We start from the raw sequence: 57132 nt of genomic DNA on the forward strand, positions 1-57132 counted from the left end.
GGCCGCCGCCCTGCGGCCGCGATGGAGCGGGTGGGACCACCCGCTGGAACAGCTCCCACAACCCGTCCGGCACCATGCGTTCGACCATCACCACATGGTGCAGATTACCCAACACTCCAAATGAGACGGCGTCTTAGCCAGGCGCCGACGGGCCAGGAATTCCCGGCTCCTGGGGGCGTTGAACCCTGTGTGAGCAGCACAGTGATCGCCCGGACCCGGTTCTCCGTCCTCGACCGTTCGCGCACCCGCGAGGGACACCCGCCCGCCGAGGCGCTGCGGGACACCGTCGCACTGGCGCGGGAGGCGGAGCGGCTCGGCTATCACCGCTTCTGGGTGTCCGAGCACCATGGTGTGCCCGGGGTCGCCGGTTCCGCGCCGACCGTGCTGGCCGCCGCGGTCGCCTCGGCCACCCGCGCCATCCGGGTCGGCACCGGCGGGGTGATGCTGCCCAACCACCAACCGCTCGTCGTCGCCGAGCAGTTCGGCGTGCTGGAGTCCCTGTTCCCCGGCCGGATCGACATGGGGCTCGGGCGTTCCGTCGGCTTCACCGACGGCGTGCGCAAGGCCCTCGGCCGGGACAAGGAGGTGGCCGGGGACTTCGCGGCACAGCTCGGCGAACTGCTGGGCTGGTTCGAGGGCGGCTCGCCGACCGGGGTGCGGGCGCGCCCCGCCGAAGGACTGCGGGTGCCGCCGTTCGTGCTGGCCATGGGCGAGGGCGCGCGGATCGCGGCCCGCGCCGGACTGCCGATGGTGATCGGCGATCTGCGCGGCCGGGATAGGATGCTGCGCGGCATCGACCAGTACCGCTCCCTGTTCCGCCCCTCCCCCTGGGCGGCCGAGCCGTACGTCGTGATCTCCGGGACGGTCGCGGTCGCCGGCACCGAGGCGGAGGCGCGGCGGCTGCTGGTCCCGGAGGCCTGGTCGATGGCGTACTCGCGCACCCACGGCATCTTCCCGCCGCTCGCCCCGGCCGAGGAGATCGAGGCCCGCCCGATGACCGCGAAGGAGCGCGGCTTCTACGAGGGCGGTCTCGCCGGGCACATCGCCGGCACCGAGGACCACGTCGCGCACGAGCTGGAGACGGTGCTGAAGGAGACGGGCGCCGACGAGGTGCTGGTCACCACCAGCGGCTACGACCGTACGGCCCTGCTGGACTCCTACCGGCGGCTCGCCGCGCTGTTCACCCCGGGCAGCTGAATCCGGGCCGCTCAGGGCCCCACGACCCCGAGATGCGGACCCGGCCGGCGCCGGTGACCCTGGGAGGGAAGCCTCAAGCGACCAGGAGGGCTGCCATGTCCATGATGGACAAGATCAAGCAGATGCTCAAGGGCCACGAGGACCAGGCCAGGACGGGCGTCGACAAGGCCGGCGACATGATCGACCAGAGGACCCAGGACAAGTACAGGTCCCAGGTCGACGCCGCGCAGAAGCGGGCGGACGAGTACATCGACCAGAACCGCCGCGACAACCCTCCGCAGTAGCGGCGCACGGGCGTGGATAGGGTTGTGCCTCTATGCACAGCCCACATGACCAGTACGTCCGCGTCCGCGGCGCCCGCGAGCACAATCTCAAGGGCGTCGACGTCGACATCCCGCGCGACGTCCTGGCCGTGTTCACCGGCGTGTCCGGATCGGGGAAGTCGTCGCTGGCGTTCGGCACGATCTACGCCGAGGCGCAGCGGCGGTACTTCGAGTCGGTCGCGCCGTATGCGCGCAGGCTGATCCACCAGGTCGGGGCGCCCAAGGTCGGTGAGATCACCGGGCTGCCGCCCGCGGTCTCGCTGCAGCAGCGCCGCGCGGCCCCCACCTCGCGCTCCTCGGTGGGCACGGTCACCACTCTCGCCAACTCCCTGCGCATGCTGTTCTCCCGGGCCGGGGCGTATCCGCCCGGCGCGGAACGGCTCGATTCGGACGCGTTCTCGCCGAACACGGCGGCCGGGGCCTGCCCGGAGTGCCATGGTCTGGGCCAAGTGCACGACACCACCGAGGAGTTGCTGGTCCCGGATCCCTCGCTGTCCATCCGCGAGGGCGCCATCGCCGCCTGGCCCGGCGCCTGGCAGGGCAAGAATCTGCGCGACATCCTCGACGCCCTCGGCCACGACGTGGACCGGCCCTGGCGCGAGCTGCCCGCGCAGGCGCGGGAGTGGATCCTGTTCACGGACGAGCAGCCCGTCGTCACCGTCCACCCGGTCCGGGACGCCGACCGCATCCAACGGCCGTACCAGGGAACGTACATGAGTGCCCGCCGGTATGTGCTGAAGACCTTCTCGGACACCAGGTCGGCGTCGCTGCGGGCGAAGGCGGAACGGTTCCTGACCAGCGCGCCCTGCCCGGTGTGCGGGGGCAGCCGGCTACGGCCGGAGGCGCTGGCCGTGACCTTCGGCGGCCGGACGATCGCCGAACTGGCCGCGCTGCCGCTGACCGATCTGGCGACCCTGCTGGACGGCCGTACCGAGACCGCCCGGGTCCTCACCGAGGACCTGAAGTCCCGGATCGCACCGGTGGTCGAACTGGGCCTCGGCTACCTCAGCCTCGACCGGTCCACCCCCACCCTGTCGGCGGGCGAGCTCCAACGGCTCCGGCTCGCCACCCAGTTGCGCTCCGGGCTGTTCGGCGTGGTCTACGTCCTGGACGAGCCGTCCGCCGGACTGCACCCGGCGGACACCGAGGCGTTGCTGACCGTGCTGGACCGGCTGAAGGCCGCGGGCAACTCGGTGTTCGTGGTGGAGCATCACCTGGAGGTGGTGCGCGGCGCCGACTGGCTGGTGGACGTGGGCCCCGGCGCGGGCGAGCACGGCGGACGCGTGCTGTACAGCGGGCCGCCGGCCGAGCTGGCGTGTGTGGCGGAGTCGGCGACGGCCGTGTTCCTCTTCGACGAGTCACCCGGCCCGGCGCGTGAGGTCCGCTCCCCGCGCGGCTGGTTGACGGTGGGTCCGGTGACCCGGCACAACCTGCGCGCGGTGACGGCCGAGTTCCCGCTCGGTGCGTTCACCGCCGTCACCGGGGTCTCCGGTTCCGGAAAGTCCACGCTCATCGGCGAGTTGACGGATGACCTTCACGGCGTGGACCGGCTGGTCCGGGTCGACCAGAAGCCGATCGGGCGCACCCCGCGCTCCAACCTGGCCACCTACACCGGCCTGTTCGACGTCGTACGCAAGGTGTTCGCCGGCACCGAGGAGGCGCGGGCGCGCGGGTACGGCGTCGGCCGGTTCTCCTTCAACGTGTCCGGTGGGCGCTGCGAGACCTGCCAGGGCGAAGGGTTCGTCAGCGTCGAGCTGCTGTTCCTGCCGAGCACCTACGCGCCCTGCCCGGACTGCGGCGGCGCCCGCTACAACCCCGAGACCCTCGAAGTGACCTACCGGGAACGGAACATCGCCGAGGTGCTCGATCTGACGGTGGAGGCCGCGGCGGAGTTCTTCGCCGACATCCCGGCCGCCGCCCGCAGCCTCGGCACGCTGCTCGACGTGGGCCTCGGCTATCTGCGTCTCGGGCAGCCGGCGACCGAACTGTCCGGCGGGGAGGCACAGCGGATCAAGCTGGCGAGCGAGCTGCAGCGCGGCCGGCGCGGCCACACCCTCTACCTGCTGGACGAGCCCACCACCGGACTGCACCCGGCCGATGTGGAGGTGCTGATGGACCGGCTGCACGGGCTGGTCGACGCCGGGCACACGGTCGTGGTGGTCGAGCACGACATGACGGTGGTCGCGGGCGCCGACTGGGTCATCGACCTGGGCCCCGGCGGCGGCGACCGGGGCGGCCGGATCGTGGCGTCGGGCCCTCCGGAGCGGGTGGCACGGGCGGCGGGCAGCGCCACGGCACCGTACCTGGCGCGGGTCATGCCCTGAGTTCCGTCCTCACCGACCCGTGCCCAATGCATCGATGTGGTAACCGAGTTGGACCATCGGGTCGGCCCCTGCCCGCTCCTTGACGATAATGTGACGGTGTCCACTTCACCGGAACTCGAACTCGACGACGGCACGCCGGTCCGCTTCTTCCTCGCCCCCGCGGCGGGCGCACCCCCTGTCACACGGGACGACGACCTCCCCGCGGGCCTGGGCACAGTGGTGCCGGTCGGGGCGGGCGGCCGGGCCGTCGCGAACCTCGCGGCCGGCGCGCTGCGCGGCGCGCTGCGTCCGCTCGGTCCGCTGCTGCAGGAGGTCCACGACGCCGCCACGGCGGTGCCCGAGCCGCCGACCGAGCTGAGCGTGACCTTCGGCGTGCAGGTGGGCCAGGACCTCAAGTTCGGGATCGTCGGCGCCGCCGGACAGGCCCATCTCACCGTCACCGCCAGCTGGAAGCCCGCCCCTGACGCCGGCACGAACCCCGCGGAGTGACGCGTGGGCTGGTTCCACACCGCGGAGGCCGGTGGCCGCGACCCGTCCCGGTACGTCGTGACGGTGCGGCGGACCGAGGACGGCAGGACGGCGGGCGCGGGGCTGGTCCTCGGCCATGACACCGTGCTGACCTGCGCGCATGTCGTGAATGCCGCGCTGGGCCGGGACATGTTCCACACCCGGGCACCGATGGACGTGGACGTACCCGTGGAAGTGAGCAGGTCCGCCGTCGACTCGCAGCGCCACCTCGCCCGGGTCGCCCACTGGATCCCGCCCCGTGCCCCGGACGGCGGGCCGGTGCGGCCGGGGGCCCGCGAGTGGCTCGGCGACCTCGCCGTACTCCGCGTCGACGTCCCGGCCCCGGGTCTGCCCGACGGCCCCGGCCAGGCCGCCCTGTCGGTCGGTCAGAAGCTCCGCGCCTGGCACGGCAGCGGTGCCGATGCCACCGTGGCCCGGCTCACCGTCGCCGCCGTGCACGGTCCGCACGGCTATGTCGATGGCGCGTCCACCGGCATGGCGGTCGACGTCGGTTACAGCGGCGGCCCCCTGTGGTGTCAGGAGGAGGACGCCGTGGTCGGCCTCGTCGCGGGGCACTTCCTGCCGCTCGACGCCGCCGGGCATCCGCTCCCGCTCGACTTCCAGAACGTCATCCGGCGCAGCTGGGTCATCCCCTGGCAGGCCGTCGAGGCCGAACTGCGGCCCCTCGGTGTGCTGGACGCATGCCGCCCCGTGCCGCCCGACACCGACGAGCACGCCTTCGGGCTCCTGCTGCAGGCGATCGAGGACGCCCTTCCCTCTCCCACCGGGCGGGGCGACCGGGCCCGCCGGCTCGCCCAGCTGTGCGGAGTGGAGCACGGCAGCGATGTCCGGCCGCCGTCCGCCGAGGACTTCGCCGCGTTCCTGCTGACGCATCCGCGGGCGCTCGCGGCACTGACCGGGCTGTTGCGCCGGGAGGACCCGAGGTCCACCGACCGGCTGCTGGCCGCGGGCGCCCTGTCCCGCACTCCCCGGCTGCTGTCCCCGTCCGAGTACGCGGACCTGCGCGGGCATCTGCGTGCCCTCGACCCCGCCGTGAGCGCGCGGTTCCCCGAGGCGGTCCGCGCCGCGTTACCGCATCTGGCGGCCCAGCCGGGCGGCGACAGCGTGGACGCGCTCGTCGACCGCCTGGAGACCCTCCCCGGCGACGGCCACGCGAGCGACGGTGAGCGCCGGGTGCCCGCGCTGCTACGGGTGGTGGAGTACGTCGCCGCCCTCGCGCCCGACACCCCGCGGGCCCGGCTCCGGATGTGGTCGGACCGGGTGGCCGGCCGGCTCGGCATCGGGCGCTCGGCACTGGGCGAGCGGCGCTACGACGCCCAGGAATGGGCGCGTTCCGTGCGCGGACGGGCGGCCAGAGTGCGCGTCCTGGTCCAGGTGACCAAGGCCGGGCGGAGCCGGCACCGGCTGCGGATCTGGTGCGACGAGGGCGCCGGGCCCCGGCAGGTGTCCACCGAGAGCGTGCGGACGTACACCGCCTCCGAGGCGGCCCGAGAGGTGCTGCGGGTCCTGGACTCGCTCACGCCCCCGCCCGAGGACGAGCGTCCGCCGCTGGTGGAGGTGCTCGTGGACCGCGGCGGCCTGAACCTGCCCGTCGACGAGTGGGCGGCCCAGGGCCGTGCCGAGCTGGTGCCCGGGGTGCTCGGGGTGGAGTACCCGCTGGTCGTGCACTGCCCCGAACTGCTGCGCCGCAACGGGCGGTTCGTCTCCCGCTGGCGCAGCAGATGGAGCCGCCTGGACTCCGGCAAGGCGCTCGTCGTCTCGGACCCCGCCGACCGGGACACGCTCTACTCGCAGCTCGTCAACCAACTCGACACGGTACGCGTCTCCGTGGACGTACCGCCCGGTCCTCCCCGGGACCGCATCGTGCAGACCTGCCTGGCGCTGGGCATACCTGTGGTGATGTGGGACCGCGGCGAGGACGGGCCCTCGCACAGTGTCCGGCACATGGCGCGGGTCGCCACCCGGGAGCTGCCCGACGGTGTCCACAGCTACCGGGCGGGCGCCTGGGCCAATCCGCCCGAGTTCCCCGGCCGTCCGGTCCTCGCCTGGGCCGACGCCGACCGCACCGTCCCCCGCCTGCACCTGTCCCAACCCCAGGAGGGCCCATGACATCCGCCGCCGACGCCGCATGGCGACTGTTCCGAGGCGACGGCGTGCCCCGCGAGGTCACCCTGCCCGACGCACCGCCGTGGCGGCGCTTCGCCCCGGTGCGCGCGCCGCGCCCGAAGCTGCCGTACGTGATCGACCCGCGGCACGCCGACATCGTCAACGCGGCGCTGCATCTGCGTCGTCCGCTACTGGTGACCGGTCCCGCGGGCACCGGCAAGTCGTCGCTCGCCCGTGCCGTCGCGCTGGAACTGCGCCTCGGCGATCTGCTGCGCTGGTCCGTCACCAGCCGCTCCACCGTGCCGGACGCCCTCTACGTCTACGACGCCATCGGCCGGCTGCGGGAGACCACGCTCAGCCGGGACCGCGGCGACCGCGAGCCGTCCATCGGGCAGTTCATCCGCCTCGGGCCGCTCGGCACCGCGCTGGTGGCCTCGGCCGGCCCGCGCTGTCTGCTCATCGACGAGATGGACAAGGGCGACGTCGACCTCCCCAACGATCTGCTCACCGTGTTCGAGGAGGGCTACTTCGAGATCAAGGAGCTGGTCCGGCTGCCGGAGGACAGCGCCGACGTGGAGGTGCAGACCTCGGACCACCGGGGCACGGTCCGGGTGCACCAGGGCCTCGTCCAGTGCGCCGAGTTCCCCGTCGTGATCATCACCAGCAACGGTGAACGGGACTTCCCGCCCGCGTTCCTGCGCCGCTGCCTCAGGCTGGAACTGCCGGTGCCCGACGAGGAGCGGCTGCGCACCATCGTCGCCGCGCATCTGGGCGAGGAGGCGCTGCGGGAGGCGGACGACCTCATCGACGCCTTCCTGCGCCGCCGCGCCCTCGGTGAACTCGCCACCGACCAGCTGCTGAACGCCGTGTTCCTGCGCACCGGGGGCGTCGACCTGGACGCGGAGGGCCTGCTGGACGCCGTACTGCACCAGCTCACCGGGGCGATGTGACCGTGGCGGGCGGGGGCGGGCGACTGGCCGAGGCACTGCGGGTACTGGCGTCCTGCGGTCACGACCTGGACGCGGACCAGGTCCTCGACGTGCTCTGGCTCGCCCGCCGCCTGCCCACCGACACCGAGGCACCGCTCCGGCGCGAACCCCCGCCGGTGCCCAGCCGCCCCGCGCCCGGCCCCGCGCCGGATCCAGGCCCGGCCGCCGCGCAGGCCCCCACGCCGGACCCCGACGACCCGGACCTGCCCGACCTCACCACCCCCGCCCTGTACGGGGCGGCCCGGCGCGGTCCGGCGCCCGAGGTGCGGCTCGCCCCGTCCGCGCCCGAGCCGCGCCGGGCGATGCCGGTGCGGGTGCCCGAGGACAAGGCCCTCGCCGACGAGCTGGCCCTGGGCCGGGCGCTTCGGCCGTTGCGCCGCCGCCGCGACAGCCGTTACCGCACGGAGATCGACGAGGAGCGCACCGCCGCCCAGCTGGCCGAGACGGGGCTGCCCGACGTGGTGGAACGGCCGGTGCGCGAGCGCTGGCTGAATCTGGCGCTGCTCGTGGACGACGGTCTGTCGATGCTGCTGTGGCATCGGCTCGGCGCCGAACTGCGCACCCTGCTGGAGCGGTTGGGCGCCTTCGCCACCACCCGTGTCCTCGGCCTCGACACCCGTGCCGCCCGCGAACCCCGCCTGCACACGCGGCCGTTCCGGCCCGAGAGCGGTGCGTTGCCGCTCAGCACGGTCAACGACCCCTCGGGCCGCACCCTGGTCCTCGTCGTCAGCGACGGCATGGGCGCCGCCTGGCGCTCCGGTGCCCTGCACGGGCTGCTGGCCCGCTGGGCGTCCCGCGGACCGACCGCGGTCCTGCAGACACTGCCGCCGGACATGTGGGAGGCCTCCGGCATCGCCGCCGAGCGCTGGCAGGCCACCACTCGCAGGATCGGTGGCGCCAACGCCGCCTGGGAGGTGAGCGATCCGGTGCTGCCGCCGGAGCTGTCCGCCTTCGACGGGGTGCCCGTGCCCGTCCTGGAGCCGACCCCCGAGTCGCTGCGGGACTGGGCCCGGCTGCTCGCCTCCCCCGGCACCACCGTGGAGCTGCCCCTGCTGGCCCACCCCGACCCGTACGGCAGTGTGGCCGACGCCCGGGACCTGACCAGCGCCCAGCACTTCCGGGACGCGGCCACCCCCGAGGCCTACCGGCTGGCGGCCCATCTCGCCGCGGTCTCCCCGCTGTCGGTGCCGGTGATGAGGCTGGTGCAGTCGGCGGTGCCCTGGCCGGCCACGACCTCGCATCTGGCGGAGGTGTTCCTGGGCGGTCTGGTCCGGCCGCACCCGGCCCCGGTGCCCGGACCGCTGCCCGCCAAGCACCGGGTGTTCGACTTCGCCGAGGAGTCGAAGTCGGTGCTCCTGGACTCCGTCCCGCAGGCCGAACTCCTGCGCACCAGCCGCCGGATCGGCCGCCATCTGGAGGAACTCGCGGGCAACTCGCCCGACTTCCCGGCCTGGCTGGCCCATCCGGACGGCTCCGCCCATCTGCCGGGCTCCCACCAGCCGTTCACCAGCGTCGAACGCCGGCTGCTCGCCCGCTTCGGGGTGTCGTTCGAGCGGGTACCCGGCCTGCCCTCCCGCGAGCCGGAGCGCACGCCCGCGGGAGCCGACGGCTGGGCTCCACTGACCGACGCGGACCCGGTCCGGCTCGGTCCCTACACCCTGCGATACCGGCGCCGCGGCCGCCGTACGATTCTGTACCGGGGCACCGACGCACACGGCACCGAGGCGGTGCTGCGCACCCCGCGGCCCGATCTCCCGGCGGCCAACGCCCAGTTGATCGCCATGGAGGCGGAGGCACTGTCCCGGCTGCAGGGCCAGTACGCGCCCGCGCTGCTAGCCACCGGTCTGGAGGACTCACCGCCCTGGCTCGCGATGGCGCCGGTCGGCGACCAGGACGCCGGAAACGCCGCGCCGCCGCGCCTGTCCGAGGTGTTCGCGGGAGCCCTGGCGGACGGCACCGCCCCGTTCGACCTCGTGCGCGGCCTGCTGGTCTCCTGGCATCTGGCCAACGCGCTCGCCCTGTGTCACGCCGGCGGGCTGGTGCCCGCCGACTTCGGAACGGACAGCGTGTACGTGCTGCGCCGCACCGTGGCGCTCGCCGATCTGTCCGACTACGCCGTCGACGACCGGTATCTGGGGTCCGGCCCGGCGCCGACCGTCGCGGACAGCATGCGTGCGCTGGGCGCGCTGCTGCAGCTGATCAGCAGCAAGGCGGGCGTCGAGGTGCCGAGTCTGCCGGAGGGCATGCACCTGTGGCAGGGGGACGGCTGGGAGCAGCTGCGGCGCCTGGTGCTGCGCTGCCTCGACGACGACCCGGCTGTCCGCCCCACCGCCGGCGAGGTCGCCGACGCCCTGGCCCGGTACATAGCCCTGGCCCGGCTGCGGACCGGCGACGACTCGCTGTCCCCCGTCATGCCGGCAGGCAGCAGGCTGTCGGCGCCAGTACCGCTGAGCCCGCCCCCGACGCCACCGCAGGCCGGACGGCAGCTGCCGCTGTCCCGCTTCAAGGCGGCCCGCGGGCACATCCGAGAACGCCTCGCGCTGCTGCGCGAGCCGCTGCTGTTCAGCAGGCGGCTGACGCTGGTCGGCGCCCACCACCACAGCGGCCGGGCCACCGCGACGATGGCACTGGGCTCGGTGCTGGCCGCCGTGCGGCCGGAACCCGTCCTCGCCGTCGACGGGGCCCCCACCGAGGGAGCGCTCGACGCCTTCCTGCCCCACGAGCGCAACCAAGCGGTGCCCCGGGACCTGGCCGACCTCTCGCGCGGCCCGTCGTACGAGCAGGTCCGCGCCCACACCACGCGCCTTCCCTCGGGCCTGGAGGTGCTCGCGCACCGCCCGGGGCACTACGGGCCCAACTCCACGCACGCCCACCAGTACATGCGTGTTCTGGCCCACACGACGCCGTACTACTCGTTCGTGCTGACCGACTGGGCGCCGGTGCGCGTGGACGCGACGCTGGAGGTGATCCTCGACCACACGGACCGGCTGATCGTGTGCTGCGGCACCACCGATTCCTTCCGCGACGACGCGGCGCGCCTCCTCGGCAGGATCCGGGACGCCGGACGCCCCGAACTGGCGGACGAGGCGCTCGTCGTGGCCTCCCGGACGGACGGTTCCTACCGCCGGACCCTGCCCGACACCTTCGTCCGGCAGCTGACCGTCCCGCCCGCCCAGGTGCTGCTCGTGCCCTTCGACAGCGCGCTGCAGTCGCCGCGCTGGGAGCTGAAGGATCTGCGCGCGGGCACGGTGGAGGCATATCTGCGGCTGGCGGAGCTGGCCGTACGCCCCCTGCTGTGAACGGCTACCCCGTCCCGACGGGCGCGGCGTGCGCGGGCCGGCCCGCGACCAGGGCCGCATGGGTCCAGGCCGGCTCGTGAGCGACCGGCTGGGCCGCCCGGGCGAGGGCGCGGCGGTCGGGGTGGGCGCCGGGCCGGATCACCGGCCGTACCTCCACCTCCGCGATCAGGCCCCGGGTGCGGGCCACCCGCCACAGGGAGGCGAGCAGGGTGTCCTCGCCGACGAACGCCGCCGCCGTGCTCGGGCCGCCGCCGGTCTCCTGCCGGTAGCGCAGGCCGACCGGCTGCACGGGTACGCCGGCGTCGAGCGCGGCCTGGAAGACGGCCCGATGGAAGCGGCCGTGGACCCGCCCGCACCAGGTGCTGCCCTCGGGGAACGCGGCGACGGCCGCGCCCTCGCGCAGCGCCTCGGCGATCCGGGCGACCGTCTCGGGCAGGGCGCGGATCCGGTCCCGCTCGATGAACAGCGCCCCGCCGCGGGCGGCCAGCGCGCCCGCGACCGGCCACTGCCGGATCTCGGTCTTGGCGAGCATCCGGGCGGGGCGTACGGCGGTCAGCAGCGGGATGTCCAGCCACGAGACGTGGTTGGCCACCAGCAGCAGCCCGCCGGCCGGTGCGGCGCCGCCGGTGAAGCGGACCCGTACCCCCATGGCCCGCACGATCGCCCGGCACCACCGCCTGACCCACTCGGCGGGGATCCTCCCGCCGAGCGGGGACAGCACGATCCCGGCCAGCACCAGGACCACGACCGCGGTCAGCCGCAGCACGGCCCGGGGTACGGCCGCGGCGGCCCGGGCCGGCTCCACACAGGCGCCCGGGCTGCAGGGCGCGCTGGGCAGCCAGACGCTCATCAGGCCGGCACGAGGGAGAGGAAGTGCCGCAGATAGCGCGCGTTCACCCGGCGCATCGACAGCAGCACGTACATGTCGGCGACCCCGAAGTCCGGGTCGTGCGCGGGCTCGCCGCACACCCAGGCGCCGAGGCGCAGATAGCCGCGCAGCAGGGCGGGCAGCTCGCTGCGCCCGGCCGGGGCCTCGGTGTTCGGGATCCAGGGCAGCAGCGGTCGTACCCGGAACTCCTCGGGTGCCAGGTGCTTGGCGCGCACCCGCTCCCAGGTGGCCGTCGCGAGGGTGCCGCCGTCGGCGAGCGGCACCGAGCAGCAGCCCGCCAGCCACTCGTGCCCGCGGTCGACCATGTAGCGGGCTATCCCGGCCCAGATCAGGCCGATGACCGCGCCGTCGCGGTGGTCGGGGTGCACACAGGAGCGGCCGACCTCGACCAGTCCGGGCCGGATCGCGTCCAGCGCGCCCAGCTCGAACTCGCCCTCCGAGTAGAGCCGGCCGGCGACCGAGGCCCGCTCCGGCGGCAGCAGCCGGTAGGTGCCGACGACCTGCCCGGTGCCGGTGTCGCGCACGAGCAGGTGGTCGCAGTAGGCGTCGAAGGCGTCGACGTCCAGTCCCGGCTGCGGCGTGGCCAGCAGGGCCCCCATCTCACCGGCGAAGACGTCGTGCCGCAGCCGCTGCGCGGCCCGCACGTCGTCCTCGTCACGGGCGAGGGTGACGGTGTAGCGGGTCGGTGCCTCGGGCTGCGGGGGGCGGTCGAGGGTGGAAACGCCGGTCATGGCTCTCTCCTGGTCACGGGCCGGTTCGGCGACGGCGGCGAGCGGGGGCGTACGGCCCGCCGCTCCAGTTCTTCCGACGCCGGTTGGCGTGCGCGTGACCTGTGCCCGGAGAGGGGATGTGGGAATGCTGAACGCCGGGATACCGGCGATCACCGAACACGAGACGGGGCCGGTGAGCACCATCGCCGGCCCCGCCCGTTCGTCTGTGCGACGAACGTCTTCCGCTCAGTGGGACGCTACCGCTTTCCCGCCTTCCGGGTGGCCCGCAGCCACTCCTTGTTCATGTTCGTGATGGACACGAGCGGGATCCCCTTCGGACAGGCCGTGGCGCACTCCCCCGTCAGCGTGCACCCGCCGAAGCCCTCCGCGTCCATCTGCGCCACCATGTCCAGCACCCGGGTCTCCCGCTCGGGCGCGCCCTGCGGCAGCACGTTCAGATGGTTGACCTTGGCGGAGGTGAACAGCATCGCCGCGCCATTGGGACACGCGGCCACGCACGCCCCGCAGCCGATGCACTCCGCGTGCTCGAACGCGAAGTCGGCGTCGGCCTTGGGCACCGGCGTGGCGTGCGCCTCCGGAGCGGCGCCGGTCGGCGCGGTGATGTAGCCGCCGGCCTGGATGATCCGGTCGAACGCGGACCGGTCCACCACCAGGTCCTTGATCACGGGGAAGGCCGCCGCCCGCCACGGCTCGATGTCGATCGTGTCGCCGTCCTTGAAGGACCGCATGTGCAGCTGGCAGGTGGTGGTGCGCTCCGGCCCGTGCGCATCGCCGTTGATCACGAGCGAGCACGCGCCGCAGATGCCCTCGCGGCAGTCGTGGTCGAAGGCGACCGGCTCTTCACCGGACAGGATGAGCTGTTCGTTGAGGACGTCCAGCATCTCCAGGAAGGACATGTCGGAGGAGATGCCGTCCACCTCGTACGTGGACATGGCGCCTTGTGCGTCGGCGTTCTTCTGGCGCCAGACGCGCAGGGTGAGCTTCATGCGTAGCTCCGCTGGGTGGGGTGGACGTACTCGAAGACCAGGTCTTCCTTGTGCAGGACGGGTGCCGCACCGGTGCCGGTGAACTCCCAGGCCGCCGCGTAACCGAACTCGTCGTCCTTGCGGGCGGCCTCGCCTTCGGGGGTCTGCGACTCCTCGCGGAAGTGGCCGCCGCACGACTCGGCGCGGTGCAGCGCGTCGAGGCACATCAGCTCGGCCAGCTCCAGGTAGTCGACGATCCGGTTGGCCTTCTCCAGCGACTGGTTGAACTCCTCGCCGGTGCCGGGAACCTTGATGCGCCGCCAGAACTCCTCGCGGATCTGCGGGATGCGCTCCAGGGCCTTGCGCAGTCCGGAGTCGGTGCGGGCCATGCCGCAGAACTCCCACATGAGTTCGCCGACTTCGCGGTGGAAGGAGTCGGGAGTGCGGTCGCCGTCGACGGACAGCAGCAGGTTCAGCCGGTCCTCCGTCTCGGTCAACGCCTCCTGGACCGCAGGGTGTTCGGCCGTCACCGTCTCCTGATGCGGGTTGCGGGCCAGGTAGTCGTTGATGGTGGCCGGCAGCACGAAGTAGCCGTCGGCCAGGCCCTGCATCAGCGCGGAGGCGCCGAGCCGGTTGGCGCCGTGGTCGGAGAAGTTGGCCTCACCGATCGCGAACAGGCCCGGGATCGTCGTCTGCAGGTCGTAGTCGACCCACAGGCCGCCCATCGTGTAGTGCACCGCCGGGTAGATCCGCATCGGCACCTCGTACGGATCCTCGTCGGTGATCCGCTGGTACATGTCGAAGAGGTTGCCGTACCTGGCCTCGACCGCCTTGCGGCCCATCCGCTGGATGGCGTCGGCGAAGTCCAGGTACACGCCCTGTCCGCCGGGGCCGACTCCCCTGCCCTCGTCGCAGACGTTCTTCGCGGCGCGGGAGGCGATGTCACGCGGGACCAGGTTGCCGAAGGACGGGTAGATGCGCTCCAGGTAGTAGTCGCGCTCGTCCTCCGGGATCCGGTTCGGCGGGCGGGTGTCGCCCTTGGCCCTGGGCACCCAGATCCGGCCGTCGTTGCGCAGCGACTCGCTCATCAGCGTCAGCTTGGACTGGTGGTCGCCGGTGCGCGGGATGCAGGTGGGGTGGATCTGTGTGAAGCAGGGGTTGGCGAAGTAGGCGCCGCGCCGGTGCGCCCGCCAGATGGCGGTCGCGTTGGAGTTCATGGCGTTGGTCGACAGGTAGAAGACGTTTCCGTATCCGCCGCTGGCCAGTACGACGGCGTCGGCGAAGTACGTGTCGATCTTCCCGGTGATCAGATCCCGCGCCACGATGCCGCGGGCCCGCCCGTCCACGACGATGAGGTCCAGCATCTCGGTGCGCGGGTGCATCTCCACGTTGCCCGCGGCGATCTGCCTGCTCAGGGCCTGGTACGCGCCCAGCAGCAACTGCTGGCCCGTCTGGCCGCGGGCGTAGAAGGTGCGGGAGACCTGGACGCCGCCGAAGGAGCGGGTGTCGAGCAGGCCGCCGTACTCGCGGGCGAAGGGCACGCCCTGGGCCACGCACTGGTCGATGATCTCGACCGAGATCTGCGCGAGACGGTGGACATTGGACTCACGGGCGCGGAAGTCGCCGCCCTTGACGGTGTCGTAGAACAGCCGGTGGATCGAGTCGCCGTCGTTGCGGTAGTTCTTCGCCGCGTTGATGCCTCCCTGCGCGGCGATGGAGTGGGCTCGGCGCGGGGAGTCCTGGTAGCAGAACTGCACGACGTGGTAGCCCTGTTCGGCCAGCGTCGCGCCCGCGGAGCCGCCGGCGAGGCCGGTGCCGACCACGATGATGGTGTGCTTGCGCCGGTTGGCGGGGTTGACCAGCTTGGCCTCGAAGCGGCGCTTGTCCCAGCGCTCGTGGATGGGGCCGGACGGCGCCTTGGAGTCGGTGACCGGCTCGCCCGTCGCGTAGTTCACGTATTCGGTCATGTCAGCTCACCACTCCGGTCATGACGCCCACGGGTACGGCGATGAAACCGGCCGTGAGCACCAGCGCGAGGACGTTGGCTACGGTCTTCAGGGCGCGGTCGCGGGCGCGGCTGCCGACGCCGAGGGTCTGCGCGGCGCTCCAGAAGCCGTGCCGGATGTGCAGGCCGAGCGCGAGCATCGCGACGATGTAGATGATGTTTCCGTACCAGGTGGAGAAGGTGTCCACCACGTTCTGGTACGGGTGGCCCTCCTGGAAGCCGCCGGAGTGCACGGTGCCGGTGGTCAGGTCCAGGATGTGCCAGACGATGAACAGGCCGAGGATGATGCCGCCCCAGCGCATGGTGCGGGTGGCGTAGCTCGCCCGGGGCTTGGTATGCACGTACTTGCTGGGCCGCGCCCTGATGTCGCGGCGGCTGAGCTGGTACGCGGACGTGGCGTGGGCGACCACGGCGACGACGAGGACGGTCCGGATGAGCCAGAGCGTCCACTCGTAGTGCATGAAGGGTTCGCCGATGGTGCGCAGCCAGTGGGCGTAGTGGTTGAACTCGCCGGCCCCGAAGTAGATCTTCAGGTTCCCGATCATGTGCGCGACCAGGTACAGCAGCATGACCAGGCCGCTGACGGCCATCACTGTCTTCTTGCCGACGGAGGAGTCCCACATCGTGCGCGCCATGGACGGCCGTCGGTCCGTCCGCGTTGCCAGAGCCATGACCAGCACGCTAGGGGCGTATGACCCGATCGGTCCAAGACATGGTCCAGCTCGTTTCCATAGGGCGAAGCTATCCTTGCAGGATGCAGTTCCAGCAGCTCCAGTACTTCGTCGCCGTCGCCGAGACCCGGCACTTCACCCGCGCCGCCGAGCTGGTGCATGTCGCCCAGCCCTCTCTCTCGCAGCAGATCAAGGCGCTGGAGCGGGAGCTGGGCGCGGATCTGTTCCTGCGTGCCCGGGGCAACATCACGCTCACCGACGCCGGTGAGGCGCTGCTGCCGCTGGCCCGGCGGATCCTGGCGGACGCGGACACCGCCCGGTACGAGGTGCAGGAGCTGGTGCAGCTGCGCCGGGGCCGGGTACGGCTGGGGGCGACGCCTAGTCTGTGCACCGGTCTGCTGCCGGATGTGCTGCGCGCCTTCCACGACCGCTATCCCGGCATCCAGCTCTTGATCGAGGAGGGCGGCTCGCACGATCTGGTGCGGGAGCTGGCGCGTGGCGCGCTCGATCTCGCGCTGGTCGTCCTGCCGCTGCCGACGCCCGCGCCCGCGCTGTCGACGGTGGAGCTGCTGCGGGAGGAGTTGGTGGTGGTGTCCTCACCCGAGGCGCCGGCCCCCGGGCAAGGCGGGCGCGTCGTGCACATCGCCGATCTGGAGGGCGAGCGGCTGGTGATGTTCCGGCACGGGTACGACCTGCGGGAGCTGACCGTGGCGGCGTGTCGCTCCGCCGGGTTCGAGCCGGAGTTCGCGGTCGAAGGCGGTGAGATGGACGCGGTGTTGGGGTTCGTCCGGGCGGGGCTGGGGATCGCCGTGGTGCCGTGGATGGTTGCCACGCGCTCCGGTCAGGGGCTCAGGGTGACCCCGCTGGCCCGGCCCGGGCTGCAGCGGGCCATTGCACTGGCTCACCGCAGTGACGTGGCACCGCCGCGGGCTGCGCGGGAGCTGCAGCGGATGTTGCTCGAGCGGTGACGGTGTCTGTGGGGGGCTGCGCCCCCCCCACACCCCCCACATCAGCCCGTTGCGTCCACCAAGGCCAGGTCGTGGAGTCTCTCCGGTGGGCCCGGGCGCGCGTAGTACCAGCCCTGGGCCGTGTCGCAGCCCAGTATCCGGAGCTGTTCCGCCTGGGCGCCGGTTTCCACTCCCTCGACGGTGACCGCCAGGTCGAGGCTGTGGGCCAGGGAGACGATGCCCTCGACGATCTTCAGGTCGACCGGGTCGGCGGGGAACCGCTGCATGCCCTGGGTGAAGGAGCGGTCCAGCTTGAGGATGCGTACCGGGAGGCGGCGCAGGTTGGCGAGGTTGGAGTAGCCGGTGCCGAAGTCGTCCAGGGCGATGTCGACGCCCATCTCGGCGAGCCGGTGCAGGGGTTTGAGCAGGTCGTCGTCGGCGCCGATGAGGGCGGACTCGGTGACCTCCAGGCACAGGGCGTCCGGCGCGACACCCGCGCGTTCGAGGATGTCGACCGTGTCCTGGACCAGGCCTGGATGACTGAGCTGGCACGGCGACAGGTTGACGTTGATGCGCAGGGGACCCGCGGCCGTCTCCTCGCCGTGCCGTTCCCGCCAGGCGCGCGCCTGGCGGATGGACTCCTCCAGGACCCAGCGGCCCAGCGGGACGATCAGACCGGTGTGCTCGGCGAGCGGGATGAAGCGGTCGGGGCCGAGGACTCCGTGCTGGGGGTGCAGCCAGCGGACGAGGGCCTCGGCACCGCGCACGCTGCCGTCGCCGAGGTGGACCAGCGGCTGGTACTCGATGAAGAACTCGCCGCGTTCCAGGGCCGTGGGCAGGGCCGTTGTCAGGCCGTGGCGGGTGATCGCGCGGGCGTCGGCCTCCGGGTCCGCGAGTTCGGAGCGGTTGCCGCCCGCGGACTTGGCCCGGTACATGGTGATGTCCGCGCTGCGCAGGACCTCCGCCGCCGTGCGCTCGCCCGCCGGGCCCTCGACGATGCCGAGGCTGCCGCGCACCAGCAGGTCACGGCCGTCGATGCTGACGGGGGTGACGAGGGCGTTCATGATGCGTTCGGCGAGTTCGTCGACCTTGCGCTCGGTGCCCGGGCCGGTGGTCAGGGCCACGAACTCGTCGCCGCCGAGCCGGGCGACCATCTCCCCGGGCGCGGTCGCACAGGACTGCAGCCGGTCGGCGACCTCCACCAGCAGCCGGTCGCCGGCCGCGTGCCCGAGGCTGTCGTTGACGGTCTTGAAGCCGTCCAGATCGAGGTAGCACAGGCCGAAGCGCTGGCCTTCGGCCGCGTTGAGGGCCTTCTCCAGGCGCTCGAAGAACAGGCTGCGGTTGGGCAGGCCGGTGAGCGCGTCGTGGGTGGCCTCGTAGCGCAGCCGGAGGTTGAGCAGCCGGCGCTCGGTGGTGTCCTCCATGAGGGCCAGCTGGTACTGCGGATCGCCGTCGGCGTCGCGCAGCAGGGAGACCGTCAGGTTGGTCCACAGCACCGTGCCGTCGGGGCGGTTGAAGGCCTTTTCGAGGTGGTAGTGCTCGCGCTCGCCGCGGACGAGTTCGTCGTAGAGCTTCCAGGTCTGCGGCGCGTCCTCGGGGTGCACCCAGTCCTGGACGCGGCGGCCGCGCAGGGCCTGGTCGGACTGCCCGAACATGCGCAGCAGCGCCTCGTTGACCTGCAGGACGTTGCCGTCGAGGTCGGCGATCCCGATCCCTATGGCCGCGCCCTCGAAGACCGCGCGGAAGCGGGCCTCGCTGGCGTGCAGCGCCTGCGCGACCACGCCCTGGGCCCTGAGCGCGGCCTGCGCGATGGACTCCTGCTCGGCGAGGGTGCGTTCGCGCAGCGCGGCGGCGAATCCGGCGGCCATCGCGTGCTGCAACCGCGAGCAGCGCAGCCGTGGTTCGTCCTGGGGGCCGTCCTCGGCGCAGTACAGCACCAGATAGGCGTCCACGCAGTCCAGGGTCCGGGTGAGCGCCTCGGGGTCGGTGCAGTGCGCGCCGACCAGGGCGGCGCCGACCGCCTTCGCGCCGTCCGCGTCGAAGCCGCGCGCCCGGAGCAGCTCGCTCAACCGGCGGGCGAGCGGAAGCAGTTGTTTCTCGAATTCGGCCCGGGTCAGCGACGTGGAGGTCACCGCGTAGACCGCCCGGCTCCAGATCGTCGTGAACCGGCGCAGTCTGTCCTCCGGCCCGTCCGGCTCGGCGCTCACGCCGTACGCCCCACGCCGGCGAATCCGGAGAAGGCGAACGGATCCTCGTCCTCCGGCGCCGACTCCGGCCGCCAGTGCGGCATCGGCACCAGTCCCGGTTCCACCATGTCGTACCCCTCGAAGAACCGCGCGATCTCGTCGCGCGAGCGCATGATGAGCGGATTGCGAATGTCCTTGTATACGTCCACCGCGCCCCCGGCCCGCTCGGCGGGCAGCGGGATTCCCTCGTACGAGGCATGCGTGAGGATCAGCAGGCTGCCGGGCGCGAGCGCGTCGCGCAGCTCGGCAACCGCACCGTAGGGGTCGTCCGCGTCTTCCACGAAGTGCAGTATGGCAACGAGGAGGAGGGCGACTGGCCGGTTCCGCTCGATCAGCCGCTCCACCTGGGGGCTGGAGAGGATCTCCTGCGGCTTGCGCAGGTCCGCCGCGACCACGTCCGCGTCGTCGTTTCCGGCCAGCACCGCCTGGCTGTGCGCGACGGCGACCGGGTCGTGGTCGACGTAGACCACGCGGGCGCCCGGTGCGGCCGCCTGGGCCACCTCGTGGACGTTGCCGAAGGTCGGGATGCCGGAGCCGATGTCGAGGAACTGGGTGATGCCCTCCCCGGCCGCGAACCGCACGGCACGGCGCATGAACGCCCGGTTGGCCTGCATGATCTTCGGCAGGCCCGGCATGAACTCCATCGCCTTGCGGGCCGCTTCCCGGTCCACCTCGAAGTTGTGCGAGCCGCCCAGGTAGAAGTCGTAGATCCGCGAGACGCTCGGCACCGTGATGTCGATGCTCCGTGGGGCCCAGGCGGGGCGCTCCATGTATCTCTCCAAGGGTAGGGGACAGGGACAGGCGATCCAGTGTTCGAGCTGAGGCTACTGATCGCCCGGCAAAGGAGCGACCCGAACCGGAAATTGACCGTCCGTTCCCCGCCACAGCCTGCGGCAAGTGCCCGGATGGACCCGCTGTGTGACGGCTGTGCCCACTTGGCGGGCCCGTCCCCGCACACGCGGCCTCCACGCACAACGGTCCGCCCCCTCCGTGCGGTGCGGAGGGGGCGGACCTTCGGTGGCGCTCCGGGCCGGGCGGGGCGATCGACCCTGGGGAGGTGATCTAGTTGCCCGGTGCGCCGACCGGCTTGCCGTCGGGCGAGACGGCGTACCAGGTGCCGCCCACGCCCTCACCGTTGGTGTCGCCGGGGGCCTTGTCCCCGGAGAAGGTGTAGATCGGCCAGCAGTTGACCGTCATCTGCTGCACACCGTCGGGGCGGGTGAAGCCCATCAGACCCTTCTTCTTGACACCCTGGGTGTCCTCGGGCTTGACGATGCCGACGGCCGGCCACTTCTGCAGGCAGGCCCCGGTGCAGTTGGAGATGACCTTGGGCCAGGCCTTGTCCTTGAGGAAGCGGTAGACCGTCATGCCGTTCTTGTCGACGATGATGTCGCCGAGCTTGGGGTCCTTGCGGACGGACAGACCGGGCAGGGCGGCCAGGGAGGCCTTCTTGCCGTTCGGGGCCAGCGCGAACCACTTGCCGCCCACGCCCTGGCCGTTGGTGTCTCCGGCCTTGGCGTCCTTGGCGTAGCGGTAGGCGGGCCAGCCACCGATGGTGAGCTGCTTGGTGCCGTCGGCCCGGGTCACCTCGCCGAGCAGCGACTTGTCGACGCCTGCGCCGGCCGTGGCGTCATTGGCGGGCACGGGCGGCCAGGCGGTGGCGCAGTCGCCGTCGCAGTTCGACTTGGGCGGGTTGGCGGTGTCGTTGTCGAACCGGTAGAGGGTGAGGCCGGAGCCGTCGGTCAGCACCTTGCCCAGGTTGGGGTCGGCGGCCACGGTGAGCTTGCCCGCGGGGGCGGCCGGGGCCGGGGAGCTGGAGCTCTGGTTGCCGTCGGCGCCGTAACCGTTTCCGGATCCGGTGCCGGCACCGCTGGTCGGGCTGCCCGCGGGCGCGGTGGCCCCGACGTTCTGGGCGGCCGATGCCGGGCTGGTGCCGTTGTCCTGACCGCACGCCGTCGTCAGCGCCAGCACCGCAGCGGCTGTGGCCACCAATGAGGCGGTCCGCCAGGAGGTCTTCATTTCCAACTCCCCATATTCGCCTGGTTGTTGCAGCGCCCTGCAGCGCTGCCGCACGGCCATGGGTACGCACCGAGGGGGCTGGAGCGTTCAACGGGGCGGGGAAGTTCTTCGGGAAAATCTTTCCGCCTCCTGTGACCTGCGCCGTCCTGCATGCCGGCGCGCGGGGTTCGTACGGGCGCGCATATCGCACCAACTACGCTCTTTCTTCGCGTCAAACCATTGATCGCGCCATGTCCTCCCTTCGGATCAATACAGGCGCCCTACGGCGTACGACCGGTTTTCGCAGCCCATGATCTCCGCGTGCATGGACCCGAAGTGACCCGATGCGCGCCCGCCGCACGGGTGTTGGCCCTGATGGCGCTGACCTGGACCCTGGTGGGCTGCCCGGCCGGCACGGCGTCGGCCGACGCCTGCGCCTACGCCTCCACGGGCCCGGACGGCACGGTGGCGGTGGCCTACGCCGGCGACCACTGGCCGACCCCGCCGCCCTGTCCGACGCCCACCCCGCCCCCGCCCCCGCCCACACCGACGCCCTCGCCCCCACCCCCGCCACCACCGCCGCCCCCACCACCGCCGAAACCGAAGCCGAAGCCGACTCCGCGCCCGGCACCGAAGCCCACGCCGAGGCCGCCGGCCCGCCCCGCCCCGGCTCCGCCGGCACCGCGGCCGACACCGCCGCCCACCCCTCCCCCCACGCCGAAGCCGAAGCCCGCTCCGCGGCCCTCGGTGACGCCGGTGAGCTACCCGGCGTACCACCCGCACCGCACCGCACATGTCGCGCCGGGCCACACCACGCCGGTCACCTACGTCCTGCTCATCACCGTTCCCGCGATCGTCGCCGTCGCGGCGCTGCGTCCGCGCTGACGCGCCGGCCGCTCACCTTCTGGAGGTATCCGTTGCCGGATTGGCTTGTTCTCGTCCTCGCGATGCTGGCGGCCTGTGCTGTGGTGGTGGTCGTCACCGTCGCACGGCACAAGCGTGCCCCCGCGGACGAGGATCCCAGCGAGACCCCGGACGTCATCGAGTACATGACGATGTGGATCGGTGTCGTGTACGCCATCGTCCTGGGCCTGGCCATCGCGGGTGTGTGGGAGGCCCGCAGCTCCGCCCAGGACCATGTGCAGTCCGAGGCCCAGGCGCTGCACGAGATCTCGGAACGGGTCCGGGTCTATCCGCCGGACGTCCGTGACCGGATCCGCATGGATGTCAACACCTATGTCGCCTATGTCGTCCACCACGAGTGGCGGACGATGTCCCACGAAGAGCGCGTCACCGACCGCGGCGGACAGCTGCTGCGGAAGGTCCGCCAGGACGTCACCGACTACAAGCCGAAGAACGACTTCGAGGCGCAGGCCTACCAGCCGCTCCTGGACCAGGTGACCGCGGCCGACCAGGCGCGCAACGCCCGCGCCGACTCCACCGGGGCCACGATGCCGTCGGTGGTGTGGTGGGGCCTGCTCACCGGGGCGCTGGTCACCATCGGCATGGTGTTCGCGCTGCAGATCCGGCGCACCAGACGCGAACTGGTCCTGGCGGGGCTGTTCTCCGCGACCATCGCCTTCATGCTGTTCCTCATCTGGGACTTCGACGCACCGTTCAGCCGGGGCATCGCGGTGACCGCGGAACCGTTCATGAACCTGTTCCCGGGCGTCACCTGACAGTCCCCCGACCAGGGGGCGTCTCCCCGCGAACGACCGCACACCCGTGCCCGGTTCGCGCTTCTGCGCCGGCGCGGATGTGCGGTCGTTCCTGGTGTTGCGGTGCGGACGTGGCAGGCCGGGCGGCGGGTCCTCAGCTCCGCTGCTCGCGCCGGCGGCGCAGACAGAACGCGCCGCCCCCGACGACCGCAAGGGTCACCAGTCCGGCGCCGACGGCCATGTCGGCCGGCGTGGCGCCGGTGGATCTGCTGCCGCCGAAACCGCCCTGGACGCCGCCGAGCACGGTGAAAGCGGCCGGGCGGACCAGGGTCCTGCCGTCGCAGTGGACCGTGACGTCGTACCGGCCGGGAGGGGCGTCGCGGTCGATGTGGATGGTGCCGCGCGAGCTGTCGTCGCTCCGCCGGTCGAGCTGGGTGGTGGTGAAGGCGGGGGAGGACATGGTGCCCTCGCGGCAGCTGTCCACGGTGACGGCGAGCCGGCCGCCGGCCGGGAGCACGCCCGGCCTGGTGACGATGTTCCGCGGGCCGTCGTCGCCACGTCCGCCGAAGTCGTCATTGTTGTCGGCGAGGTCGCCATCCCGACGGGATTCGTCACCACGGCCGGATTCGTCACCACGGCCGGATTCGTCACCACGGCCGAATTCGTCGCCGCGTCCGCCGGAGTCGTCACCCCGGCCACCGTAGTTGTGGTCGTCGCCGCCCCGGTCGCCCTCCCAGTTGTGGTCGTCGCCCCGGCCGCCGCCGTCCCCGCGGCCCGCGTCGCGGCTGTGCTCCCCGTTGTCGTTGAAGTGATCGTTGTCGTTGGAATGCCCGTTGTCGTCGAGCAGCCCGTTGTCGTCGAAGTGCCGGTGGTCGTCGAAGCTGCCGCTGATGCCGCTGTCCGTGCCGCCGCCGTTTCCCGTGCCGTCCGCGACGGCCACAGGGGCGGCGAAGCCGAGCACCGCGACCGCGGCGCACGCGGCCGCCAGGGCGCGTTGGTTTCGCATCTGAATCCTCCGCGGGAGGCGCCCGGGAACCGTCCCCGGTTGATCGGCGAGAAAACACCTCCCGGAAAGACCCTCGGGCGCGCGGAACACGCCCGCATGTCGAGAATGGTCCGTCCTGGTGAGCCGGCATACCGCACGAAAAGCACACAATCGGATATTGCCGCAGGTCACGGCCCGTCAGAAGTCCTCCGGAAATGGCAACTCGGATGGCGCACCGCACAGGCCGTGGGCCACCCGTTCGCCACTCGCCCCGTCGTCCGCCGCCCGCGCCGGATTTAGCGTTTTCCCATGCGCGATGGACGTTGAGGCCGCGTCGAGAGGGGATGGCGAATGTCTGCGTCCGAGCTTTCCGAGCTTGCCGAAGAGGAGGAGCGGCGGAGGAAGCGGGCCCCGTGGGGTGTGATAGCGCTTGTCCTGCTGACCGGTCTGGCGCTCATTCGGAATGGCTCGGGGGAGTTGGACACCGGTCCGCCGCAGCCTGCCGCGGCGGCGGCCCCGGACAGCCGTGTCGGCGTGGCGGACAGCCGTGTCGGCGTGGGCACCCACTCCACGGCCCCGACCCCGCTCGGGTTCTCCGCCGCCGACCGGGTCCGCATCCCCGCGATCCGGGTGAACGCGCCGGTCATGCCGGTCGGTCTGGACGCGGCCGGCTGGGTCGCCGCGCCGCCGCCGGACGACCCGAATCTGGCGGGCTGGTTCACCGGTGCGGTCTCCCCGGGCGAGAAGGGCACCGCCGTCGTCGTGGGGCACGTCGACAACAAGCGGGGCCCCGCCGTGTTCTACGGACTCGGGGCACTGAGGAAGGGCAACCGGATCGAGGTCCTGCGCAAGGACGGAAAGACCGCGGTGTTCGAGACCTATGGCGTCGAGGTCTTCCCCAAGAGCGGCTTTCCGGGCGACCGCGTGTACCGCTCGAAGGGAACGCCGGAACTGCGGGTCATCACCTGCGGCGGCGGCTTCTCCAAGCAGAACGGTTACGACGGGAACGTCGTCGTCTTCGCCCGTCTGGTCGCGGTGAACTGAAGCCACCGCGGCCGGGCGGGCGAAGACCCGGGAAACGGTTACACGCGCCGGAGCGGCACGGTCATGTGATATCCGGAATCCAGGAGATGGGGCAGCCATTCACGGATCGCATGGACGGTCTGGGACCGGTCGCCCCCGGCGTCGTGGGAGAGCACCACCACACCGGGGGCGGCACCGCTCTCCACCCGGTCGACGATGGCGGCGGTGCCCGGCTCCATCCAGTCGGTGGTGTCGACGGTCCAGCCCATCGGCTCCATGCCCATCTCGGCGCCCAGTTGGAACGCGGCCCGGTTCCAGGCGCCGTAAGGCGCGCGGAACCACTGCGGGCGCTCGCCGTAGGCGTCCTCGATGACGTCGCTCGTGCGCTTCATCTCGGAGCGGATCTGCTTGCGGTCGAGGGTCGTCAGCAGCGGATGGGTCCAGGTGTGGTTGCCGACTACATGGCCTTCGTCGGCCATCCGGGCCACCAGTTCCCTGTTGTCGACGACGCACTCGCCGCACAGAAAGAACATGGCCCGCACGCCGTACTTGGCTAGGGTGTCCAGGATGTGCGGCGTGTACTGGGGGTTGGGGCCGTCGTCGAAGGTCAGCATCATGCGCCGGCCGCGGCCGGAGATCTGAAGGATGGGCTCGTTGCGGACCTTCAGCCCGCGCGGCGCGGCACGCGGCGGTCCGTCACCGGTGAGCGGCTGGAGCCGGAAGGCGGAGGGTCTCAGCGCCTGACGGGCCTGCGGTCCGGGGGCGGGGGCGGCGGCCGTCCCGGCGCCGTCCTCGGCGCCGCCGGCCACGATGGCTCCGGCGGTACCGGCGGCTCCCAGCGCCGCGGCGCCCGCCAGGAGCATCCGGCGCCGTGTGGGCAAGTGATCCTTCTGCATGATCCATCAGTCGCCCCCCCGGACTCCGACGCTCCACAGCGACACCGGTGCGCCAGCGGGAATACCCCCGGACGGACCAGTGCCGGGGCCGGCGCGGAACCTGTCATGGGCTTTTGACGGTCATTCAGTCCGGAGACAGCATCCGACAACGGATATGGGGGCGAGTCGAGTTGGCGCACGGGGGAGAGAGCGGGCCGCAGCGCAGGGGGCCGGCGGTGGTGCTGCTGGCGGCGGCCCAGGTGCTGGTCGTCTTCGACACCACCGTCTTCACGGTGGGGCTGCCGTGGATCGCGGTCCGGTCACAGCTGTCCTTCCAGGGGCTGACCTGGCTGCTGAGCGTGTACAGCGTGTGCTTCGCCGCGCTGCCGGTGCTCGCGGGGGCGCTGGGTGAAGCGCTCGGGCGGCGACGCGTGCTGATGGGCGGCCTCGCCCTGTCGAGCCTCGCCGCCGTGGCTGCGGCCGTGACGGAGGACTCCGGGGTGCTGCTCGCCTCGCGGGCGGTGCAGGGCGTCGCGGCGGCGGTGATCACAGCCGGTGCGCTGGCGCTGATCGACTCCACGCATCCGGAGGGTCCCGGCCGGGACCGGGCGCTGAGCGTGCACTTCGCTGTCGTCGCCTGCGCCGGACCGGCGATGCTGCTGCCCACCGCCCTGCTGCTGGACGCCTCGGTGCGGGGCGAGACGGTGTTCTGGGTGCAGGCCGTCGCCGGAGCGGTGCTGCTGGTGCTGACCCCGGTGGTGCTCACCGAGTCCGCGCCCCTGCCCGCGGCGGGGGCCCGGGTGGGCCGTGCGGCGCTGGGCGTCGTCCCGCTGGGTTTCCTTGCGTGGTTCGCCGACTGGCTCGGTGACCACAGCGTGTCCGCGACGACGGTGGTCGTCATCGCGGTGGCGGGCGCGCTGGTGCCGTCCGCGCTGGGCCTGCTCGGCCGGGGCGAGCGGATGCCGGAGCTGTTCGCCCGGCTGCACAGGGAGCGGGCCGCGTTCGGTGGGTACACGGTGGTGGCGCTGCTGGCAGCCGGCCTGGCCGGTGTCCTGTACGCCCTCACGCTCGCCCTGCAGGTGATCGGCGGGCTGTCCGTGATGCAGGTCGGCTGGGCCCTGCTGTCCGCCGTCGCCGGGGTGCTGCTGGGCTGCCTGGCCCTGCCCCGGCTGGCCGCGCGCATCGGGCTCGGTGCGGCGGTGGCCGGGGCCTGCGCGGTGGCGGCCGTCGGATTCGTCCTGCTGAGCCGGGAGGACGCCTTCCGCTTCGCCGATGTGCTGCTGCCGCTGCTGCTGGTCGCCTTCGGCTGCGCGGTGCTGGCCCTGCCCGCCGGTTTCGCCCGCTCCGGGAGCGGTGCGCTGCCCCAGGGCCTGAACTCCTCCCGGCAACTGGGCGCCGGCCTGGGCGTGTCACTGTTCGCCGGGGTCGTCTCCGTTGCGATGCGCGCACCGGCGTCCGCCCCCTACGGGAGCCACTTCGACTACCGGGCCTTCGTGGCCGGCGCGGTCCGGGACTGCTTCGAGCTGGGCGTGGCGCTGTGTGCGACCGGCGCCGTGATCGCGCTGCTGACCCTGCCCCGGCACCGCTTCCCGGACCCCGCCGGGGACCCGGCGCTCAGCGGCGGCGCACCAGCGGGAACGGCAGGCTCTCCCGGATCGTCAGGCCGGTGAGGAACATCACGAGCCGGTCGACGCCGAGGCCGAGGCCTCCGGTCGGAGGCATCGCGTACTCGAGGGCCTCCAGGAAGTCCTCGTCGAGTTCCATGGCCTCCGGATCGCCGCCGGCGGCCAGCAGCGACTGCTGGGTGAGCCGCCGGCGCTGCTCGACGGGGTCGGTCAACTCCGAGTAGGCGGTGCCGAGTTCGGTGCCGAAGGCGACGAGGTCCCAGCGCTCGGCGAGCCGCGGGTCGGCGCGGTGCTGCCGGGTCAGCGGGGAGACGTCCGTCGGGAAGTCCTTGTAGAAGGTGGGGAGTTCGGTGTACTGCTCGACCAGCCGCTCGTAGATCTCCAGCACGATGTCCCCGGGCCCGTCGTCGGCGGTGTACGGCACTCCGGCCCGGTCGCACAGCCGGTGCAGCCGCAGCAGCTCGGTGCCGGGCCCGATCTCCTCGCCCAGCGCCTCGGAGATCGCGCCGTACACCGTCCTGACCGGCCATCGCCCGGAGATGTCGTACTCCTGCCCGTCCTTGCGGGCCACCGGGGAGCCGAAGGCGGCGGTCGCGGCGCCCTGGATCAGCTCGCGGGTGAGGTCCAGCATGACGCCGTAGTCGGCGTACGCCTGGTAGGCCTCCAGCATCGTGAACTCGGGGTTGTGCTTGTAGGAGACGCCCTCGTTGCGGAAGGTGCGGCCCAGTTCGAAGACCTTCTCCAGGCCGCCCACGCACAGCCGTTTCAGATACAGCTCGGGGGCGATGCGCAGATACAGGTCGAGGTCGTAGGCGTTGATGTGGGTGGTGAAGGGGCGGGCGTTGGCGCCGCCGTGGATCTGCTGCAGCATCGGGGTCTCGACCTCGACGAAGCCGCGGTCCAGCAGGCCCTGGCGCAGAGCCTGTACGGCGGCGGAGCGGGCCCGGATCACGGCGCGGGCGGCGGGGCTGGTGGCGAGGTCGAGATAGCGGCGGCGGACTTTCGCCTCGGGGTCGGTGAGGCCGCGGCGTTTGTCGGGCAGCGGGCGCAGGCACTTGCCGGTGAGCTGCCAGGAGGTGACGAAGACGGTGGGTTCGCCCTTGTCGCTGAGGCCGGTGCGGCCAGTGGCGGTGATGTGGTCGCCGATGTCGGTGGCGGCGGTGAAGCGGTCGAGGGCGGCGCCGGAGCCGCTGCGGGTGAGGGCGATCTGGTGGTCGCCGGACCAGTCGCGCAGCACGGCGAAGACGATGCCGCCGAAGTCGCGGACCAGCATGAGCCGTCCGGCCACCGTGACGTCCTCGCCGGGGGGCACGTCGGCGAGGGCGTGGGTGCGGACGGGGACGCCGACCGGGTAGGGGTCGGTGCCGTCGGCGCGCAGCCGGTCGAGTTTGCGGTGCCGTACGCGGACCTGATCGGGCAGGCCCGCCCCCGGAGCCGCGGGTCCGGCCCGCTCCCCTCCGCCGAGGCCGAGCGCCGTCAGGGGCGGCAGCCCGTGGGTGGTGGCGGGCCGCTGCCCGGCCTTCAGGTGCCCCTTTCCCCAGAGCTTGCGCAGAGACGGTACGGAGACGAAGCCCTCGGCGATGCCGGAGGCGAGGCCGATGCGGGCGAGGGAGGCGGTGTCGCCATAGCAGATGAAGCGCGGGTACCACTCCGGGTGGTACTTGGCGTTGGAGCGGTACAGGGCCTCCAGTTGCCACCAGCGGGAGAAGAACAGCAGCAGTCGGCGCCAGAGCCTGAGGATGGGTCCGGCGCCGATGCGGGCCCCCTCCTCGAAGACCGACCGGAAGACCGCGAAGTTCAGCGAGATCCTGCGGATGCCCAGCTTGAGGGCGGTGGCGCACAGTTCGGCCACCATGAACTCCATGACCCCGTTGGGCGCGGCGCGGTCCCGGCGCATCAGGTCCAGGGAGACGCCGTCCCGGCCCCAGGGCACGAAGGACAGCAGGGCGAGGAGCCGGCCGTCCTCGCCGAGGGCCTCCACCAGCAGGCAGTCGCCGTCGGCGGGGTCGCCGAGCCGGTCCAGGGCCATGGAGAAGCCGCGCTCGGTCTCGGTGTCGCGCCAGGCGTCGGCCTTGTCGACGATCTCCTCCATCTCGTGTTCGGTGAGGGTGGCGTGCCGGCGGATGCGGCAGGTGGCGCCGGTGCGGCGGACGCGGTGCACGGCCTGCCGGGTCACCCGCATGTCCCGGCCGCCCAGGTCGAAGGAGGCCACGTGCACGATCGCCTCGTCGCCGAGTTGGAGGGCGCCCAGTCCGGCCCGGGCGTAGGCGCGGGCGCCGTCCTCGGAGGCGCCCATCACGGCGGGCGCCCAGGCGTAGCGGCGGGCCACGTCCAGCCAGGCGGCGATGGCGTGCGGCCAGGCCTCGGGGTCGCCGACGGGGTCGCCGCTGGCGAGGCAGACGCCGGCCTCGACGCGGTAGGTGACGGCGGCCTTGCCGCTGGGCGAGAAGACGACGGCCTTGTCGCGGCGGGTGGCGAAGTAGCCGAGGGAGTCCCGTTCGCCGTAGACGGCCAGGAGGGCGCGGATGCGGGCCTCCTCGTCGCCGTGCAGGGCGGCTTCCAGGCGCTGGGAACGGAACAGCGTGGCGGCGGCGTTGAGCAGGGCGAGGGCGCCGAGCAGGCCGAGCACGAAGGTGACCTTGCGGGGCGGGCGGCCGGAGAAGGATCGGCCCGAGACCAGTCCGCCGCACACCCGGTCGGCCGCCCAGGCCAAGTGCTCGTTCGCCGGGAGCGTGCCCGGGAACAGCATGACGAGCGCCCAGCCCAGCAGAATGGCCACCACGAGACCGCCCAGCAGCACGGCGAGCGCCCGCCGGACGGCGCCGTGGCGGGAGGCGGCGTAGAACTCCCCGCGGGCCGCCACGAGCAGGAGCAGGAGCAGGCCACACAGCACCAGGGACGGCAGCGACTCGGCGTACATGCCGAGGCCCACGCCGAGCGCGTCGGTGAGGACCACCAGGCCGAGATAGACGACGACCAGCCACCAGGCGACCTTCTTGCGCGCGGCGGTGGCGGCGGCCAGCAGGAACAGGAAGACGGCGTAGGCCAGGTTGGCGCTGATGGGCAGGAGCAGCAGGTCGAGGACGTGCACGACCGGCTGGAGCAGGTCGCGCAGCGGTTCGATGAGCGCGAGCAGGGCGCACAGCAGGCCGAGCGCGGCGAAGAGCGTCGCGAAGGCCTCGGGCACCCAGCCGAGGCGCCCGCCGGCGGGCGGGGGTATCGGGGCCGTGGGGTCCCTCCGTGCGGCGGGCTCCGCGCTGGCGGTCATGGTTCCGACTGTAGGAAGGGGTCGCGCGGCTCGCCCGTCGAGGCGCCGGCCCGCTGCGCTGCACCGCAGGTCGCACGGCCCCGCACCGGCGCGGGAAACCGCGCTTCCGATAGCCTCGAGCCGTGGCGGAACAGCATGCGCACTCACCCTCGGACTCACACCGGTTCGAGCGCGGTACGGACGGGCCGAAGGTCATCATGGTCGGGGTCGACGGCTCCGACTCCTCGCTGCGTGCCGCGGCGTACGCGGGCGGGCTCGCCCGGCGGCAGCACGCGCTGCTTGCCGTGGTGTACGTACAGCCGGTGCTGGCCGCCGGGGCGGCGCTCGGGGCGCCGGTGGCGGAGACGACCGACGAGATCGCCGAGGACCTGGTCAGCTACATCCGGGAGGCGACCGAGCGGGTCAAGGGGATATTCGATGTGCGCTGGGAGTTCCACACCTTCCGCGGCGACCCCTACGGCGGGCTGGTGAAGGCGGCCGACGAGCTCAAGGCGGACGCGGTGGTCGTGGGCGCCTCGGAGCAGGCCGGCCACCGGATCATCGGTTCGGTGGCGATCCGGCTGGTGAAGGCGGGGCGCTGGCCGGTGACGGTCGTGCCGTAGCCTCCCGGGGTTCCCGCAGCAGCAGCGTCGGGGTCGCGAGCAGCAGGACGCCGGCGAGGGCGATGGCGGTGCGCGGGCCGGTGAGGCTCGCCAGCAGGCCCCACAGGGCGGTCAGGGCGGCCGTGGTGGCCTTGCCGGTGATCGACCAGGCGGACAGGGTGCGGGCGACCCGGTCGTTCGGGGTGCACTCCAGGCGGCGGGTGGCGTACACGGGGTTGTAGACGCCCGAGCTGGTGATCACCCCGAACTCCACGGCCATCACCAGCAGCAGCCCGGGCAGCCCGGGCTGGACGAAGGCCAGTCCGAGCGGCCAGACGGCGCGCAGGGTGCCCGCGGTGCGCAGTACCCGCCGCTGTCCGTAGCGGGCGACCAGGGGTCGGGCCAGCCGGGAGCCGAGGAGGCCGCCGAGGCAGGGCACGGCGAAGGAGAGGCCGTACTGCCAGGGGGCGAAGCCGAGCCGGCCGAGCATGAGGACGGCCAGTGGCGGCACGGCGACCATGATCAGGGCGTTGCCCGCGAGGTTGTTGAAGAAGAGGGGCCGCAGGGCCGGGCTGGTGAGGATGTGCCGCCAGCCGTCGAGCAGGTCGGCCGGCCGCAGGCGTTCGGCTCCGGTGCGCCCAGGGCGCGGCTCGCCGCCGCCGACGGCCCGGATGCCCAGGGCCGAGAGCAGAAAGCTGACCGCATTCGCCAGCACGGTCGTCACGGGACCGAACAGCCCGATCGCGGCGCCGCCGAGGGGCGGTCCGAGGACCAGGGCGGTCCAGTTCGTGGACTCGAACCGGGCATTCGCGCTGAGCAGTCCGTCGGCCGGTACGAGCGTCTTGAGAAAGGCGCCGGATGCCGCGTTGAAGGTGATGTCGGCCGCCGCGACGAGCATGGAGACGAGCAGCAGCTGGCCGAGGCCGAGGCCGCCGAGGGCGTAGGCGAGGGGGATGGTGAGCAGCGCGGCGCACCGGATCAGGTCCATCGTCATCATCACCGGCCGCTTGCGCCGGAACTCCACCCACGGCCCGAGCGGCACCGCCAGCACGGCACCCACCGCGGGCCCGGTCGCGGCGAGCAGCGCCACCTCGGCCGGCCCGGCGTGCAGGGCGATCACAGCGATCACCGAGAACGCGTCGAAGGCGAGATAGGTGCCGAGTGCGCTCACCGAGTACGCGGCCCACAGCCATCCGAACTGCCGACCCAGCTTCACGCACAACCTCCCGTTGACCCCGGACATGAAAACCAGCAGGCCGGGCCGGAAGCAAACAACCAGCAGGACAACAGCCACAACCATCGGTTGTACGCGTACGCTGTGCCGCGTGGATCTCAAGGCCGTACGCACCTTCGTCACCGTGGTGGACACCGGGCAGTTCCAGGAGGCGTCGGCTCTCCTCGGCATCACCCAGCAGGCCGTCTCCAAGCGCATCGCGGCGCTGGAGAAGGAGCTCGGTGTACGGCTGTTCGCCCGGGCCGCGCGCGGGGCGCGGCCGACCATCGACGGGCAGGCGTTCCTGCCGCACGCCCAGGAGCTGCTGCTGGCCGAGGAGCGGGCCCTGGCCTCGGTGCGGCCGGGAGGGCGGGCGCTGCGCGTCGACGTGCTCGGGGCCCGGCTGTCCCCCGCGGCCCTGCTGCGGGAGTTCCATGAGGCCCAGCCCGACACGGCCCTCGACATGGTGACGCTCTTCGACGCGAGCACGGCCGTCGCCGCCGTACGCGCGGGCGGCATCGACGCGACCATCCGCGCGGTCACCACGCGGCTTCCCGAGGGGCTGCGGTCCGTCCGGGTGCTGGACGAGCCGGTGCAGCTGCTCACCGGGGCGCGGCACCCGCTCGCCGGGGCCCGGTCGGTGACGCCGGCGCAGCTGGCCGGGCACCGGATCTGGATGCCGGGCCTCGTGGACGGCACCGAGTGGGCCGCGTACTACACGACCCTCGCCGCCGAGTTCGGGCTGACCATCGACTCGGTCGTCCCCGACTCCGGCGGGGAGCCGCTGCTCGATGCGGTCGCCGGCTCCGACTCGCTCGCCACCTTCGTCGGCGAGCTGACCCGGTTCTCCCGGCCCGCCGGGCACGACCTGCGGCGCATCCCGCTCGTCGACCCGACGCCGGTGTACCCGCACTCCCTGGTCTGGGCCGCGGCCAACGCACACCCGGGGCTCGCCGCGCTGCGCGACCATCTCACCGCCCGCCTCCCGGCCCGGCCCGCGGCCCGCACCTGGACGCCCGCCTGGGCCGTGCGTGGCGTCTTCCCTGTGCGGGGCACCTGAGCCATCATGATCCGCCGTCAGCCGTTGCCGTCGGCGAAGAGGTGAGACGCATGGCCGGGCTCCGCGCGGGTGAGGGGATTCTCCGCCGCAAACCCATCGAACACATCGAGGAGACCGAGGTCGGCGAGGGCACCCGGCTGGACCGCTCCCTCGGCCTGTGGCAGCTCACCGCGATCGGGGTGGGCGGCATCATCGGCGCGGGCATCTTCACGCTCGCGGGCACGGTGGCCAACGGCACGGCGGGTCCGGCGGTGGTGGTGTCGTTCCTCGTCGCCGGTGTGGCGAGCGCCTGTGCGGCGCTGTCGTACGCCGAGTTCGCCGGACTGATCCCGAAGGCGGGATCGGCGTACACCTACGGCTATGCGGTGCTCGGCGAGTTCGCGGGCTGGTTCATCGGCTGGGACCTGCTGCTGGAGTACACCGCGATCGTGGCGGTGGTGGCGATCGGCATCTCGGGCTACTTCGGATTTCTCGTCGAGGCGATGGGCGCGAAGCTGCCGCACTGGATGCTGGGGGCGCCGGGCACCGGGGCCGGGCACCGGGTGGACCTGTTCGCGGCGCTCCTGTGCCTGCTGATCGCCTGGCTGCTCAACCTGGGCATGCGCAGCGCGGCCCGCTTCGAGACGTTCGTCGTCGTTTTGAAGGTGCTGGTGGTGCTGCTGGTGATCGGGGTGGGCATGTTCCACACCGACTCGGCGAACTACCACCCGTTCTTCCCGTTCGGCATCGGCGGTGCCTTCACCGGCGCGGCGACCGTCTTCTTCGCGGTGTTCGGCTACGACGCCATGTCGACGGCCGCCGAGGAGTCCAGGGACGCCCAGCGGCACATGCCGAAGGCGATCATCTACTCACTGGTGATCTCGATGGTGCTGTACGTGGCGGCCTGCCTGGTGCTGACGGGGATGCAGGACTACAAGCACATCGACCCGGAGAGCGGGTTCTCCAGCGCGTTCAAGTCGGTGGGCCTGGACGCGCTGGCGGACGTGATCGCGGTGGGCGCGATCATCGGCATCCTCACCGTGATGTTCACGTTCATGCTGGGCGTGACCCGGGTCTGGTTCTCCATGTCCCGGGACGGTCTGCTGCCCCCATGGTTCGCCAGGACGCACCCGACGCGGCATGTGCCGACCCGGGTGACCTGGATCGTCGGGGTGGCCTCGGCCGCCATCGCCGGGTTCGTGCCGATCGGCTCGGCCGCCGAGCTGACCAACATCGGCATCCTGCTGGCCTTCGTGGTGGTGTGCGCGGCGGTGATCGTGCTGCGCTACCGGCGCCCGGAGCTGCCGCGCACCTTCCGTACGCCGTGGATGCCGGTCGTGCCCGCGCTGGGTTGCGTGTTCTCGATCTGGCTGATCACGTTCCTGCACTGGCAGACCTGGGTGCGGTTCGCGGCGTGGTTCGTGATCGGGTGCGTGATCTACTTCGGCTACTCCTACCGGCGCTCGGTGCTGGCCGAGGCGCGGCCCGCCGAATGAACCCCCTGCGGGGTGGCCGGACCGTTCGTCCGACCGTTCGCCGACGCGATCGACCGTCCGTCGCAGACCCGTGCGCACGCCCTGTCCCCGGGCCGTGCCCTGCGCTGCCATACGGCCATGACGGCCGGAACCTCACTGATCCACCAGGCGGCGGCACGGACCCGCGGGACGACGACCGCCGAACACGAACTGGCCGCGCTCCAGCGCGAGCACGGCCGACCGCTCTTCGCCCTGCTGCTCAGGCTCTGCGACGGCGACCGGCAGCGCGCCGAGGACCTCGTCCAGGAGACCCTGCTGCGCGCCTGGCAGCATCCCGAGGCGCTGCACGCCGAGGACTTCGACTCCGTACGGCCCTGGCTGCTGACGGTCGCCCGGCGGCTCGCGATCGACGCCCGGCGGGCCCGGCAGGCCCGGCCCCCGGAGACCGGCGCCGACATCCCGGAGAGCGCACGGGTGACCGCCGATCACGCCGAACGGGCCGCCGCGATGCTCGATGTCCGGGAGGCTGTGAAGACACTCACGCCGGAGCACCGTGACGTGCTGGTACTCGTGTATTTCCTCGGGGCCAGTGTGGCGGAAGCGGCGCAGACCCTGGGGGTGCCACCCGGTACCGTGAAGTCCCGCGCGTATTACGCGCTGCGCGCGCTGCGCCGGGTCCTTCCGGATTATGCGGCCGACCTGCACTGAAACCGGAGGCCGGGTCAAACCTCGGTAAAGCGCCTTGCTGTGGCCCCCGTTCGGGCAATGGGCTGTCCTCATCCGCGTTCCGGGCAGCGGTCGGGGCCGCGACCCCGACGAGGCTCGGGCGACGCGCACGTACCGGAGGAAGGGCAGGAAGGGATGCAGCACAGAGGGCACGAGAGCACGGACGGCACCGACGGCGGAGAACTGGCCGTCCCCATGGCCTGGTTGTACGCCGAGTACATCGCCGACGAGCTGCTGCGCACCGGCGATCTGATGCCGCCGACCTCCTTCGAGTTCCGGGCCGGCCGGGACGCGCTGGCGCTCACCGTCTTCCTGTCCGACACCGACGGGGAGCTGTCCGGCATCCGGGTGATCTCCCAGCTGGAGAACTGGCTCTCCCTGACCGCCTACGACCAGCCGTGGCGGGACTGGGTGGGCGAGCGCATGGCCGAGCTGGCCGAACGGGCCGAGCGGTCCGGCACCCGCTCGCCCGACCTGGCCCTCGCCGCCGACGCCTGGCGCTGGCTGGAGGAGACCGAGCTGCTCGCGCCGGACCTGGACGCGGTGCCGGGCGGTGGCGGGCCGGCCGGCGAGGACGACGGGCCGAAGGTGTGGACACCGGCGTGGCGGCTCGGGCTGCCCCTCGGGCACCTCGCGATCCATCTGTTCTGAGCCGTCGCTCCGGGGCGTTCTGAAGTTTTCCGGAATCGGACCAATCCGCGGGCCGCGCGGCTCCGAATCTCTCGTCCGGGATTCTGCGGGTGGCTTGAGTGATTCGGCTGTCGGCTGCGTACGGGTGGGTGCACGGAGTAACCCCACCCGCACCCATCGGCACGAGGATTCGGCATGAGGTCCCTGGAAAGGCATCGCGACGTCGGCGCGTACGCGCTCGGCGTGCTGGACGAGGCGGAGGCCTTCCGCTTCGAGGACCACCTCATGGAGTGCCCCCAATGCGCGGCACGGGTGACCGAATTCGGTCCCGCCACACGGCAGTTGATGCTGTACCGCCGGGCCACGCCGCGCTTTGTGCACCCCATGGCACAGCCCGGTCCCCGGCTGCTGGACCGGCTGCTCGGCGAGGTCGCGCTCCGGCATCGGGCGCGCCGCCGGCGCTTTCTGTACGGCCTGGCCGCCTCCGTGGTGCTGGCCGTGGCCGGTCCGGGGATCGTGGCCTTCGCCGGCCATGCGGAGCCGGTCGCGCAGGTAGCCGCCGCGACCGATCCGAAGACCGGGGTGTGGGCCGAGGTCACCGCCGACGACGGGGACACGGGCAGCCGGCTGCTGCTGAAGGTGAAGGACGGCACCGGCCCGCATGCCTGCCGGCTCGTCATCGTGGGCCGCGACGGCTCCGAGGAGGTCGCCGGCACCTGGATGGAACCGGGTCACGCCACCAGAACCTTCACCGCGCTCGGATCCTCCACGATGCACGCCGACGACATCGCCCGCTACGACGTACGCACCATGGACGGACAGCACCTGGTGTCCGTCGACGCGCCGTAGCCCCTACTTCAGCAGCCGGGACAGTCTGCGGTCGGCCAGGGGCTTGCCGCCCGTCTGGCAGGTGGGGCAGTACTGCAGCGAGGAGTCGCTGAAGGAGACCTCCCGGATGGTGTCGCCGCACACCGGGCACGGCTCGCCGGTCCGGCCGTGGACGCGCAGGCCGCTCTTCTTCTCCGCCTTCAGCCGCCCGGCGGCCAGGCCCCGGGAGCGGTCTACCGCCTCGGTGAGCGTCGAGCGCAGCGCCGCGTGGAGCCGATGGGTCTCCTGGGGGGTCAGGGAGGCGGCGAGCTTGAACGGGGACATCTTCGCGGCGTGCAGGATCTCGTCGCTGTAGGCGTTGCCGACCCCCGCGATCAGGGACTGGTCGCGCAGGGCGCCCTTCAGCTGACGTCTCTCGTCCTTGAGCAGGGCGGCGAGGCGGTCCTCGTCGAAGTCGGCGGCCAGCGGGTCCGCGCCGAGCCGGGCGATGCCCTCGATCTGCCGCGGATCGCGCACGACGTACACCGCGAGGCGTTTCTGGGTGCCGGCCTCGGTGAGGTCGAAGCCCTCGCCGGTCTCCAGGGCCACGCGCAATGCGAGCGGTCCCTTGCCCGGCTTGGGCGGGCCGGCCGGCAGCCGGTCCTTCCACTGCAGCCAGCCGGCCCGGGCCAGGTGCGTCACCAGGTGCAGCTCGCTGTCCGCCGCCAGGTCCAGGAACTTGCCGTGCCGGTGCACGGCCGTCACCTCGCCGCCCTCGAAGGCGGTGACCGGAGGGTCGTACGTCTTCAGGACGCTGACGGCGACCGGCAGCACCCGCGCCACCCGGCGGCCGACCAGGTGCTCGGTGAGGAAGTCCTTCAGCGCTTCTACCTCGGGCAGTTCCGGCATGGCTCCAGGGTGCCATCCCGCACTGACAAAGCCGGGTCAGCCGCGTCAGCCGCCGCGGCGGAACTCGCACCACACCGCCTTGCCGCCGCCCCGCGCCTCCACGCCCCACGCGTCGGTGAGCATCTCCACGAGCAGCAGGCCGCGGCCGGAGACGCCGTCCTCGCCCGCCTCACGGCGGCGCGGCAGGGCGCTGGAGGAGTCCTCGACCTCGATCCGCAGTCTGCGGTGGCCGCCGTCGAGGGCCCGCAGGGTCACGATCGCGGCGCCCTCGGTGTGCATCAGCGCGTTGGTGATCAGCTCGTCGGCGACCAGCTCGATCTCGTCGGCACGGTCGCGGTGGCCCCAGGAGCGGACCGCGGCGCGGATCAGGTGCCGGGCCTGGCTGAGGGCGTCCGGGTCGCCGGGTGCCACGTGCTGCTGGAGCCGGCCGCCGGCGGGCGGGGCCTCCGGGGTGCGCCGGCGCAGCAGGAGCAGCGCCACGTCGTCTTCGCCGCCCCGCTCCTCGGCCATCTGGATCAGCCGGTCGGCGAGCGGGCCCACGTCCTCGGGGCCGGCCGCGACGAGCGCCGAGAGGCGGTGCATGCCGTCGTCGAGGTCGGCGCCGGGCTGTTCGACGAGCCCGTCGGTGCACAGCAGCAGGGTGTGGCCGGGGTCGAGTTCGAGGGTGGAGACGGGGTAATCCAGCCGGCCGAACTCGGCGGACAGACCCAGCGGCAGCCCGCCCTCGACCGGCGCCCGGCGGCAGCTGCCGTCGCCGTGCCGGATCAGCGGGTCGATGTGCCCGGCCCGGACCGCCTGCACGACTCCGGTGGACAGGTCGGCATCGGCGTACAGGCAGGTGGCGAAGCGGTCGGTGTCGAGTTCGTGCAGGAAGACGGAGGCACGGGCCATCACCGTGGCCGGGGTGTGTCCCTCGGCGGCATAGGCGCGCAGCACGATCCGCAGCTGGCCCATGACGGCCGCCGCGTGGGTGTCGTGGCCCTGGACGTCGCCGATGACCGCGCCGACCCGCCCGCCGGGCAGCGGGATCAGGTCGTACCAGTCGCCGCCGATGTTCCGGCCGAGGGCGGCCGACCGGTAGCGGACGGCGATGTCGGCGCCGCGGACGCTGGGGATGGTGCGGGGCAGCATGGCCTGCTGCAGGCCCTGGGCGAGGTCCTTGTCCTGCTCGTAGAGCATGGCCCGCTGCAGGCTCTGCGCGATGCTGCTGCCGAGCGCGACCAGGACGGCCCGCTCCTCGGCGGAGAAGCCGCGCCGGTCGCTGTAGAGCAACCCCATCGCGCCGATCGGGCGGGCCTGGGCGATGAGCGGCAGATAGGCCGCGGAGGTGACGTGCAGGTCGGTGAGGTGCGGCCAGAGGATCGGATAGTGCTCGGCGAATTCCTCCGGGGACTCGATGAACCGGGGCGCGAGCGTGCGCACGACCTCGCTCATCGGGTACGGCTCGTCGATCCGGGTGATCTGGGTGCCGGGGACCGAGGCGTCGATGGGTCCCTCGGCCACCAGGCGGATGCGGCCGGCCTCCACCAGCCCCATCACCAGGCTGGCCGCGCCGAGATGGCGGATGCCACGGGTGTCCTTGAGGGCGTCGATGACGTCCTGGACGCTGCGGGCGTGGGCGAGGGAGGCGGAGACGGCCTGCACGACGTTGGTCTGCTGGCGGAACGCCTCGTCCTGGGCGGCCCGCAGGCTGCGCACCTCGCTCTCGGCGAGTTCCTCGGTGGCGTCGCGGACGATGCCGACGACCCGGCGCGGGCGGCCGGTGGCGTCCCGGCGGATGTAGCCCTGGGTGTGGGTCCAGCGCTGGGTGCCGTCGCGGCAGCGGATGCGGAAGTAGGCCCCGTAGTTCTCGCTGCCGTCCTTGATCGCCCGGGCCACCAGCTCGTCCAGCCGGGCCGTCTCCGATCGCGGGACCCTGAGGGCCAGCGACTCGAGCCGTCCGTCGTACTCCTCGGGCGGCAGGTCGAGCACCTCGTGTGCCTGGGCGTCCATGTGGAACAGACCCGTGTCCAGGTCCCAGTCGAAGGTGCCCATGCGGTTGAGCGCCAGGATCGGATCCGGGTGGGCGGGCCAGTCCTCCGGGAGTGACACGGCACTCGCTCCCCGAACTGCCATGCGCCCACCTTGCCAGGATTTGTCCGTTTCTTCGACCTCTTGCCGCGGTCGGCTCCCCAGGGGGAGAGTCCGGCTCCGGACGGGCTCAGCCACCGGAGAGGTCCGCGGCGGCGGCGCCCGCGGCATCGCCGTCCGTGGCGTCGGGGGCCGGGCTCGACCGGACGTCCGCCGTGGCGGCCGGGACCGGTCCGACGGGGTCGGGCAGGCCCGGAGCGTCCGGCAGGCCCGATGGGCCGATCCCGTCCGGAGAGCCGATCCCGTCCGGAGGGCCGATCCCGTCCTGCGGTCCGATCGCGTACGGCGGGTCCGGGGTGCCGGGCGCCTGCGGAACGGGACCAAGGGACGGCCGGATCCACGGGGCGGCCGGGTCCGGCGCCGGGGTGCTCCGCCCGGTGGGCATGTCCGGCGCCCTCGGGGTGGCGGCCACGGGCGGCTCCTTGCCGATCGTGCCCGCGGAGGCCTCCGGTCGGCTCCGCCGCGGACCGGGCTGGGTGGGGTACGGCGGTGCGGTGCCCGGGGTGGCGGCACCCGGTGGGTCGGGGTCGCCGTCGGGCGCGGCGGTGGCCCAGGCGGGCGCGGGGACGACCTGGTCGTCGCGTACGTCGTGACCGAGCCGGCGTTCGATCCAGGTGCGCGTCTCGGCGTTGACGATCGTGATGCTGGTGACCGCCCGGGGTGCCGGGGTCACCGCGATCACCTGACCCGAACGGTAGCCGGGCCAGGCACCGCCACGGGCGCCGGAGCCGACGCGGGTCGGCGTCGGCGGCCCCAGCGGGTTGCCGCAGGCACAGCGCACCCGGGGCAGTCCACGGTTGTCGATCAGGACAGCGGTGCCGGCCTGGAGGACGGCCTGGTGGGCGACCGCCTGTCCGTCGCGATAGCCGTGGTCGGTGACCCGGGTGTCGGCGCGCAGCACGACGGGGGTCAGGCCGCGCAGAAAGCCGCGCAGGCCGTTCGCGGAGACACCGGCCGCCCGAGCGAAGGCGTCACCCTTGGCGCGGTCCGCGGTCAGATACCCGGTCTGCCGTCCGACGTCACAGCCGGCGACGCGTGCGGTGCCGCCGTACAGGCCGGGAGTCGCGCCGGACAGGATGCGCAGGGCGCGCGGGTGTACGCCGACCAGCCCGGCGGGCACCGCCGGCGGCGAGGAGCCGGCGACGGGCGGCCGTGTGGCGCTGGGGTCGGCCGTGCCCGGATGAGGCGGCGCGGTGGGATCGGCGCTCCCCGTGCCGGCTCTCACCGGCGCGGTGACCGTGGAAGCGGTGAAGGGGTCTGGCCCTTGGGCCGCGGCGGGCAGGAGATAGACCTCCTCGCCCATCCGGGCCTCCTTGACGCCGGGGCGGCCGCAGCCGGCGACGAGCAGCGCCACCGAGAGCGCGCAGGCCGTGACGATGGATCCGGTGGGTATCCGCACCGTACACTTCCCATCACTTTGGGTGATTTCTCCCTATTGTTTGCATCGTGCCCGTTTGGCTGGCAACTCGAGGGAGGCGATGATGAGGACGACACCGGCGGTTTAGCCGCGACGAAGGGCGCGCACAGCCGTGAACTGGTTCACCGCTCCCGACTACTGGCTGACCAGGCTGGTCTTCCAGCGGGCTCTGGCCGCCGTGTACCTGGTGGCGTTCCTGACGGCGGCGATGCAGTTCCGGGCGCTGCTGGGCGAGCGCGGCATGCTGCCGATCCCCCGGTTCGTGGCGCTGGTCCCCTTCAAACGGGCGCCGAGCCTGTTCCATCTGCATTACTCCGACCGCTTCTTCGCGGGCTGCGCGTGGGCCGGCTGCGCGGTGTCGGCGGCTCTGCTCGCCGGCGCGGACTCCCTGCTGCCGCTGTGGGCCGGCATCCTGCTGTGGCTGGTGCCGTGGGCGCTGTATCTGTCGGTCGTCAACGTGGGCCAGACGTGGTACGCGTTCGGCTGGGAGTCGCTGCTGCTGGAGACGGGCTTCCTGGCCGCGTTCCTCGGCAACGAGAAGGTGGCGCCGCCCATCGTCGTGCTGTTCCTGCTGCGCTGGATCCTGTTCCGGGTGGAGTTCGGCGCCGGGCTGATCAAGATGCGGGGCGACGCGTGCTGGCGGAAGCTGACCTGCCTCGACTACCACCATGAGACACAGCCCATGCCGGGCCCGCTGAGCTGGTTCTTCCACCATCTGCCGAAGCCGCTGCACCGGGTGGAGGTGGCCGCCAACCACATGACCCAACTGGTCGTGCCGGTGCTACTGTTCACGCCGCAGCCCATCGCCTCGGCCGCCGCCGCCCTGATGATCGTCACCCAGCTGTGGCTGGTGCTGTCCGGCAACTTCTCCTGGCTGAACTGGATCACCATCGTGCTGGCCCTGTCCGCGCTGCGGATTCCCGGGGCCGCGCCGTCCGTGCCGGCGGCGCCGCTGTGGTACGAGGTCCTGGTGCTCGCGGTGGCCGCGCTGCTGCTCTTCCTGAGCTACCGCCCGGTGGCCAACATGGTCTCCCGCCGGCAGATCATGAACCGCTCCTTCGACCCGCTGCACCTGGTGAACACCTACGGCGCGTTCGGCAGCGTCAGCCGGGTCCGCTACGAGGTGGTGGTCGAGGGCACGCTGGACGAGGTGCCGCGCGAGGACTCGGACTGGCGCGAGTACGAGTTCCGCGGCAAGCCCGGTGACACCCGGCACTGGCCGCGCCAGTTCGCCCCCTACCATCTGCGCCTGGACTGGTTGATGTGGTTCGCGGCTCTGTCCCCGGGCTATGCGGGGGAATGGTTCGGCGGTCTGGTGGAACGCCTGCTGGAGAACGACCGCGACACCCTGCGCCTGCTGCGCCGCTCCCCCTTCCCACCGGACACCCCGCCCAGGTATGTCCGCGCGCGCCTCTTCCGTTACCGCTACACCACCTGGCGGGAGCTGCGGGACAGCGGGGCGTGCTGGGAGCGGACGTTCGTCCGGGAGTACATGCCACCGACGCGGCTGGCCGCGGTGACCGGGCGGTCGTGAGCGGCCGGGCCCTCCGACATGCGACACCGGCCCGCGGGCCGACATGCGACATCGGCCCGCGGGATCGACCTGTCGGCCCGGCTACGGCTCCTGCCGGCTGTCCGAGGGAATCCGGAACGACCGGGTCCGATAACGGCTGCGGAACTCTGCCAGCAGCTCGTCGGTCGCCTCGGCCCCGGCGCTCACGGCCGCGTGCACGTCGCGGAAGTAGTTCTCGTAGCCGGCCGGGGTGTACAGGCACAGAGCGCGTGCCAGGACCTGGCCGCCGTTGCGGAAACCGTGCGGGGTGCCACGGGGGGCGGCGAGCAGGTGTCCGGGGCCGGCCGTCACCTCGCCGTCGCCGGTGTGGAGCGTCAGCTCCCCCTCGAGGACGTAGAAGTACTCGTCGTGTCCGTCGTGCACATGCGGCCTGGCGCCGATGGTGCCGGGGGCGAGGCTGAACTCCTCGAAGGTGAAACGCCCGTCCGTGTGCTCTGCGGTGAGCCGGAAGAAGTGGGCGACGCCGGCGACGTCGATGAGTTCACCGTCCCCGGGAGCACGCAGCAACGGAGCGGAGGGAGTGCGCGGCTGATGATGATCAGTCATGTCGGCATTGTGCGGTACGGGGTGGGGAGGTGCACGCCGGCCACGCCGTGGGTCACAGGCCGTAGACGGCCGTGGCGGTGCCCTCGAAGAGGGCCCGGCGGTCGGCCTCGTCGAGGTCTGCGGTCAACTCGGTGATGACGGTGTGCACGTCGGCGTAGGAGGCCGCCGTCGTGCACACCGGCCAGTCCGAGCCGAACATCAGCCGGCCGGGGCCGAAGGCCTCCAGGGCCACGTCCGTGTACGGCCGCAGGTCGGCCGTCGTCCAGGAGCCGGGGTCGGCCTCGGTGACCAGGCCGGAGAGTTTGGCGACCGTGTTGGGGAGGACGGCGAGCGCACGCAGGGCGGAGGCCCAGGGCTCGTGTTCTCCGGTTGCGATCGGCGGCTTGCCCAAGTGGTCGAGTACGAAGGTGACTTGGGGCAGGCTCGCGGCGGCCTCGGCGCAGGCCGGAAGCTGGTGGGGCAGGACGACCAGATCGTGGACGAGGCCCGCCCCGGCCACGGCCGCGAGTCCGCGCCGTACGTCCTTCCGCAGCAGCCACCGCGGGTCCGGCTCACCCTGGACCTGGTGCCGGATGCCCTTCAGGAAGGAACCGCCGGGGAGTTCGCGCAGTCGGGACAGTTCCTCCGCGATGTCGGGGCGGGTGAGGTCGGTCCAGCCCACGACGCCCGCGATCAGGTCGTGCTCGGCCGCCAGGGCCAGGAACTCGGGTGTCTCCTCCGCGACGGTGACCGTCTGGACGAGGACGGTGCGGGTGACTCCGGCCGCCCTCGCCTCGGGTTCGAGGTCGGCCAAGGTGAAGTCGCGCCTGAGCGGACTGCCTTCGGGGATCCAGTCCTGGTCGCGGACGGACAGGTCCCAGACGTGGTGGTGGGCGTCGACGGTCACGGCAGCTCCCAGACGACGGGCAGCCCGGCGCCGGCGCCCTCGCGGGAGTAGTCGTGCACCACGTCGAGCAGCTCGGCCATGCGGGCCTGCCAGGCCACGTTGACCGGCAGCTGCTCCAGTTCGGCGAGCAGGCGGGCGTAGTCCGCGCACTCCAGCAGGTGGAACAGGTCGGTGCCTCCCCCACGCTCGGCTTCGCTCGCGCGGGGGGACCCCCACCGCCAGATGGTCCAGGAGGTGGCACCGGCGGCGCGGATGGCCCGGGTCAGTTCCTCCGGGACCTCCCGGTGGGCCGCCTCGTACTCGGCGATCCGGTCGGCGCGGACCTTGGTGTGCAGGGCCACTCTCATGACGGGTCTTCCTCTCGGGGCAGCAGACCGCACTCTCGCAGCTCCTGCCAGAACTCCGCCGGAACCACGGAGGCGAACTGGGCTGCGCAGTCGTGGACTTCGGACGCGGAGCGGGGCCCGGGCAGGACACTGGCGACGGCCGGGTGGGCGAAGGCGAAGGCCAGCGCGGCGGCGCGCAGGGTGGTGCCGTGCCGCTCCGCGACCGCCTTCATGCGCAGGACCCGGTCCAGCAACTCCGGTGGGACACGGCTGTAGTCGTACGTCGACTCGGGTGTCGGGTCCGCCAGCAGGCCCGAGTTGAACACGCCGCCGAGGACGACCGACACGCCGTACTCGGCGGCCGCTGGCAGCAGTTCGGCCCCCGCGCTCTGGTCGAGCAGGGTGTAGCGGCCGGCGCACAGGACCACGTCCACGTCGGTGTCGCGGACGAACCGGGTGAGCATCGCGGTCTGGTTCATGCCGGCGCCGATCGCGCCGACGACGCCCTCGGAGCGCAGCTTCTCCAGGGCCGGGTAGCCCTCCCGAAAGGCCTGCTCGGCGTGGTCGTCGGGATCGTGCAGATAGACGACGTCGACGCGGTCCAGGCCGAGGCGCTCCAGGCTCGCCTCCAGGGTGCGGCGGACGCCGTCCGCGCTGAAGTCCCACACCCGGCGGTGGGTGGCGGGTACGGCGAAGCCGTGGGCCAGGTCGTCGCCGGTATCGTCGATGGGTTCGAGGCGGCGGCCGACCTTGGTGGAGACGGTGAAGTGCGCGCGGTCGTATGCGCGCAGGGCGGCGCCGAGCCGGCGTTCGGACAGGCCGAGGCCGTAGTGCGGGGCGGTGTCGAAGTACCGGATGCCGCGCTGCCAGGCGGCCCGTACGGCCTCCCGCGCCTGCTCGTCGTCCACCGGGCGGTAGAGGTTGCCGAGCGTCGCGGCGCCGAAGCCGAGCGGGGTGACCTCGACTCCGCTGCGGCCGAGCCTCGTCACCGGCCCTCCGGGCGCAGTCTGAGGCCCTGCATGCCGCCGTCGACTGCGAGGGCGGTGCCGGTGGTGGCGCCGGACAGCGGGCTGGCCAAGTAGGCGATGGCGCCCGCGACTTCGGCGGCGGACACCAGTCGGCCGGTGGGCTGGCGGGCCGCCAGGGCGGCGCGTTCGGCGGCCGGGTCGGGGGCCGCTTCCAGCAGCCGGCCGACCCACGGGGTGTCGGCCGTACCGGGGTTGACGCAGTTGACCCGGATGCCCTCGCGGACGTGGTCGGCGGCCATGGCGAGGGTCAGGGAGTACACGGCACCCTTGGTGGCGCTGTACAGGGCGCGCTGGGGCAGTCCGGCGGTGGCGGCGACGGAGCAGGTGTTGACGATCGCGGCGTGGTCCGAGCGGCGCAGGTGCGGGAGGGCGGCGCGGGCGGTGCGGACCATGCCGAGGACGTTGACGTCGAAGACGCGCTGCCACTCGGCGTCGTCGTTGTCCTCCACCGTGCCCAGCGCGCCGATCCCGGCGTTGTTGACCAGGACGTCCAGCCCGCCGAGGTCCTCGGCGGCCCGCTCGACGGCCGTGCGGACCGAGGCGTCGTCGGTGACGTCGGCGCGGTAGGCGAGGAGCGGCTTGTCGACGTCCGCCGGGTCCCGGTCGAGGACGGCGACCCGGGCGCCACGGGCGGCGAGGAGGTCGGCGGTGGCCCGGCCGATGCCGGAGGCGCCACCGGTGACCAGGGCCTTCAGGCCCTCGAAGTCACTCATGCGGTCTGTCCCTTCTGGGTCTCGGGGTCGGCGGCCCAGTAGGTGCCGCCGGGGAAGGTGTACCGCGCGATGGACTCCGGGTGCAGGGCGGCGGAGAAGCCGGGCGCGGTGGGTGCGGTGTAGTGGCCGTCGCGGATGACGACGGGGGTGACGAAGTGTTCGTGGAGGTGGTCGACGTACTCGATGACCCGGTCCTCGGTGGTGCCGGAGAGGGCCAGGTAGTCGAACATCGAGAGGTGCTGGACGAGTTCGCACAGGCCGACGCCGCCCGCGTGCGGGCAGACCGGGACGCCGAACTTGGCGGCGAGCAGCAGGACGGCGAGGTTCTCGTTGACGCCCGCGACGCGGGCCGCGTCGATCTGGACGATGTCGAGGGCGCCCGCCTGGAGGAGCTGCTTGAACATGATCCGGTTGTGCACGTGCTCGCCGGTGGCGACCCTCACCGGGGCCACCGCCCGGCGGATCGCGGCGTGGCCGAGGACGTCGTCGGGGCTGGTGGGCTCCTCGATCCAGTACGGGTCGAACTCGGCGAGCGCCTTGGTCCAGCGGATCGCCTCGTCCACGTTCCAGCGCTGGTTGGCGTCGACGGCGAGCCGGATGTCCGGTCCGACGACCGCGCGGGCGACCCGGCAGCGCCGGATGTCGTCGTCGAGGTCGGCGCCGACCTTCAGCTTGATCTGGGTGAAGCCGTCGGCGACGGCCTGCGCGGCGAGCCGGCCGAGCTTGGCGTCGTCGTAGCCGAGCCAGCCCGGTGAGGTGGTGTAGGCGGGGTAGCCGCGCTCCAGCAGCCGTGCCCGGCGCTCCCCCGCTCCCGCCCTGCCCCGCCTCAGCAGGTCGAGGGCCTCGGCGGGGGTGAGCGCGTCCGCGATGTACCGGAAGTCGATCTGCCCGACCAGCCACGCGGGTTCGGCATCGGCGAGCAGCTGCCACAGCGGCTTGCCGGCCCTGCGGGCGGCTAGGTCCCAGACGGCGTTGACGACGGCCCCGACCGCCATGTGCATCACGCCCTTCTCGGGGCCGAGCCAGCGCAGCTGGCTGTCGCCGATCAGGTCCCGGAAGAGCGAGCCCGGGTCGCCGCACAGCTCGGCCGCGTCACGGCCGAGCACATGGTCCCGCAGCGCGTCGATCGCGGCGACCTGGACGTCGTTGCCCCGCCCGATGGTGAAGACGAACCCGTGCCCCTCGTGCCCGTCGGCGGCGTCGGTGCGCAGCACGACATAGGCCGCCGAGTAGTCGGGGTCCGGGTTCATCGCGTCGGAGCCGTCGAGCTCGCGCGAGGTGGGGAAACGGATGTCGTGGGTGTCGACCGCGATGACGCGGGCGGGGGCCTGGGACACTGAAGTCCTTTCGGTCGTCGGACACTTGACGGCTGGATCAGTCCTGGGCGCGGCCCGTCGTCACACGCGCGATCACGAGGGCGACGAGGATGATCCCGCCGTAGATGGCCTGGATCCAGAACGACGGGATCTGGGCGAGGGTGAGCAGGTTCTGTACGACGCCGAGGAGGACGACGCCGGTCAGGGCGCCGAACATGGTGCCCTTGCCGCCGTCGAGGCTGATGCCGCCGATCACCGCGGCCGCGAACACCGTGAAGATCATGTTCTGGCCCTGGTTGGCGCTGATCGCGCCGACGTATCCCGTCTGCAGCAGCCCGCCGAGCGAGGCGAGCACGCCCGCGACGACGTACACCCCGAGCATGACCCGGTCCACGCGCACACCGGCCGCGCGGGCGGCGTCCGCGTTGCCGCCGATCGCGTACAGGGCGCGACCGGCGCGGTGGTACTTCAGCACGAACCCGGCGACCGCGAAGGCGACGGCGGCGAGCCACACCGACAGCGGCACGGTGAGGAAGGTGGTGGTGGCCAGGGAGTAGAAGCTGTCGGGCATGCCGAACAGGGTCTTGCCCTTGGTGGCGCCGACCAGCAGGCCGCGCAGCACGATGAGCATCGCGAGCGTGACGATGAACGCGTTGAGCCGGAACTTCACGACGAGGACGCCGTTGAAGGCGCCGATCACCGCACCGACCACGGGGATCGCGAGCAGGGCGAGCCCGGCCGGGAATTCCGTGCCCCAGCCGGACTGGCTCGCGGGCAGCACCAGCAGGGCCCCGACGGCCGGCGCGATGCCGACCACCGACTCCAGGGACAGGTCGAACTTGCCGGTGATCAGCACGAGCGACTCGGCGAGCACGACCATCGCCAGCGCGGCGGAGGCACCGAGGATCGAGATCAGGTTCCGCTCGGTCAGGAACGAGTCGTTGACCATCGCGCCGAGCACCATGAGCAGCAACAGTGCGGGGACGAGGGCGAGTTCGCGGGCTCGGCGGAGCAGGACGGTCCTGGCCGACCGGGCGTCCGGGGACTTCGGGGGCGCGAGCGGAGGGGCGGCCCGGGTGTCAGCCATGGTCAACTCCTTCGATGGAGGCGATCAGCTCGTGGTCGCGCCAGCCGGCCGGGTGCTCGGCGACGACGCGGCCGTGGAAGAGGACGAGGACGCGGTCGCAGCGGCGCAGGTCGTCGAGTTCGTCGGAGACGACGAGGACGGCGGTGCCGTCGTCGCGCGCGCTGTCCATGCGCGCGAGCAGCGACTCCTTGGACTTCACGTCGACGCCGGCGGTGGGGTTGATCAGCACCAGCAGGCGCGGGTCGGAGGCGAGGGCCCGGGCCATGACGACCTTCTGGGCGTTGCCGCCGGAGAGGTCGGACACCGGCTGGTCGGGGCCCTCGGCGTGGATGCCGAGGCGGTCGATCAACTCGGCCGCGAAACGGCGCCGTGTGTCGGTGGCGACGAATCCGGCCCGGCCGAGCCGGTCCAGTACGCTCAGCGTGACGTTGTCGCCGATGCTCAGGCCGGACACCAGTCCCTGCTCGTGCCGGTCGCGCGGCACACAGCCGACCCCGGCCCGCAGGGCGGCCGGTACGTCCCCGAACGGCAGCCGCTCGCCGTCGAGTTCGGCGGTGCCGCCGGTCGGCGTGTGCAGTCCGGCGAAGGACTCGGCGAGCTCGGTCTTGCCGCTGCCGCTGGAACCGGCGAGTCCGACGACCTCACCGCGGCGGACGGTGAGGTCGACGTTCTCGTACGCCGGTGAGGTGAGCCCTTGTGCCTCCAGCAGGACAGGGGCGCCGTCCTCCACTCCCCTGCCCGGTGCGGCCCGTTCGGCGACCGACTCCCCCGCCATGGCCTCCACCAGTGCCGCCTTGGGCAGGTCGGCGACGCGTGCGGTGGTGATCCAGCGGGCGTCGCGCAGCACGGTGACCGTCTGGCAGACCTCGTACACCTCCTGGAGGTGGTGCGAGATGAACAGGAAGGTGACGCCGGAGTCCTGCAGGGAGCGCATGCGGGTGAAGAGCCGCTCGATCTCGCGGTTGTCGAGCTGGGCGGTGGGCTCGTCCAGCACGATGAACCGGGCTCCGAAGCTCAACGCCCGGGCGATCTCCATCATTTGGCGGTCCTCGACCCTGAGGTCGGCGGTGCGCGCCTCGGGGTCGACGCGCACGTCCCAGGTGTCGAGGAGTTCTGCGGCCTGCCGGCGCAGCCGGCGCCAGCTGATGACGCCGCGGCCGGTCGGCTGCCGGTTGAGGAAAAGGTTCTCGGCGACCGTCAGCTCCGGGACGACCGTGGGCTTCTGGTAGACGCAGGCGACCTTGCGGCGCCAGGCGTCCCGGTCGGCGAGCGGGGGCGCGGGCTCGCCGTCGAAGCGGACGGTGCCGGCGTCCGGGGCCTGGAGGCCGGTGAGGACGTTGACCAGAGTGGACTTGCCGGCGCCGTTGCGGCCGACCAGGGCGTGGGACTCGCCGGGCAGGACGGTGAGCCGGCCGTCTGCGAGGGCGAGGGTGGGGCCGTACCGTTTGACGATCCCCTCGGCTTCAACAAGCGGTGTGCTCATTTGACCGTGTTGCCCCACAGCTTGGGGTCGTCGACGTTGGCCTTGGTGACCAGCGGTGCGGGCAGCTGGTCCTCCAGGATCCCGCTGGGCAGTTCGACGATCACGGAGCCGTGGTCGGTGGGCCCGGGCTTGAACGTCTTCCCGGCCATCGCCGCCTTGATGTAGTACAGGCCGTACTTGGCGTAGGCGTCGGCGGGCTGGGAGACCGTGGCGTCGATCTGGCCCTTGCGGATGGCGTCGTACTCCTGGGGGATGCCGTCGTTGGAGACGATCGCGATGTGGCCCTGCTGCCCGGCCGGTTTCAGCATGCCCTTGGACTTCAGGGTCTGCAGGGTCGGCGCGAGATAGACACCGCCCGCCTGCAGGTAGATGCCCTTGATGTCCGGGTTGGCGCCCAGCAGCGTGTCCAGCTTGGCGGCGGCGGTGTCGGACTCCCACTTGGCGGGGATCTCCAGCACAGTGAGCTTCGGGTACTTCTTCTTCACGCAGGACCGGAACGCCGCTGAGCGGTCGCGGCCGTTGACCGAGGCGAGATCGCCCATGATCTGCACGACCTTGCCGCTGCTCACGTGCTGTCCGAGGTAGTCGCAGGCCTTCTCGCCGTAGGCCACGTTGTCGGCGCGCACCACCATGGCGACCTTGCCCTTGTCGGGCGCGACGTCCACGGCGACCACGGGCACGCCCTTGCGTTGGGCCTGGTCGAGTCCGGCCTGGATGGCGGCGCTGTCCAGCGGGGCGACCACCAGTCCCTTGACGCCCTGGGTGAGTTCGTTGTCGATGTCGGTGATCTGCTGCGAGGGGTCACTGTTGGAGTTGACCGTCTTCAGCACCTGGACGCCCTCGGACTTGGCCATCTTGGGCACGTAGTCGTTGTACGACTGCCAGAACGGCGAGGTGAGCAGCGGCAGGATCACGCCGACCTTGCCGGTGCCGCCGCTGCCCGCGTTCGCGGTGTCCTTGGTGCTGCCGCAGGCGGCGAGCATGAGTGAGGCGCCGGCGGCCACAGCCACCGCGCCGATGATCCGGGACCTGCTGCGCTTCCTGACAGTGCTGGCGGGCATCTCGCGGCTCCTCGTCGAGGGTTTTCGAGCAGACGCCGCATACTTATCAGACCAATAAGCCGAGTCAACACCCTCGTGCACGGAAAATTCGCGGATCCTGGGCGTAGTGGTCGGACCACTCGGCTGGCTAGACTGCGGCGCACCGGGGGAAGGAGGAGTGGCGTGGACGAGGAAGAGGTGCCGCAGAAGGGCACGGTGACCCAGCGCGCCATCGAGGAGATCAAGGCGATGATCGCCGAGGGCCGGCTGGAGCCCGGCCAGCGGCTGCCCACCGAGCGGGATCTCGCGGCCCGGCTGGGCATCTCCCGCAGCTCGATGCGGGAGGCGATCCGCGCCCTGACCGTGATGGGCGTCCTGGAGGCCCGGCACGGTTCCGGGATCTACGTCACCGCACTGGAGGCCGGCGACCTGCTGGAGACTTTCGGGGTGGTCGCGGACCTGTCCCGGGGCCCGCGCCTGGTGGAACTCCTCGAAGTCCGCAGAATCCTGGAGTCGACGGCGACGGCGCTGGCCGCCGCACGCATCACCGACGACCAACTCGCCGCGGTCGAGAAGCACTTGGCGGCGATGAACGCCACCGACGACCCGGAGGAGATCCTCGCCCACGACCTCGCCTTCCACCGCGAGATCGCCGCGGCCGCCGGGAACGAGACCATGGCCGCCATCCTGGAGGGCCTGTCCTCCCGCACCTTCCGCGCCCGCGTCTGGCGCGGCTACCAGGAGGAGGGCGCCTTCGCCCGCACCCGCCGCGAGCACGCCGCCATCCACCGCGCCCTCACCGCCCGCGACCCGGAGGCGGCGCGGGCGGCGGCAGCGGCCCACGTGGGCGAGGTGGAGGAGTGGCTGCGGGGGCGGCTCGTGGAGCAGAGCGGGGACGGGCAGCCCGGCGTGTAGGCGGCAGCGGCACGGACGAGTCGAGGACCAGGACGGATGCCGGCCCGGCGGCACCGCCGGGCCGGCATCGCGGCCGGGACTGTGACCCGACCCGGACTGGCCCACGCAGGCGCGGGCACGGTCGGCCTGGTCGGGCCCGAGCCGGACCAGGCGGAGGCCGCGCACAGTACTACGTCTGCACGGACGCGGAGTGCGCGGAATCGCAGATCCTGCTGTTGGGCGAGGGCCGGCCGCCGCCGTGCCCGCGCGGGGCACGGCCGCATGGTGGAGGAGTGATGCGACCGTCCGAGCACCGTCCGGGGCGCCCGGGCCGGACGGCGGGGAAGGAGCACCGCCGGTGAACCTGTCCGCGCTCGCCGGACCGGCCGGACCGTCGTTCGGCGGAAGGTTCCTCCGGGTCTCGACGCCGCCCACCGCCCTCGCCGGCATCCATCTGCTCGGCGCGCTGCACCTGCCGCTTCCCACCGACCGGGAGCAGGAGCAGCGGGCGAACGAGGCGCTCGGAATGCTGTGGCGGCAGGGGCTGCCAGGGAGACTACCGCTGCGCTACGAGCATCCGTCCGGCGAGCCGGCGACGCCGCGTCAACCCCGGGGGACCGACGCGGGCGGCACCCGTCCCCGGGTCAGCGCCGCAGCCGCAAGGTCACCAGCTCGAACGGCCTCAGCCGTACGGTGATCCGCTCACCGTCGCGCACCGGCGGCTCGGTGTCGCCGGCCGGCCGTTCCAGCAGGTCCGTCGCCGTGACGTCCGCGATCTCGAAACCGGCCGTGAGCGTCGCCCGGGCCCGGCCGCCGTGGGCCTCGTGGAAGCGGACGACGACGTCACCGCTGCCGTCGTCGGCGAGTTTGACCGCGGTGATCACGACCGCGTCGTTGTCCACCGTGACCAGCGGCGCGACCTCGTGGGCCCCGGTCAGGTGCCGTTCCGGCAGGTTGATCCGCCAGCCCTCGCGGACCGCGTCGGCGATCGAGGCGCCCGGGATCAGGGCGTGCCGGAAGCGGTGGACGCCCTGGTCGGTCTCGGGGTCGGGGAAGCGCGGGGCGCGCAGGAGGGAGACGCGCACCGTGGTCGTCGTACCTCGGTCGGCGTCGGTGCGCACCGCGCGGGTCACGTCGTGGCCGTACGTCGAGTCGTTGACGACCGCCACGCCCCAGCCGGGCTCCTCCAGATGGACGAAGCGGTGGTTGCACGCCTCGAACTTGGCGGCCTCCCAGGAGGTGTTGGTGTGCGTGGGGCGGAAGACATGCCCGAACTGGGTCTCGGACGCGTATCGTTCGGCGTGCAGGTCGAGCGGGAAGGCCAGTTTGAGGAACTTCTCCGTCTCGTGCCAGTCGACCTCGGTGTCGATGAGCAGCCTCCGCTCGCCGGGCGGCAGCGTCAGCACCTGGGTGACCCGGGAGGCGCCGAAGCTCCGTACGATCCGCACCGAAGCGCCGTCCTCGCCGGCCTCCACCGACTCGGCGTCGGTGAGGTCGGTGACGGTGTTGCGGTAGAAGGAGTCGACGTCCCAGGCGTCCCACATGTTCGGGAAGTCCGGGTGGAGTTGCAGCAGGTTGGCGGCCCGGCCGGGGGCGACGGTCTCGCGGTCGGCGTCGAGGTCGTACGCGGAGACGACGAGGCCTTGGGCGTCGATCCCGATGCGGAGCAGGCCGTTGTCCAGGACGTGCCCGCCCGCGGCGCGGGGTGACACCTGCGTTCCCCGCGCCGACCGCGGCGCCCCGGCTCCTCCGGCGGGAACGCCGTGACGGCTGTGCGGTGCCGGGTTGAAGACCACATGCCGGGTCCCCTCCCCCGCCAGGGCCCGCTGCGCCGCCCCGATGATCTCCTCCAGCTCCCCGGCGATCCGCTCGTACGTCGCCCGGGCCTCCCGGTGCACCCAGGCGATGGACGAGCCGGGCAGGATGTCGTGGAACTGGTGCAGCAGGACCGTCTTCCAGATCCGGTCCAACTCCTTGTAGGGGTAGGGGAATCCGGTGCGTACGGCCGCGGTGGCCGCCCACAGCTCGGCCTCCCGCAGCAGGTGCTCACTGCGTCGGTTGCCCTGCTTGGTCCTCGCCTGGCTGGTGAGGGTGGCGCGGTGCAGTTCGAGGTACAGCTCGCCGACCCAGACGGGCGGTTCGGGGTACTCGACCTCGGCCTTCTCGAAGAAGGCGCGGGGTGTCTCCCAGACGACGGTGGCCGAGCCTTCGAGGTCGCGCAGCCGGGCCGCCTTGGCGACCATCTCGCGGGTGGTGCCGCCGCCTCCGTCGCCCCAGCCGGTGGGCGCGAGGGAGTGCCGGGCCCGGCCCTTGTCCTTGAAGTTCCTGGCCGCGTGGGCGATCTCGCTGCCCTTCATGGAGCAGTTGTAGGTGTCGACGGGCGGGAAGTGGGTGAAGATCCGGGTGCCGTCGATGCCCTCCCACTGGAAGGTGTGGTGCGGGAACCTGTTCGTCTGGGACCAGGAGATCTTCTGGGTCAGCAGCCACTTGGACCCGGCCGCCTTGATGATCTGCGGGAGTCCGGCGGCGAAGCCGAAGGTGTCGGGCAGCCAGGCCTCCTCGTTCTCGATGCCGAACTCGTCGAGGAAGAACCGCTTGCCGTGCACGAACTGCCGGGCCATCGCCTCCGAACCGGGCATGTTGGTGTCCGACTCCACCCACATCCCGCCGGCCGGCACGAACCGCCCTTCCGCCACGGCCTTCTTCACCCGCGCCCACACCTCGGGCCGGTGCTCCTTCACCCAGGCCCACTGCTGAGCCTGGGACATGGCGAAGACGAACTCCGGTTCGTCCTCGATCAACGCGGTCATGTTGGCGGTCGTACGGGCCACCTTGCGGACCGTCTCGCGCAGCGGCCACAGCCAGGCCGAGTCGATGTGCGCGTGCCCGACCGCGCTGATCCGGTGCGCGGACGGTACGGCCGGGGCCGCCAGCACGCCGGTGAGCTCGGCGCGGGCCCGCTCGGCGGTGCCGTTCACGTCCTGGAGGTCGACGGCGTCCAGGGCCCGCTCGACCGCGCGCAGGATGTCGTGCCGGCGCGCGGAGTCCACGGGCAGCTCGGCCATCAGCTCGCCCAGCACCTCCAGGTCCATGACCAGCTGCCACACCGGCTCGTCGAAGACGGCGAGGTCCATGCGGGTGAGGGTGTACTGCGGCTCGTGCCCGGCGGTGTCCTTGTCGCCGAGCCGGGTGGGCCGGAAGGGGTGGTAGTCGAGGATGACGGGGTTGGAGGCGGCCTCGATGTGCAGGACCACCTCCTCGCCGCCCGCCACCGGGACGCCGACGCGCACCCACTGGTTGCGCGGGTTGAGGCCCTTCACCGGGGTTCCGTCGGGCCGGTAGACCAGGCCCTCGCACTGGAAGCCGGGCATGTTCTCGTCGAAGCCCAGGTCGAGCAGGGCCTCGACGGTCCTCCCCGCCCACGCCTCGGGCACGGTCCCGGTCACCCGGAACCAGCTGGTGCCCCAGGGAGCACCCCAGCGTGCGCCGACCTCGATCGGCTGGGCCTCGGCCGCGAGTCCCTCCTCGACGGGCACGGGCTCGCCGGGCGCGTGCCACACCGCGACCCGCAGCGGCACGGACTCGGGGTACACGGCGGGGCGGATGCGTTCGTCGAGCACGCGCCTGAGGCGGGCTTCCACCAGAGTGCGGTCGTCATGCATGCGGGGTGCTCCCTGCGGGTTCCGGGTGATGGCGGTGGTTACCAGGGGTGGGTGACGGTGACGGGGGTCGAGGCGTTGTAGAGCTCCCCCACGGCACGCAGTTCGAATCGTGCGGCGGTCTCCCCCTGCTCGGGCTGCAGTCCGGCGAGGAAGTAGGCGCGCTGGCAGGTGCCGCCGAGGAAGCGACGGGTGCCGTCGGGCAGGAGGCGGTGGAGTTCGTAGTGGCGGACGGCGCCGGTGGCGGCGTTCCAGGCGAGCCGGAGGTCGCCGCCGGTCGCGGCGGTGACGCGGGCGCCCGTGGGAGCCGCGGGGGCGGTGCCGGTGTCCCGGACGGCGAGGCCGCCGAGGCGCCAGCGCACCGGGCCCTCGGCGGCGGTGAGCCGGACGCCGAGGGCGTGTACGGTGCCGGAGAACCCGGTGAGCGGCAGCGCCAAAGTCTGCCAGCCGTTGACCGACTTCACGCGCGTGATGCTGTTGACCTGGCTCACAGCCAGATAGGTGTACGGCGGGGGCGCCCCCGCCCCACTCGGCTCGGCCGTCGCCACGGCCAGCTCGACGTTCACGGCGCCGGCGTCGGTACGATGCGTGAGCTCGACAACCGTGTCCACACCGACCGGCAGCCGGGTCGCGTACAGATCCACCACGACCGGTTGATCGAGTTCACCCTCCACCAGCACACTGCTCCCGCCCCGCCAGGCATCGGCGAAGTCGAAGGAGACCGCCGGCCGCTCCCCCGCCGTGCGCACCACCCACCGCCGCGCCGGCAGCCGGTCCTGGAGCCCGAGGTGGTTCCAGGCGGCGTCCGAGGTGACGGCCCCGTCCTCGTACCAGCGCAGCCCGTGCCCCGTGTTGAACACGGTCGCGAACGGCAGCGAGGTCACCGTCGACCGGTCGGTGGCGGACACCGCCGGTGCCCGCCACGGATCGCTCGCATCCGGCCGGGACGGGTCCAGCGACCGCCCGGTCCAGAACCGGTCGTCGGCGGCGTGGAAGTCCTCC

At 72.5% G+C, this 57132-nt stretch carries 47 protein-coding genes and 1 pseudogene (1 of these 48 only partly in view); 21 read left to right on the plus strand and 27 right to left on the minus strand.

Annotated elements, in window-relative coordinates; genetic code table 11:
• A pseudogene (locus tag ACZ5NH_RS31295) lies at nt 1–88 on the minus strand (IS5/IS1182 family transposase); the annotation flags it as partial.
• 101 nt (nt 89–189) lie between these two features.
• Between ACZ5NH_RS31295 and ACZ5NH_RS31300 the strand changes: the two are divergent.
• The 7 genes from ACZ5NH_RS31300 (at nt 190) to ACZ5NH_RS31330 (ending at nt 10766) form a co-directional block, all read left to right on the plus strand.
• Nucleotides 190–1197, plus strand: a complete 1008-nt coding sequence (locus ACZ5NH_RS31300; protein ID WP_468779964.1) for an LLM class flavin-dependent oxidoreductase — start codon at nt 190–192, stop codon at nt 1195–1197.
• A 95-nt stretch (nt 1198–1292) separates the two neighbouring features.
• Complete coding sequence (locus ACZ5NH_RS31305; RefSeq protein WP_388633372.1) at nt 1293–1481, plus strand: antitoxin; 189 nt, start codon at nt 1293–1295, stop codon at nt 1479–1481.
• 32 nt (nt 1482–1513) lie between these two features.
• Nucleotides 1514–3844 carry an ATP-binding cassette domain-containing protein gene (locus tag ACZ5NH_RS31310; protein ID WP_468779966.1) on the plus strand — a complete coding sequence of 777 codons (2331 nt, stop codon included), beginning with the start codon at nt 1514–1516 and terminating at the stop codon, nt 3842–3844.
• A 96-nt stretch (nt 3845–3940) separates the two neighbouring features.
• Entirely contained in the window at nt 3941–4333 is a 393-nt protein-coding gene (locus ACZ5NH_RS31315) for a CU044_2847 family protein (protein ID WP_468779968.1), read from the plus strand.
• Between the two features lie 3 nt (nt 4334–4336).
• Nucleotides 4337–6481: a VMAP-C domain-containing protein gene (locus tag ACZ5NH_RS31320; RefSeq protein WP_468779970.1), complete on the plus strand. Its 2145-nt coding sequence runs from the start codon at nt 4337–4339 to the stop codon at nt 6479–6481.
• A complete protein-coding gene (locus ACZ5NH_RS31325; protein WP_388633361.1) occupies nt 6478–7428 on the plus strand; it encodes an AAA family ATPase in 951 nt (316 codons plus the stop codon). Before ACZ5NH_RS31320 ends, ACZ5NH_RS31325 begins: the two co-directional genes overlap by 4 nt.
• Nucleotides 7425–10766, plus strand: coding sequence for an SAV_2336 N-terminal domain-related protein (locus tag ACZ5NH_RS31330; RefSeq protein ID WP_468779972.1), 3342 nt, complete (start codon nt 7425–7427; stop codon nt 10764–10766). Before ACZ5NH_RS31325 ends, ACZ5NH_RS31330 begins: the two co-directional genes overlap by 4 nt.
• Before the next feature lie 4 nt (nt 10767–10770).
• Here the strand turns inward: ACZ5NH_RS31330 and ACZ5NH_RS31335 are convergent, their stop codons facing one another.
• The 5 genes from ACZ5NH_RS31335 to ACZ5NH_RS31355 form a co-directional block, all read right to left on the minus strand.
• Nucleotides 10771–11616, minus strand: a complete 846-nt coding sequence (locus ACZ5NH_RS31335; RefSeq protein ID WP_468779974.1) for a lysophospholipid acyltransferase family protein — start codon at nt 11614–11616, stop codon at nt 10771–10773.
• Complete coding sequence (locus ACZ5NH_RS31340) at nt 11616–12386, minus strand: GNAT family N-acetyltransferase (protein WP_468779976.1); 771 nt, start codon at nt 12384–12386, stop codon at nt 11616–11618. The genes ACZ5NH_RS31335 and ACZ5NH_RS31340 overlap by 1 nt, the downstream gene beginning before the upstream one ends.
• 236 nt (nt 12387–12622) lie before the next feature.
• Complete coding sequence (locus ACZ5NH_RS31345; protein ID WP_468779978.1) at nt 12623–13372, minus strand: succinate dehydrogenase/fumarate reductase iron-sulfur subunit; 750 nt, start codon at nt 13370–13372, stop codon at nt 12623–12625.
• Nucleotides 13369–15318 carry a fumarate reductase/succinate dehydrogenase flavoprotein subunit gene (locus tag ACZ5NH_RS31350; protein WP_468779980.1) on the minus strand — a complete coding sequence of 650 codons (1950 nt, stop codon included), beginning with the start codon at nt 15316–15318 and terminating at the stop codon, nt 13369–13371. Before ACZ5NH_RS31350 ends, ACZ5NH_RS31345 begins: the two co-directional genes overlap by 4 nt.
• 1 nt (nt 15319) lies before the next feature.
• On the minus strand, nt 15320–15991 hold the full coding sequence (locus ACZ5NH_RS31355) for a succinate dehydrogenase (protein ID WP_468780146.1): 672 nt from the start codon (nt 15989–15991) through the stop codon (nt 15320–15322).
• A gap of 119 nt (nt 15992–16110) precedes the next feature.
• On the opposite strand from ACZ5NH_RS31355, the gene ACZ5NH_RS31360 reads away from it, so the two are divergent.
• Complete coding sequence (locus tag ACZ5NH_RS31360) at nt 16111–16995, plus strand: LysR family transcriptional regulator (protein ID WP_451556398.1); 885 nt, start codon at nt 16111–16113, stop codon at nt 16993–16995.
• Between the two features lie 41 nt (nt 16996–17036).
• Here the strand turns inward: ACZ5NH_RS31360 and ACZ5NH_RS31365 are convergent, their stop codons facing one another.
• From ACZ5NH_RS31365 to ACZ5NH_RS31375, 3 genes are all read right to left on the minus strand, one after another.
• Complete coding sequence (locus ACZ5NH_RS31365; protein WP_468779982.1) at nt 17037–19181, minus strand: putative bifunctional diguanylate cyclase/phosphodiesterase; 2145 nt, start codon at nt 19179–19181, stop codon at nt 17037–17039.
• Nucleotides 19178–19990: an SAM-dependent methyltransferase gene (locus ACZ5NH_RS31370; protein ID WP_468779984.1), complete on the minus strand. Its 813-nt coding sequence runs from the start codon at nt 19988–19990 to the stop codon at nt 19178–19180. Before ACZ5NH_RS31370 ends, ACZ5NH_RS31365 begins: the two co-directional genes overlap by 4 nt.
• Nucleotides 19991–20282: 292 nt before the next feature.
• Entirely contained in the window at nt 20283–21239 is a 957-nt protein-coding gene (locus ACZ5NH_RS31375) for an SCO0930 family lipoprotein (RefSeq protein ID WP_468779986.1), read from the minus strand.
• 735 nt (nt 21240–21974) lie between these two features.
• Here ACZ5NH_RS31375 and ACZ5NH_RS31380 point away from each other — a divergent pair.
• Both ACZ5NH_RS31380 and ACZ5NH_RS31385 read left to right on the plus strand, forming a co-directional pair.
• Nucleotides 21975–22103: a hypothetical protein gene (locus tag ACZ5NH_RS31380; RefSeq protein WP_365324601.1), complete on the plus strand. Its 129-nt coding sequence runs from the start codon at nt 21975–21977 to the stop codon at nt 22101–22103.
• A 32-nt stretch (nt 22104–22135) separates the two neighbouring features.
• Nucleotides 22136–22897 (plus strand): bestrophin-like domain, encoded by a 762-nt coding sequence (locus tag ACZ5NH_RS31385; protein ID WP_468779988.1) that lies wholly within the window; start codon nt 22136–22138, stop codon nt 22895–22897.
• Between the two features lie 133 nt (nt 22898–23030).
• Here the strand turns inward: ACZ5NH_RS31385 and ACZ5NH_RS31390 are convergent, their stop codons facing one another.
• Nucleotides 23031–23882 carry a hypothetical protein gene (locus tag ACZ5NH_RS31390; protein WP_468779990.1) on the minus strand — a complete coding sequence of 284 codons (852 nt, stop codon included), beginning with the start codon at nt 23880–23882 and terminating at the stop codon, nt 23031–23033.
• A 330-nt stretch (nt 23883–24212) separates the two neighbouring features.
• Between ACZ5NH_RS31390 and ACZ5NH_RS31395 the strand changes: the two genes are divergently transcribed.
• A complete protein-coding gene (locus ACZ5NH_RS31395) occupies nt 24213–24905 on the plus strand; it encodes a class F sortase (protein WP_468779992.1) in 693 nt (230 codons plus the stop codon).
• 38 nt (nt 24906–24943) lie between these two features.
• On the opposite strand, the gene ACZ5NH_RS31400 is transcribed toward ACZ5NH_RS31395, so the two are convergent.
• A complete protein-coding gene (locus ACZ5NH_RS31400; RefSeq protein WP_468779995.1) occupies nt 24944–25780 on the minus strand; it encodes a polysaccharide deacetylase family protein in 837 nt (278 codons plus the stop codon).
• A 215-nt stretch (nt 25781–25995) separates the two neighbouring features.
• Here ACZ5NH_RS31400 and ACZ5NH_RS31405 point away from each other — a divergent pair, with 215 nt between their 5' ends.
• On the plus strand, nt 25996–27429 hold the full coding sequence (locus ACZ5NH_RS31405; protein ID WP_468779997.1) for an MFS transporter: 1434 nt from the start codon (nt 25996–25998) through the stop codon (nt 27427–27429).
• Here the strand turns inward: ACZ5NH_RS31405 and lysX are convergent.
• On the minus strand, nt 27374–30652 hold the full coding sequence (gene lysX, locus ACZ5NH_RS31410) for a bifunctional lysylphosphatidylglycerol synthetase/lysine--tRNA ligase LysX (protein WP_468779999.1): 3279 nt from the start codon (nt 30650–30652) through the stop codon (nt 27374–27376). The two genes, ACZ5NH_RS31405 and lysX, sit on opposite strands and share 56 nt — an antisense overlap.
• Before the next feature lie 122 nt (nt 30653–30774).
• Between lysX and ACZ5NH_RS31415 the strand changes: the two genes are divergently transcribed.
• Nucleotides 30775–31254 carry a universal stress protein gene (locus ACZ5NH_RS31415; protein ID WP_468780001.1) on the plus strand — a complete coding sequence of 160 codons (480 nt, stop codon included), beginning with the start codon at nt 30775–30777 and terminating at the stop codon, nt 31252–31254.
• Here the strand turns inward: ACZ5NH_RS31415 and ACZ5NH_RS31420 are convergent.
• Complete coding sequence (locus ACZ5NH_RS31420; protein WP_468780003.1) at nt 31190–32476, minus strand: MFS transporter; 1287 nt, start codon at nt 32474–32476, stop codon at nt 31190–31192. The two genes, ACZ5NH_RS31415 and ACZ5NH_RS31420, sit on opposite strands and share 65 nt — an antisense overlap.
• 82 nt (nt 32477–32558) lie before the next feature.
• Between ACZ5NH_RS31420 and ACZ5NH_RS31425 the strand changes: the two genes are divergently transcribed.
• The 5 genes from ACZ5NH_RS31425 to ACZ5NH_RS31445 all read left to right on the plus strand — a co-directional run bounded on the left by ACZ5NH_RS31425 (nt 32559) and on the right by ACZ5NH_RS31445 (nt 37165).
• Nucleotides 32559–33506, plus strand: coding sequence for a LysR family transcriptional regulator (locus ACZ5NH_RS31425; RefSeq protein WP_468780005.1), 948 nt, complete (start codon nt 32559–32561; stop codon nt 33504–33506).
• A 50-nt stretch (nt 33507–33556) separates the two neighbouring features.
• Complete coding sequence (locus ACZ5NH_RS31430) at nt 33557–34981, plus strand: amino acid permease (protein ID WP_468780007.1); 1425 nt, start codon at nt 33557–33559, stop codon at nt 34979–34981.
• Nucleotides 34982–35098: 117 nt separating this feature from the next.
• Nucleotides 35099–35668, plus strand: a complete 570-nt coding sequence (locus ACZ5NH_RS31435; protein ID WP_468780008.1) for a sigma-70 family RNA polymerase sigma factor — start codon at nt 35099–35101, stop codon at nt 35666–35668.
• Nucleotides 35669–35821: 153 nt separating this feature from the next.
• Nucleotides 35822–36337: a hypothetical protein gene (locus tag ACZ5NH_RS31440; protein ID WP_388633306.1), complete on the plus strand. Its 516-nt coding sequence runs from the start codon at nt 35822–35824 to the stop codon at nt 36335–36337.
• A 174-nt stretch (nt 36338–36511) separates the two neighbouring features.
• On the plus strand, nt 36512–37165 hold the full coding sequence (locus ACZ5NH_RS31445; RefSeq protein ID WP_468780010.1) for a zf-HC2 domain-containing protein: 654 nt from the start codon (nt 36512–36514) through the stop codon (nt 37163–37165).
• Nucleotides 37166–37168: 3 nt separating this feature from the next.
• Here ACZ5NH_RS31445 and ACZ5NH_RS31450 read toward each other — a convergent pair whose 3' ends face one another.
• From ACZ5NH_RS31450 to ACZ5NH_RS31460, 3 genes are all read right to left on the minus strand, one after another.
• On the minus strand, nt 37169–38032 hold the full coding sequence (locus tag ACZ5NH_RS31450; protein ID WP_468780012.1) for an Fpg/Nei family DNA glycosylase: 864 nt from the start codon (nt 38030–38032) through the stop codon (nt 37169–37171).
• A gap of 45 nt (nt 38033–38077) precedes the next feature.
• Entirely contained in the window at nt 38078–40147 is a 2070-nt protein-coding gene (locus tag ACZ5NH_RS31455) for a SpoIIE family protein phosphatase (protein WP_468780014.1), read from the minus strand.
• 85 nt (nt 40148–40232) lie between these two features.
• Nucleotides 40233–41561: a DUF6777 domain-containing protein gene (locus ACZ5NH_RS31460; RefSeq protein WP_468780016.1), complete on the minus strand. Its 1329-nt coding sequence runs from the start codon at nt 41559–41561 to the stop codon at nt 40233–40235.
• A 130-nt stretch (nt 41562–41691) separates the two neighbouring features.
• On the opposite strand from ACZ5NH_RS31460, the gene ACZ5NH_RS31465 reads away from it, so the two are divergent.
• The gene (locus tag ACZ5NH_RS31465; RefSeq protein ID WP_468780018.1) at nt 41692–43113 is read left to right on the plus strand and encodes a lipase maturation factor family protein; all 1422 of its coding nucleotides are present in this window, start codon (nt 41692–41694) and stop codon (nt 43111–43113) included.
• 81 nt (nt 43114–43194) lie between these two features.
• On the opposite strand, the gene ACZ5NH_RS31470 is transcribed toward ACZ5NH_RS31465, so the two are convergent.
• From ACZ5NH_RS31470 to ACZ5NH_RS31510, 9 genes are read right to left on the minus strand one after another with little or no spacing between them, the layout of a single operon-like run.
• A complete protein-coding gene (locus ACZ5NH_RS31470; RefSeq protein WP_468780020.1) occupies nt 43195–43698 on the minus strand; it encodes a cupin domain-containing protein in 504 nt (167 codons plus the stop codon).
• Nucleotides 43699–43750: 52 nt separating this feature from the next.
• Nucleotides 43751–44584 carry an amidohydrolase family protein gene (locus ACZ5NH_RS31475; protein WP_468780022.1) on the minus strand — a complete coding sequence of 278 codons (834 nt, stop codon included), beginning with the start codon at nt 44582–44584 and terminating at the stop codon, nt 43751–43753.
• The gene (locus tag ACZ5NH_RS31480) at nt 44581–44931 is read right to left on the minus strand and encodes an L-rhamnose mutarotase (protein ID WP_468780024.1); all 351 of its coding nucleotides are present in this window, start codon (nt 44929–44931) and stop codon (nt 44581–44583) included. The genes ACZ5NH_RS31475 and ACZ5NH_RS31480 overlap by 4 nt, the downstream gene beginning before the upstream one ends.
• Nucleotides 44928–45899, minus strand: coding sequence for an aldo/keto reductase (locus ACZ5NH_RS31485; protein WP_468780026.1), 972 nt, complete (start codon nt 45897–45899; stop codon nt 44928–44930). Before ACZ5NH_RS31485 ends, ACZ5NH_RS31480 begins: the two co-directional genes overlap by 4 nt.
• The gene (locus ACZ5NH_RS31490) at nt 45896–46651 is read right to left on the minus strand and encodes an SDR family NAD(P)-dependent oxidoreductase (protein ID WP_468780028.1); all 756 of its coding nucleotides are present in this window, start codon (nt 46649–46651) and stop codon (nt 45896–45898) included. Before ACZ5NH_RS31490 ends, ACZ5NH_RS31485 begins: the two co-directional genes overlap by 4 nt.
• Complete coding sequence (locus ACZ5NH_RS31495; protein WP_468780030.1) at nt 46648–47988, minus strand: L-fuconate dehydratase; 1341 nt, start codon at nt 47986–47988, stop codon at nt 46648–46650. The genes ACZ5NH_RS31490 and ACZ5NH_RS31495 overlap by 4 nt, the downstream gene beginning before the upstream one ends.
• Before the next feature lie 37 nt (nt 47989–48025).
• Entirely contained in the window at nt 48026–49054 is a 1029-nt protein-coding gene (locus tag ACZ5NH_RS31500) for an ABC transporter permease (RefSeq protein WP_468780032.1), read from the minus strand.
• Entirely contained in the window at nt 49047–50537 is a 1491-nt protein-coding gene (locus tag ACZ5NH_RS31505; RefSeq protein WP_468780034.1) for a sugar ABC transporter ATP-binding protein, read from the minus strand. Before ACZ5NH_RS31505 ends, ACZ5NH_RS31500 begins: the two co-directional genes overlap by 8 nt.
• Nucleotides 50534–51598, minus strand: a complete 1065-nt coding sequence (locus ACZ5NH_RS31510; RefSeq protein WP_468780036.1) for a sugar ABC transporter substrate-binding protein — start codon at nt 51596–51598, stop codon at nt 50534–50536. The genes ACZ5NH_RS31505 and ACZ5NH_RS31510 overlap by 4 nt, the downstream gene beginning before the upstream one ends.
• Before the next feature lie 162 nt (nt 51599–51760).
• On the opposite strand from ACZ5NH_RS31510, the gene ACZ5NH_RS31515 reads away from it, so the two are divergent.
• Nucleotides 51761–52492 (plus strand): FadR/GntR family transcriptional regulator, encoded by a 732-nt coding sequence (locus ACZ5NH_RS31515; protein WP_468780038.1) that lies wholly within the window; start codon nt 51761–51763, stop codon nt 52490–52492.
• Nucleotides 52493–52829: 337 nt separating this feature from the next.
• Nucleotides 52830–53168 (plus strand): hypothetical protein, encoded by a 339-nt coding sequence (locus tag ACZ5NH_RS31520; RefSeq protein ID WP_468780040.1) that lies wholly within the window; start codon nt 52830–52832, stop codon nt 53166–53168.
• On the opposite strand, the gene ACZ5NH_RS31525 is transcribed toward ACZ5NH_RS31520, so the two are convergent.
• The gene (locus ACZ5NH_RS31525; RefSeq protein ID WP_468780042.1) at nt 53116–56133 is read right to left on the minus strand and encodes an alpha-mannosidase; all 3018 of its coding nucleotides are present in this window, start codon (nt 56131–56133) and stop codon (nt 53116–53118) included. The two genes, ACZ5NH_RS31520 and ACZ5NH_RS31525, sit on opposite strands and share 53 nt — an antisense overlap.
• 38 nt (nt 56134–56171) lie before the next feature.
• Nucleotides 56172–57132 carry the end of an endo-beta-N-acetylglucosaminidase gene (locus ACZ5NH_RS31530; RefSeq protein WP_468780044.1) on the minus strand. The gene runs 1067 nt beyond the window's last position, so 961 of the gene's 2028 nt are visible here — the last part of the coding sequence; its start codon lies beyond the right edge, outside the window; its stop codon occupies nt 56172–56174.

Source organism: Streptomyces sp. NPDC031426 (assembly GCF_055581585.1).

What these genes read in the sequence shown, in the direction of transcription:
- ACZ5NH_RS31305 (WP_388633372.1), top strand. Translation starts at nt 1,293, where the DNA reads ATGTCCATGATGGACAAGATCAAGCAGATGCTCAAGGGCCACGAGGAC.
- ACZ5NH_RS31310 (WP_468779966.1), top strand. Translation starts at nt 1,514, where the DNA reads ATGCACAGCCCACATGACCAGTACGTCCGCGTCCGCGGCGCCCGCGAG.
- ACZ5NH_RS31325 (WP_388633361.1), top strand. Translation starts at nt 6,478, where the DNA reads ATGACATCCGCCGCCGACGCCGCATGGCGACTGTTCCGAGGCGACGGC.
- ACZ5NH_RS31335 (WP_468779974.1), bottom strand. Translation starts at nt 11,616, where the DNA reads ATGAGCGTCTGGCTGCCCAGCGCGCCCTGCAGCCCGGGCGCCTGTGTG.
- ACZ5NH_RS31340 (WP_468779976.1), bottom strand. Translation starts at nt 12,386, where the DNA reads ATGACCGGCGTTTCCACCCTCGACCGCCCCCCGCAGCCCGAGGCACCG.
- ACZ5NH_RS31345 (WP_468779978.1), bottom strand. Translation starts at nt 13,372, where the DNA reads ATGAAGCTCACCCTGCGCGTCTGGCGCCAGAAGAACGCCGACGCACAA.
- ACZ5NH_RS31350 (WP_468779980.1), bottom strand. Translation starts at nt 15,318, where the DNA reads ATGACCGAATACGTGAACTACGCGACGGGCGAGCCGGTCACCGACTCC.
- ACZ5NH_RS31355 (WP_468780146.1), bottom strand. Translation starts at nt 15,991, where the DNA reads ATGGCGCGCACGATGTGGGACTCCTCCGTCGGCAAGAAGACAGTGATG.
- ACZ5NH_RS31360 (WP_451556398.1), top strand. Translation starts at nt 16,111, where the DNA reads ATGCAGTTCCAGCAGCTCCAGTACTTCGTCGCCGTCGCCGAGACCCGG.
- ACZ5NH_RS31370 (WP_468779984.1), bottom strand. Translation starts at nt 19,990, where the DNA reads ATGGAGCGCCCCGCCTGGGCCCCACGGAGCATCGACATCACGGTGCCG.
- ACZ5NH_RS31375 (WP_468779986.1), bottom strand. Translation starts at nt 21,239, where the DNA reads ATGAAGACCTCCTGGCGGACCGCCTCATTGGTGGCCACAGCCGCTGCG.
- ACZ5NH_RS31390 (WP_468779990.1), bottom strand. Translation starts at nt 23,882, where the DNA reads ATGCGAAACCAACGCGCCCTGGCGGCCGCGTGCGCCGCGGTCGCGGTG.
- ACZ5NH_RS31395 (WP_468779992.1), top strand. Translation starts at nt 24,213, where the DNA reads ATGTCTGCGTCCGAGCTTTCCGAGCTTGCCGAAGAGGAGGAGCGGCGG.
- ACZ5NH_RS31400 (WP_468779995.1), bottom strand. Translation starts at nt 25,780, where the DNA reads ATGCAGAAGGATCACTTGCCCACACGGCGCCGGATGCTCCTGGCGGGC.
- lysX (WP_468779999.1), bottom strand. Translation starts at nt 30,652, where the DNA reads ATGACCGCCAGCGCGGAGCCCGCCGCACGGAGGGACCCCACGGCCCCG.
- ACZ5NH_RS31420 (WP_468780003.1), bottom strand. Translation starts at nt 32,476, where the DNA reads ATGTCCGGGGTCAACGGGAGGTTGTGCGTGAAGCTGGGTCGGCAGTTC.
- ACZ5NH_RS31430 (WP_468780007.1), top strand. Translation starts at nt 33,557, where the DNA reads ATGGCCGGGCTCCGCGCGGGTGAGGGGATTCTCCGCCGCAAACCCATC.
- ACZ5NH_RS31435 (WP_468780008.1), top strand. Translation starts at nt 35,099, where the DNA reads ATGACGGCCGGAACCTCACTGATCCACCAGGCGGCGGCACGGACCCGC.
- ACZ5NH_RS31440 (WP_388633306.1), top strand. Translation starts at nt 35,822, where the DNA reads ATGCAGCACAGAGGGCACGAGAGCACGGACGGCACCGACGGCGGAGAA.
- ACZ5NH_RS31445 (WP_468780010.1), top strand. Translation starts at nt 36,512, where the DNA reads ATGAGGTCCCTGGAAAGGCATCGCGACGTCGGCGCGTACGCGCTCGGC.
- ACZ5NH_RS31450 (WP_468780012.1), bottom strand. Translation starts at nt 38,032, where the DNA reads ATGCCGGAACTGCCCGAGGTAGAAGCGCTGAAGGACTTCCTCACCGAG.
- ACZ5NH_RS31455 (WP_468780014.1), bottom strand. Translation starts at nt 40,147, where the DNA reads ATGGCAGTTCGGGGAGCGAGTGCCGTGTCACTCCCGGAGGACTGGCCC.
- ACZ5NH_RS31470 (WP_468780020.1), bottom strand. Translation starts at nt 43,698, where the DNA reads ATGACTGATCATCATCAGCCGCGCACTCCCTCCGCTCCGTTGCTGCGT.
- ACZ5NH_RS31480 (WP_468780024.1), bottom strand. Translation starts at nt 44,931, where the DNA reads ATGAGAGTGGCCCTGCACACCAAGGTCCGCGCCGACCGGATCGCCGAG.
- ACZ5NH_RS31490 (WP_468780028.1), bottom strand. Translation starts at nt 46,651, where the DNA reads ATGAGTGACTTCGAGGGCCTGAAGGCCCTGGTCACCGGTGGCGCCTCC.
- ACZ5NH_RS31500 (WP_468780032.1), bottom strand. Translation starts at nt 49,054, where the DNA reads ATGGCTGACACCCGGGCCGCCCCTCCGCTCGCGCCCCCGAAGTCCCCG.
- ACZ5NH_RS31505 (WP_468780034.1), bottom strand. Translation starts at nt 50,537, where the DNA reads ATGAGCACACCGCTTGTTGAAGCCGAGGGGATCGTCAAACGGTACGGC.
- ACZ5NH_RS31510 (WP_468780036.1), bottom strand. Translation starts at nt 51,598, where the DNA reads ATGCCCGCCAGCACTGTCAGGAAGCGCAGCAGGTCCCGGATCATCGGC.
- ACZ5NH_RS31525 (WP_468780042.1), bottom strand. Translation starts at nt 56,133, where the DNA reads ATGCATGACGACCGCACTCTGGTGGAAGCCCGCCTCAGGCGCGTGCTC.